The organism is Sellimonas catena, assembly GCF_027924685.1.
Taxonomy (GTDB): domain Bacteria; phylum Bacillota; class Clostridia; order Lachnospirales; family Lachnospiraceae; genus Sellimonas; species Sellimonas catena.
Genome location: NZ_BSBO01000036.1, coordinates 1 through 42,474, shown reverse-complemented (window position 1 = coordinate 42,474; position 42,474 = coordinate 1). Strand labels below are relative to the sequence as shown.

Here is a 42,474-nt window from a genome sequence, read left to right as displayed (position 1 = left end):
AGAGCATTCTGTTAAAAAGAAACATAAAATGATCAGATAAAGTCCGAGCTGAATTGTCTGAAAATAAAAGAAATAAACTGATATCAAAAAAAGAAGAAAAAGTGCCAACGATTACTTGACACATACAAACCAAAAAAAGTGGTTGCATATTTTGAAAAAATGTATATAATAATATTTGTGCCTGTTGGAGAGACATCATGGTAAGACATCGTGCAGGACAGGCCGGAATAGCTCAGTCGGTAGAGCACTTCACTCGTAATGAAGGGGTCGTCGGTTCAAGTCCGATTTCCGGCTTACAGAAAAAAGAGTCGTAATTTCAGGAGATTCACAGAATCCAGGGAGTTACGGTTCTTTTTTGCTATTAAGAGGAAAAGATAATATAGAAAAGAGGAAACAAAAATGAGAACAATGGAATTTAAAATGGAACGTCCGGGACTGATCGAAGAAGGTCAGGAAGCGGAAATCACGGAACTGCAGGCACTTGGAGGATACAGTTATCTGATTGAACCATCGGTTGCCATGAGCGGCCTGTATAAAAGCTGGGACCGCCTGAAGTCAAGAAAAGGAACGGTAAAAGAAATTAAAGAAACAGACAGGGGTTACTATGTAACAATGGAATTTCAGGAATAAAGGTGCAGTGAATCACACTGGCAATGATTGGAAGGACCGGATCCATTGTTGATTTTGACAGTGATTATGAGGTGTGATAAGATAGAGAACGTAGTATGCGTAAAATGAATCAATGAAAGGAATGAAAGTACAGATGAGGAGGAATGTGCATAAGCTACTGGGGCTCGGCCTCAGTCTATGCTTGATTTTAGGAGGTTCCCTTGGCCCGGCATCGACAGGATACGCGGCAGATACCTCCGGAGAAGAGATTGCAACGGTAGAAGCATCAGAGCAGTCACAGGATATACAGGAAGATACTGTACAGCCTGAGACGCAGAATGAAGATGCGGAGCCGGATGTGCAGGAGAGTGATGCTTCCGGGCAGGAGCAGCAGACACAGCAGGATGCTTCCGGAGAGCAGGAAACGACTCAGCCGGCAGAAGGAACAACAGAAAGTGAAAGCACAGAGCCGGAAAAGGCAGATACGGCTGAAACAGCTGATACAGAAGTGCCTGAGACACGGGAGACAGAACCGGAAGAGTTAAAGGAAAACAGTTTCCGGTATCAAAACGGAGAACCGGTTCATCAGCCGCAGGTTTACTCCAGAGCTGCATCCTATCCGTATGCATGGGAGAAAGTCAACGGAAAATATATGAACAGCATCGGACAGGTGATTGAAGGTGCGACAAAGAAAGGAATTGATGTCAGCCATCATCAGGGAACGATTGACTGGCAGAAAGTGAAGAATGACGGGATTGATTTCGCCATTATCCGCTGCGGATACGGTGGAAATTACACATCCTACGATGACAGGCAGTGGCTGCGGAACGTATCCGAATGTGAACGTCTGGGAATTCCATACGGGGTTTACCTGTATTCCTATTCGGAAAATACAGAAGATGCAAAAAGCGAAGCGGCTCATGTGCTGCGGCTTTTAGAAGGTCACAATCCGGCATATGGAGTGTACTATGATCTGGAAGATGAGAATACGACCGGAACGGTAAGCAATACCACGATCGGAACCATTGCCAAGACATTCTGTGATCAGGTTTCCGCATCCGGATATAAGGTGGGAATTTATGCCAGCAAATACTGGTGGCAGTATAAACTGACCTCTTCTGTTTTCAAAAATGAAAAATGGTCCAAATGGGTTGCACAGTATAATACTTCCTGTACCTATGAGGGGACCTATGATATGTGGCAGTGTACTTCCGAGGGAAGTGTCAGCGGCATCAACGGGTTTGTAGACTTGAATTTCTGGATGAGCGATTCAGAACCGGATGAGAATGCAGTGAGTGTATCCGACAGAAATATCATCTCCGGCAGCGCCCATATGCAGGACTATGGCTGGCTGAATTCAGTAAAGAACGGAGTGCAGATCGGCGTGACGGGCGAGTCCAGGCGGCTTGAGGCATTTAAGCTCAGCATCGGAAGCGGTTATGGAGATCTGGGTGTACGCTATACGTCCTTTGTGGAAGATAAAGGATGGCAGACTTACGCCGCAGGCGGACAGGTATCCGGTACGACAGGACAGAACAGAGCCGTTCAGGCAGTGAAGATTGAGCTGACCGGAACGCAGGCAAAAAATTATGATATTTATTATCGTGCCCATGTACAGGACTATGGCTGGCTTGGCTGGGCAAAAAACGGTGCCGCAGCGGGAACAACCGGCTATGAGAAACGGATGGAGGCTCTTCAGATTGCAGTAGTTCCAAAAGGATCCGCTGCGCCGGGATCTACTTCCAATGTCTACAAAGAGAAGGCGGTAACCGGAGGAGTCGGTTATGAGACTCACATGCAGACATACGGCTGGAGAGCGATGACGCTTAACGGTGCAACAGGCGGTGTCGTTGGCGAGTCCAAACGAATGGAAGCCTTCAAGGTAGATCTTCTGTACCCGCAGTACAGCGGAGATGTCGAATACAGATCCTATGTGCAGAACAAAGGCTGGCTTGGCTGGGTGAAAAACGGTACAATGAGCGGAACTTCTGGACAGGGACTCCGCATGGAGGCGGTTCAGATCCGTTTAACCGGCGAGATGGCAAAGAAATATGATATTTACTATCGCGTACATACACAGGACTTCGGCTGGCTTGGCTGGGCGAAAAACGGAGCAGGTGCAGGATCGTCCGGATACAGCAGACGGATTGAAGGAATTCAGATCAAGCTTGTGGCAAAAGGAGCAGCAGCTCCTGGAAGCACCTCCGGGGCATTCAAAGACAGAACTACGATTCAGAACGTAGTATACCAGGCTCATATGCAGGATTATGGCTGGTATACAACCGCGTTTAACGGTTCAACCGGCGGTGTGACCGGCGCCGCAAAGCGGATGGAAGCTTTGAAAATCAGCCTTGAAAATACAGCATACACCGGTGGAATCCAGTACCGGGCACATGTCCAGAATATCGGCTGGCAGAGCTGGAAGAGCAATGGAGCTGTTTCCGGAACAGAAGGGAAGAAACTTCGGATGGAAGCGGTTCAGATTCAGCTGACCGGTGAAATGGCAAAGAAATATGACATCTATTACCGGGTGCATGTACAGGATTATGGCTGGCTTGGCTGGACGAAAAACGGAGCAAAGGCCGGCACGGAAGGACTGAGCAGGCGGATGGAAGGAATTCAGATTCAGCTTGTAGAAAAAGGAAAAACAGGTCCGACAGGCGGCGGAACTGCATTCCGTACAAAATAAATGGATAAAGAAAAGGAAAGGGCAGGATCACAAGAGAAGGATCCTGCCCTTTCTGCAGGAGTTCTTCACAGGACTTTCCGGCAGAGACGTTCCAGAAGCCCGATGACCGCATACAGGACCATCGCCATGATACAAAGAAGGATGATAGACATTAACAGCCAATCCATTTTAAATACCTGGCTGGAGTAGATGATCAGATATCCAAGCCCTTCTCTGGCTGCCAGAAATTCACCGATGATGACACCGACAAGGCAGAGACCAATGTTTACCTTCATGTTGCTGATAATGGCAGGTACGGCAGACGGCAGCACGACTTTGGTAAGGGCATGCAAGGATGTACCATGGAGGGTGTAGATCAGCTTGAGTTTATTTTTATCCGTCCCTGTAAAGCAGGTGTAAAGTGTCATAATGCTTCCAAAGACAGCCACAGACATTCCGGCCACAATAATTGTTGTCCGGTCTGCGCCAAGCCATACAATGAGAAGCGGTGCAAGAGCAGACTTTGGAAGACTGTTTAAAACGACCAGATAAGGCTCCAGAACCGCGGAAAGTTTTCTGGAAAACCAGAGCAGGACAGCAGCAAGGATGCTGATGCCGGTGACAAGAAGAAAACTGACGATCGTTTCATACAGCGTGACCGAAAGATGCGGGAAAATACTCTTATCCGCTGCCATAGATAAGAAACAGGTTAGAATTTTGGATGGGCTGCTGAAAATAAAAGAATCGATGATTCCCTCGCCTGCAGTCCATTCCCAGAGAACAAGAAAGAGGACCAGAACGGCGATGCGGAAAAACAGGACAAGGCGCCGTTCTTTTTTTCGGGCGGCAAGATAAGATGACTGGGAAGCAGAAAGATCAGTCTGTTTGGTTTTCATGTTGATTCAGCTCCTTCCAGATCAGATTAAAATAGGTTTTAAACTCCGGTGCGTTCCGACGGTTCAGCGGGGTATCGTCTGCAGGTTTTGGAAAACCGAAATGTAAGCTGACTGTGGTTTTCAGAGAAGCAGGGCGGCTGGAAAGTACAAGGATGCGGTCTGCCAGACTGATGGCTTCGGAAAGATCATGGGTTACCAAAAGGGCGGTCTTTCCTTCGCGGCGGATGATCTGGCCGATGTCGTCACTGACATTGAGCCGCGTCTGGTAGTCGAGAGCGGAAAACGGCTCATCAAGCAGGAGAACTTCCGGATTCAATATCAGCGTGCGGACAAGTGCGGCTCTCTGCCGCATCCCGCCGGAAAGCTCGGAAGGGCGGGAAGACTGAAACTGTCCCAGACCATAAGCATCCAGAAGTTCATGGGCCCTTTTTTTCACTTCCGGATTCAGGGAATGCTGAATTTCGGGACCGAGGAGCACATTCCGGTAAATGCTGCGCCATTCAAGCAGCTCATCTCTCTGAAGCATATATCCGATTTTATCCTTTTGTTCCTCAATCGGCTTTCCGTGCAGGAGAATTTCCCCCTTTTCAGGCTGTAACAGACCGGAAATAAGAGAGAGAAGGGTGGACTTGCCGCATCCGGAGGGCCCGACAACAGCAAGAAATTCACCCTGGTTTACGGAAAAAGAGATATCGTAAAGAGCAGGAGTCTCCCCTTTTAATGTATGATAGGAATGGCTGATATGATTGATGCTCAGGATGGTATCCATATTGCTGACCTCCTTCTATTTATATCATAATGTATGTTGACAGAGAAAAAGATGTGAATTATAACTATCAGTAGAATAAAAGCCGAAAAGGAGAAACCATGCAGGAGCAGAAGAAAAACTATCAAAAAGAACTGGAAAAAATACTGGAAAAAATCGGGAAGGAAGAGCAGGTTCCGACCCTTTTGCTTCACAGCTGCTGCGGGCCGTGCAGCAGTTATGTGATGGAGTATCTTTCAGATTTTTTCCGGATCGCGGTTTTTTACTTTAACCCGAATATCACAGAGGAAGCGGAGTACCGGAAGCGGGCAGAAGAGCAGAGACATCTGATTGAGCGGATGAATGAGAAACTGAAGTATCCGGTTTCTTTTCTTGAAGGAGACTATGATGCGCATGTTTTTTTTGACATGGCAAAGGGAATGGAACAGCTTCCGGAAGGAGGAGAGCGCTGTTTTCGCTGCTATGAGATGCGGCTTCGCCGGACGGCCGAAGAGGCAAAGAACAGGAAGATGGATTTCTTTACGACGACTCTTTCCATCAGTCCGATGAAGAATGCGCAGAAACTCAACGAAATCGGACAGAAGCTGCAGGAAGAATACGGGGTTTCCTACCTGTTTTCTGATTTCAAAAAGAAGAACGGATATAAGCGCTCCGTGGAACTTTCCGGGGAATACGGACTCTACCGCCAGGATTACTGCGGGTGTGTCTTTTCAAAAAGAGACAGAAATAATTCTTTACAAACAGAATAAAATTTGGTAAATTATGTTTTAATAGTTTAACTCACTAAAATAAGAAAGAAACGGGGAACGCAGATGGCACAGTTATGGGGAGGACGCTTTACGAAAGAGACCGATCAGATGGTATATGATTTTAATGCCTCCATCGGATTTGACAAGCGTCTGTACAGACAGGATATAGAGGGAAGCATGGCACACGTCAAAATGCTGGCAAAGCAGCAGATCCTGACAGAACAGGAGCGGGATCAGATTCTGGAAGGCCTGGCCGGAATTTTAAAAGATGTGGAAGACGGCACGCTTCTGATTACGAAAGAATATGAGGATATTCACAGCTTTGTAGAGGCAAATCTGATTGACCGGATCGGGGATGCAGGGAAGAAGCTACATACCGGCCGCAGCCGGAATGACCAGGTAGCCCTTGACATGAAGCTTTATGTAAGGGAAGAAGTTCAGAAGACAGATGCGCTGCTGAAAGATCTTCTGACGGTGATTCTGCATATCATGGAGGATAATCTTGATACCATTATGCCGGGATTTACCCATCTTCAGAAAGCACAGCCGATTACCCTTACGCATCATATGGGGGCATATTACGAGATGTTCCGGAGAGACAGAAGCCGTCTTTCGGATATTTATAAAAGAATGAATGTCTGCCCGCTTGGAAGCGGCGCACTTGCGGGAACGACCTACCCGCTTGACCGGGAATATACGGCAAGTATTCTTGGATTTTCCGGAGCTACACTGAACAGCATGGATTCTGTATCCGACCGGGACTATGTGATTGAATATCTGTCGGCACTTTCAACGATTATGATGCACCTGAGCCGGTTTTCGGAGGAAATCATTATCTGGAATTCCAATGAATATCAGTTTGTGGAGATCGACGATGCGTACAGCACCGGAAGCAGCATCATGCCGCAGAAGAAAAATCCGGACATTGCGGAGCTTGTAAGAGGAAAGACCGGACGGGTTTACGGGGCACTGATGTCGATGCTGACAACGATGAAAGGGATTCCGCTGGCATACAACAAAGACATGCAGGAAGATAAGGAGATGGCGTTTGACGCGATGGATACGGTCAACAGCTGCCTTCCGCTTTTTACCGGCATGCTGGCAACAATGAAGTTCAGAAAGAATGTAATGGAGAGAAGCGCCCGGAGAGGATTTACCAATGCTACGGATGCTGCAGACTATCTGGTGAACCATGGCGTGCCGTTCCGGGATGCCCACGGAATTATCGGCCAGCTTGTGCTGACGTGCATTGAGAAGGAGTGTGCACTGGATGATCTGCCGCTTTCCGAATACAAGGCGGTCAGTCCGGTATTTGAAGAAGATATTTACGACGCAATCAGCATGAAGACATGCGTTGAGAAACGTCTGACAAAGGGAGCGCCGGGAAAAGGTGCCATGCTGGAGGCAATTCAGGTTTATAAGCAGGAACTGGAAACAGAGTAGGAGGACCATACAATGGAAAAGAAATTACGTGTTGGAATATTAGGAGCAACAGGGATGGTAGGACAGAGATTTATCTCTCTTCTGGAAGGCCATCCGTGGTTTGAAGTTGTGACGGTGGCTGCATCTCCAAGATCAGCCGGTAAAACATATGAGGAAGCGGTAGGAGACCGCTGGAAAATGAAAAAACCGATGCCGGAAGGAGTCAAAAAGCTGATTGTACATAATGTAAATGAAGTGGAAGAAGTTGCTTCCACGGTAGACTTTGTATTCAGCGCGGTTGATATGAGCAAAGAGGAGATCCGCGCGATCGAGGATGCTTACGCAAAGACGGAGACACCGGTTGTTTCCAATAACAGTGCACACCGCTGGACGCCGGACGTACCGATGGTCATTCCGGAGGTAAATCCGGAGCATTTTGAAGTGATTGAGGCGCAGAAGAAACGTCTCGGAACGACACGCGGATTTGTAGCTGTAAAACCGAACTGCTCCATTCAGAGCTACGCCCCTGTTCTGACTGCATGGATGGACTTTGAACCGACAGAAGTGGTGGCAACGACATATCAGGCTATTTCCGGTGCCGGAAAGACATTTAAGGACTGGCCGGAGATGGTGGAAAACATCATTCCGTACATCGGAGGCGAAGAGGAAAAGAGCGAGCAGGAACCGCTTCGGATCTGGGGAAAAGTGTGTGATGGAAAAATCGAAAAGGCATCCGCTCCGGTAATCACGACTCAGTGTATCCGTGTGCCGGTGCTGGACGGACATACGGCGGCAGTATTTGTCAACTTTAAGAAAAAGCCGACGAAAGAGCAGCTTATCGAGAAACTGGTAAATTACCGCGGACTTCCGCAGGAACTGGAGCTTCCAAGCGCACCGAAGCAGTTTATCCAGTATCTTGAGGAGGATAACCGCCCGCAGGTTGCTCTGGATGTGGACTATGAAAACGGCATGGGCATTTCGGTAGGACGTCTGAGAGAGGACAGCCTGTACGACTTTAAATTTATCGGACTTTCTCATAATACGGTAAGAGGGGCTGCAGGAGGCGCCATCCTCTGTGCGGAGACGCTGGCTGCACAGAAATATATTCAGGCAAAATAGCAGAAAGCCTTGGAATGTAATTTTTCATCAGGGACGGGAAATTTTACCCGTCCCTGATTGCACGTTTGTAGAGAACCATGTAAAATAGAAAGGACGACAGACTGACAAACTGATTTCAAAATATAGAATAAAGGAGCGAAAAATGGACGGGGAACTTCTGAAATATACGCAGAATCGGGAACTTTCATGGTTGAAATTTAATAAAAGAGTATTGGAGGAAGCGAAAGATCCGGATGTGCCTCTGATGGAGCGGATGAAATTTGTAGCGATTTTTACAAGTAATCTGGATGAGTTTTTCATGATCCGGGTGGGAAGTCTTTACGATATGGCTTCCATGAAAGTACAGACGACGGACAAAAGGTCAGGCATGACAGCGCAGCAGCAGCTGGACCGGATTTATGAGGCGGTGGCTCCGCTTTACAAAGAGCGGGATAAAACTTATGCGGAGATCAAAAAGAAACTGAATCCCTATGGAATCTGCGGGCTTTCTTTTAAGGAGCTTCAGGACCCGGAAAAGAAATATGTAAAGAAGTATTTTAAGGATCAGATTCTTCCGGTTCTTTCCCCTCAGATTGTAGATGCGAACCATCCGTTTCCGCATCTTCTCAATAAGGAGATCTATGTCGTTGCAAGTCTGAAACAGGATAATAAAAAAATGATGGGAATTGTTCCGGTGCCGCAGTATATTTCAGAGATCCTTTTTCTGCCCGGACACGATATCCGGTATATCCGGATGGAAAAGATCCTGATGGAATATCTGGAGGTTATTTTTGATAAATATGAAGTATCCGACAAGAATTATATTTGCGTGACGAGGAATGCGGATATTTCACCGGATGACGAATCACTGGATATCAACGATGATTTCCGCGTCCTGATGAAAAAGACGCTGAGCAAGCGGAGAAGGATGGCGGTTGTCCGGCTTGAGACGGCAAATCCGCTTCCGGAGAGCATGGAAACCTATTTTTGTGAGAAGTTCCACATTACACCGAAACAGATTTTCCGGACGAAGATGCCGCTGAAGCTGTCCTATATTTTTTCCGTAGCGGAAAAGGTGCCGGAACACCTGAGGAGAACACTGGTATATGAGCCGTTTTCCCCGCAGAAGGCAGCTATGGTGGAGGATGAGACTTCCATCATGAAGCAGATCAGAAGAAAGGACATTCTCCTTTCTTATCCGTACGAATCCATGGAGCCGTTTTTAAAGCTTCTGAAGGAGGCGGGTTCGGATCCGTCTGTCGTGACGATCAAAATTACTATCTACCGGCTTGCAAAGAAAGCAAGACTTGTGGAGTATCTGTGCGCTGCGGCGGAAAACGGAAAAGAGGTTACGGTTCTGATTGAGCTGAGAGCCCGGTTTGACGAGCAGAATAACATTGAGTGGTCCGAACGGCTGGAAGAGGCAGGATGCCGGGTGATTTACGGGTTTGAAAACTACAAGGTTCATTCCAAAATCTGCCTGATTACCTGTAAGACACGAAACGGGTATCAGTATATCACTCAGGTCGGAACCGGAAATTACAACGAAAAGACAGCGGCCATGTATACGGATGTGTGCCTGATGACAGCGGACCAGGAGATCGGGCAGGATGCGGCGGCCTTTTTCCAGAATATGTCCATGGGAAATTTAAGAGGCACCTACCGGCATCTGATTGTCTCGCCGAATACGTTGAAGAAAAAGGTTCTGGAATTGATTGAGGAAGAGACAAAGAAAGGTACAAACGGCCGGATTATCATGAAGATGAATTCAGTGACGGATGTGGAATTTATTGAAAAGATTTCCATGGCCAGCCGTGCCGGGGTGGAGGTCGACCTGCTTGTGCGTGGAATCTGCTGTATCCTTCCGGGGATAAAGGGGTACACGGACCATGTGCGTGTGACAAGTATTGTCGGCCGCTTTCTGGAGCATCCAAGAATTTTCATTTTTGGAAGGGGAAGTTCAGAAAAAATGTATATCGGTTCGGCCGATATGATGACAAGAAATACAGAAAAGCGTGTGGAAGTTGCATGTCCTGTTTACGATCCTGAAGTGAGGGAGAGGCTGAATCATATGATTCAGGTTATGCTTGAGGACAATGTAAAGGCGAGGGCGCTGGATTCATCCGGCAACTACCGGAAGAAAGAACAGACGGGACAGCCGGTTGATGCCCAGGAGGTGTTCATGCAGGAAGCAGTGCAGGAGGCGGCAAGGGTGAAAAAACAGGCAAAAAGGCCGTTTCTTGATTTTCTGCTTCGTATTTTCCGCAGGTAAAAGAAGGAGATTGTAAATATGGGGAAATCTCTCTACATAGCAGAGAAGCCGAGTGTGGCGCAGGAGTTTGCAAAGGCGCTGAAACAGAATATGAAGCGGAGGGACGGATGGCTGGAATCCGATGAGAGCATTGTTACATGGTGCGTGGGGCATCTGGTGACAATGAGCTATCCTGAGGCCTATGATCCGAAATATAAAAAATGGAGTCTAAGCACCCTCCCGTTTCTTCCAAAGGAATTCAAGTATGAGGTGATTCCGAATGTGAAGAAGCAGTTTGACATCGTAAGCGGACTTCTCAACCGAAAGGATGTAGATACGATCTATGTCTGTACAGACTCCGGGCGGGAAGGGGAGTATATTTACCGCCTGGTGGAGCAGATGGCAAAAGTAAAAGGGAAAACGAGAAAGCGTGTCTGGATTGATTCCCAGACAGAGGAAGAGATCCTGCGGGGAATCCGGGAGGCAAAAGATCTGTCAGCCTACGATAATCTTTCCGCTTCCGCTTACCTGCGGGCCAAGGAAGACTATCTGATGGGAATTAATTTTTCCAGAATTCTGACATTGAAATACGGGAACAGCATTGCCGGATTTTTACATAAAAACTTTGTGGTGCTCTCGGCGGGCCGGGTCATGACCTGTGTGCTTGGGATGGTGGTAAGAAGAGAACGGGAGATCCGGGAGTTCGTCAAAACCCCGTTTTACCGTGTGCTTGCGAATATGGACGCGGACGGGGCCGCATTCCAGGGAGAATGGAAAGCAGTCAAAGGGTCCCGTTATGAGATGTCTCCGAAGCTGTACCGGGAAAACGGGTTCAAAGACCGGGAAACAGCACAGGAGCTGATCGATGAGCTGATGGACAGCGACCGGATGGGCGCGCTTGTTTCCGTGGAAAAAAAGAAAGAAAAGAAAAATCCGCCGTTGTTATTCAACCTGGCGGAACTGCAGAATGAATGCTCGAAACGGTTCAAGATCAGTCCGGATGAAACCCTTCGGATTGTGCAGGAGCTGTATGAAAAGAAGCTGGTCACCTATCCTCGTACCGACGCGAGAGTCCTTTCCACAGCGGTGGCAAAAGAGATTCACAAAAATCTGAACGGGCTTGCGAAATATGAACCTACGGCAGAACTGCTTGGGTTTATCGCAAGGGAACGGACGCACAAAGGACTGGAAAAGACGAGATATGTTAATGACAGTCAGATTACGGATCACTATGCCATCATTCCGACCGGGCAGGGACTTCCGGCGCTGAAGTCCGTATCTGCAACCGGTGCGAAGGTATATGATCTGATTGTGAGGCGTTTCCTTTCGATTTTCTACCCGCCTGCAGTGTACCAGAAACTATCACTGGAAATGGTGCTGGAAGGCGAGCATTTTTTCTCCGGCTTTAAGATTCTGACGGAGGAAGGATTTTATAAAGTGACGGGCATTCCGGGTAATAAGAAAGGAAAGTCAGAGGAGGACGAGGAGACGGTTCCGGATGCGGAGCTGTTTGCCCGGATTCAGAAGCTGAAGAAGGGAGACCGGATCCCGGTGAAGGGATTTGAAATCAAAGAAGGCGAGACATCGCCGCCAAAGCGGTACAACTCCGGTTCCATGATTCTTGCCATGGAAAATGCCGGACAGCTCATTGAGGATGAAGAGCTCAGGGCCCAGATCAAAGGAAGCGGTATTGGAACGAGTGCGACGCGGGCGGAAATACTCAAGAAGCTGATTCATATCAAATACTTATCTCTTAATAAAAAGACCCAGGTGATCACTCCGACGCTGATGGGAGAGCTGATTTACGATGCGGTGGATCATTCGATCCGCTCCCTTTTGAATCCGGAGCTGACGGCCAGCTGGGAAAAGGGACTGACCCTGGTGGCTGAAGGGCAGATCACCTCGGAAGAATATATGCAGAAACTGGAACATTTTATCGCGGTCAGGACGAACGGCGTAGTCGGACTGAACAATCAGTACCAGCTGAAAGCCTGCTACGATAAGGTGTCCCCTTATTATAAATCAATGAAAAAGTGATAGAAGGAGGAACACTATGAAAGAATTAACAGTACAGGAGCTTTATGATCTCAACGAGACGATCGCAGGAGAACTTTTTGAGGGAGTGACCTATCCGTGGGAAATCCTTCCGAAAATCGGGGAATTTATTGTAAAACTTGGAAACACACTGCCGGAGGACGAGTATGAAAAGAAAGGCGAGAACATCTGGATTGCAAAGTCTGCAAAGGTGGCTCCAAGTGCATACATTAACGGTCCGGCAATCATCGGCAAAGACGCTGAGATCCGGCACTGTGCATTTATCCGTGGAAACGCGCTGGTAGGAGAAGGTGCAGTAGTCGGGAATTCTACAGAACTGAAAAATGTTGTGTTATTCAACAAGGTTCAGGTGCCTCATTACAATTATGTCGGCGACTCTGTCCTTGGATTCAAGTCCCATATGGGTGCCGGCTCCATCACATCAAATGTGAAATCTGACAAGACACTTGCAACAGTCAGTACACCGGAGGGTAAAATCGAGACCGGACTGAAAAAGTTCGGTGCCATGCTCGGAGACAATGTGGAGGTAGGATGCGGCAGTGTCCTGAATCCAGGGACGGTTGTAGGAAGAAATACAAATATTTACCCGCTTTCCATGGTGAGGGGTTATGTGCCGGCCGGAAGTATTTACAAAAAACAGGGCGAAGTTGTAGAAAAACAGTAGTAACCTGTGAAATTTTACTGTGAGAATCCGGAGAAATATTGTATAATAAAAGAGAAATTCGTTGACGGGACAAAGAAGGAATGACGGATCGGGAAAGGAGACGAAACACAATGGGAAAGCAGTATGTAGATTTTGAAATTGGAAAGCAGAAACATATCGCACTGGTGGCGCATGATGGAAAGAAAAAAGAAATGGTGGACTGGTGCGATAAGAATAAAGATATTCTGAAAAATCACTTTCTTTGCGGTACCGGGACGACAGCCAGACTGATCGCGGAAAAAACGGGGCTTCCGGTGCGCGCGTACAACAGCGGTCCCCTCGGAGGGGATCAGCAGATTGGAGCAAAGATCGTAGAAGGCGGCATTGACTTTATGATCTTTTTGTGGGATCCGCTGGAAGCACAGCCGCATGATCCGGATGTCAAGGCGCTTCTTCGAATTGCGGTCGTATATGATATTCCGGTAGCCAATAATCTTGCTACTGCGGATTTCATGCTTACATCCCGGTATATGAATCAAACATACTCCAGAAAAGTTCTGAATTTCTCCGCGGAAGTAGAGGAGAGAGTCAGACAGATGAAATAGGAATATGATCTGTTTTTATGAAAGGCCTGCCGCAGCCGGACTGTGGCGGGCATTCTGTCTTGTTTCCGGTCCGGGCATTTCTGCCAAAACTCAAAAATCAGCTTGACAACAAAATAAGAATCGGTTACTATTAAAATCACAGGCGAACGTTTGTTCGGATTCAAAAAAGGAGATCAGAGTATGACAAATAATGAAGATAAAAAGAAGGCCCTTGAGGCCGCGATAGCCAAACTGGAAAAGGATTTTGGAAAAGGAACGGTGATGCGTCTCGGAGATCCGAAGGCACAGGTGGCAGTTGAGACCGTTCCGACAGGAGCGCTGAGTCTGGATATCGCCCTTGGACTCGGCGGCGTTCCAAAGGGGCGTATTGTAGAGATTTACGGACCGGAGTCAAGCGGTAAGACGACAGTTGCCCTTCACATGATTGCAGAGGTGCAGAAAAGAGGGGGAATTGCAGGATTTATCGATGCGGAGCATGCGCTGGATCCGGTTTACGCGGGGAATATCGGCGTGGATATCAATGAACTTTACATTTCCCAGCCGGACAGCGGAGACCAGGCGCTTGAGATTACGGAGACGATGGTCAGATCCGGAGCAATGGATATTGTTGTCATTGACTCGGTAGCGGCTCTTGTTCCAAAGCAGGAGATTGAGGGAGATATGGGAGACAGCCATGTCGGACTTCAGGCACGACTGATGTCCCAGGCGCTCAGAAAACTTACTCCTGTCATCAGCAAGTCAAACTGCGTTGTGATTTTCATCAATCAGCTCCGTGAGAAGGTCGGTGTCATGTTCGGCAACCCGGAGACGACTACAGGAGGACGTGCGCTGAAATTCTATTCCTCGATCCGTCTCGACATCAGACGGACAGAGACCCTCAAGCAGGGAGGAGAGATGGTCGGAAACCATGTCAGAGTCAAAGTTGTAAAGAATAAGATTGCGCCTCCGTTTAAAGAGGCAGAGTTCGATATCATGTTCGGAAAAGGCATTTCCAGAGAGGGAGATGTGCTGGATCTGGCAGCAGGCCTGGATATCGTCAATAAGAGCGGAGCATGGTATGCATATGAGGGAAACAAGATCGGTCAGGGCCGTGAGAATGCGAAGGGCTATTTAAGAGAGCATCCGGAAGTGATGGATGAGATTGAAGCGAAAGTACGCGCTCATTATGGACTGGACGGCAGTGCAGGACAGGGGCAGGAAGCTGCGGATAACGGCAGCAAAGAGGCCGAAAGCGAAGAATAAGCGATGAGACAGGTTGGGATTGAGCCGGTTACAAAGACAAAATTTCGGATTTATCTGGACGGACAGTTCGCTTTTGTATTATACAAAAGTGAACTGTCCTCCTGCCATCTGAAAGACGGGGAAGCTGTGACAGAGGATCAGATAGAAACGATATTATCGGAGATTGTACTGAAGAGGGCAAAGCGCAAGGCAATGTCTCTTCTTCAAAGTATGGACAGGACCGAGAGCGAACTGCGGGACCGTCTTCTGCGCCAGGATTTTCCGGAGGAAACAGTGGATCAAGCTGTCCGCTATGTAAAGTCATTCGGCTATGTGGATGACAGAAGATATGCGGAGAGTTTTATTCTTTCCAGAAAAGGACGCAAAAGCAGACGGGAAATCTATGCAGAGCTTTCCGGAAAGAAAATAGATGGAGAGATTGTAGACGAAATGATGGAGAGGTGCTATGAGGAGAGCGATTCCGGTGAGGCGCTCCGCCACCTTCTGAGAAAAAAACATTATGACCCTTCCCGCGCCTCTGTGGAGGAAAAACAGAAACTGTATGCTTATCTTGCAAGAAAAGGATTTTCCTACGGAGAGATTAAAAAAGCGCTGAATCTGGAATTTCCGGAAGATTAGCCGGGAATGCCGGAAAAGCCGAAAGATCTTCCGGTGCGGTATTCCGCGATTTCAACGAAAGGAAAGAGTCTGTGCTTGACATATTTGTTAAAACAGTATAAAATTTAAGTGTTGTAATTGTACAATGAAAATTAAATAAGGAGGTGCTCCTGTGCAAATTTTCTATATTATCGTTGCAGTAGTGATTACGCTTGTCGTAACAGCAGCAGTTACTTACAATGTGACGGTTTCGAACTTGAAAAAAAATGCGGAATCCAAAATTGGAAATGCAGAGAGTAAAGCCAGAGAAATCATAGATGATGCACTGAAAAAAGCTGAGACGACGAAAAAGGAAGCCCTTCTGGAAGTGAAAGAGGAATCGATCAAGACCAAAAACGAACTGGAAAAAGAGACAAAGGAACGCAGGGCAGAGCTTCAGCGTTATGAAAAACGCGTCCTTGCAAAGGAAGAAGCGGTAGACAAGCGTTCTGACGCGGTCGAACATCGGGAAATGAATCTTGCAGCGAAGGAAGAGCAGATCAAAGAGCGTGAAGCGAAAGCGGACGAGTTAAACAGACAAAGAGTACAGGAACTGGAAAGAATCTCAGGACTAACCTCCGAACAGGCAAAAGAATATCTGTTAAAAACTGTTGAAGACGATGTGAAGCATGATTCAGCCAGAATGATCAAAGAGCTGGAAAATCAGGCCAAGGAAGAAGCAGGAAAGAAAGCGAAAGAGTACGTAGTCAATGCGATTCAGCGGTGCGCTGCGGATCACGTGGCAGAGACGACGATTTCGGTAGTCCAGCTTCCGAGTGATGAAATGAAGGGACGTATCATTGGACGAGAGGGAAGAAATATTCGTACACTTGAGACACTGACTGGTGTCGAACTGATTATCGATGATACACCGGAAGCAGTCGTACTTTCCGGCTTCGATCCGATCCGGCGTGAAGTCGCAAGGATTGCACTGGAAAAGCTGATTGTAGACGGACGGATTCATCCGGCCAGAATTGAAGAGATGGTTGAAAAGGCACAGAAAGAAGTGGAGTCCATGATCCGGGAAGAAGGAGAAGCTGCTGCGCTGGAAGTCGGCGTACACGGTATCCATCCGGAACTGATCCGTCTGCTTGGACGTATGAAATTCCGTACAAGCTATGGACAGAATGCGCTGAAACACTCTATCGAAGTGGCACAGCTTGCAGGACTTCTTGCAGGAGAAATCGGACTGGATGTCCGTGTGGCAAAGAGAGCCGGACTTCTGCATGACATTGGAAAGTCTATCGATCACGATGTGGAAGGATCACATATTCAGATCGGTGTGGATCTGTGCAGAAAATATAAAGAATCAGCAGTTGTTATCAATGCGGTAGAGGCACATCACGGAGATGTGGAACCGCAGTCACTGGTTGCATGTGTTGTACAGGCGGCTGACACGATTTCAGCAGCCCGTCCGGGTGCAAGACGTGAAACATTGGAAACATATACAAACAGGTTAAAACAGTTGGAAGATATCGCAAACCAATTTAAAGGTGTCGATAAATCTTTTGCTATTCAGGCGGGAAGAGAGATTCGCGTTATGGTAGTTCCAGAACAAATATCAGACGATGATATGGTATTACTGGCGAGAGAGATTTCAAAACAGATTGAGTTCGAACTGGAATATCCGGGCCAGATTAAGGTAAATGTAATCCGGGAGTCAAGAGTCACGGATTATGCAAAATAGATATTAGAGTCGATAATGTAAACGTAAGAATCCCTGATTTACTGAAAAGTAGGTCAGGGATTCTTTTATCATGAGGAGGCGGTAATGATGAGTGAGAATATCAGACGTGTGGGAAGAGAACTGAAATATAAAGGAGCAATTCTGGATGTATATACCGATCATATGGAATTTGCAAATGGAAATACGGCAGAGTGGGATTTCATCAAGCACAAAGGGGCTGCCGCAGTTGTTCCGGTTACAGAGGACGGGAAACTGGTCATGGTGCGGCAGTACCGGAATGCACTGGACCGCTATACGCTGGAAATTCCGGCGGGGGCACTGGACTATGCGGAAGAGTCGGGAATTGTCTGCGCGGGAAGAGAACTGGAGGAAGAGACCGGATATCGGTGCGACAGCCTGGAGTGGCTGATCAATATCCGCACAACGGTCGCATTCTGCAACGAGAAGATCGAAGTATTTGTCGCCCGGAATCTGATTCCGTCCCACCAGCACCTTGATGAAGACGAATATATTGAACTGGAAACATATACAGTGGAAGAACTGAAAGAAAAGATTTTTAGAGGCGAGATCGAGGACTCCAAGACAATTGCGTCGATTCTGGCCTACGATGCCAAATACTGCCGTTAAAATTCTTCGTGCAAAATCTGACTTCTGACAGGAATCGGATTCGAACGAATTTGTGAATACAGAAAGGGACAGCCGAATATGTATTAGTATCTGTTTGATGAGGAGGCTTGTCTTGTGAGAATAGAAAGAGCAAAGCAGTATTTTGCAGCAGCATTTATGGCAGGGTTTATCGGAGGAATCTTATTTGCCAATCTGACAGTGAAAGATTACGTGACCACATCAGGTATCTTCAACCCGTATTTTCTAAAACAGTATGCGCAATCGGAAATTGAAGCAGGAGAATATATCCTGTACTTGTGTGGTATCCGCCTTATCCCGCTGCTTCTGATCGTGTTTTTGGGACAGACCAGGGTCAGAAGGATTGCCACCGTTGCAGTATTTGTCTGGGCCGGTTTTTCGACCGGAACAATTGTGTGTGCGGGGATTCTGAATATGGGAATTCAGGGTATTGTGTTCTGGGTGATTGCGATGGTGCCGCAGTTCCTTTTTTACGCACTGGCCTATCTGATTGTTCTGTGGCATTTTTTCATTTTTCCGCAGGCCAGATGGAATATGGGAAAGACCTTCGCGGTACTTGTTTTTATGACGGCAGGACTGATTACGGAAGCGTATGTCAATCCGATTTTGATGCAGATGTTTCTGGATACATTGTAAAAAGACAGAAGAAAAATAAAGAAGACAGCTTAAGTTCCCGGGAAAAGGAATTTAAGCTGTCTTTTTGATGTACAAAATTATTTTACCTGCCGGTTCATGTGCGCTGTACGGTACGGAAGAGTACCCGGACAGATGCCAGGAATACGAAAATCTGGCTTGAGAGGAGACCGGTCAGATATCCGCTGATTCCGGTCTGTGGGATCAGAAAGAAGACACCGGCAATCCGGATGCACAGGCCGGTAAAATTAATCAGAAAGGCCAGACCGGTATGTCCCAGCCCGTTCAGCATACTGATGTAGGTCGAATTTGTATAGAGAAACGGGCAGATAAAAGCCAGCACCCGTATGTAGGAGGCGGCCTCCGGACTTTGAAAGACAAAGGAGCCGAGAAAGTCCGCGGTCAGAAGAAAGCCGCAGGTACAGAAAAAACCAAGCAGAAGGCAGGAGATACTTACCTTCCGGATCAGCTGCCTCAGAGTCCGGTTCTGGCTTGCCGCCTGAATCTCGGCCACAGTGGGGAGCATCATCATGGAGATCGAATTGGTGATGGCAGACGGAAATAAAATACAGGGCATGGCGATCCCGTTCAGGATTCCGTAATGGCTCAGGGCGGCGGAGCGGGAGAAGCCGTAAAGCATGAGGCACTTTGGAATGGAAACGACCTCGATGCTCTGAAGGATATTCAAAGAAATCCGGTTGGCCGTGATAGGTACGGCATGTTTTAAAATATCGCCAAGACACCCGGCATAGCAGGAAACACTGCATTTCTGTGCAGCCTTTTTTGTATAAAGAATCCGCCGGACGGCAAAAATGCTGTAGAAGGCACCTGCAATTTCTCCAATGACCAGTCCGCAGACGGCAAGGATGATTCCGGCCTGCCCGGATTCCTGTATGGCGGCGGTATAGAGGAGGTAGACGCCGAGGACACGGGTGCATTGTTCAGCGAGCTGTGAAATGCCGGGAATCCGTGTCTGCTTGAGCCCGAGGGAGTATCCGCAGATGCAGGAATGGACACTGGCAAAAGGGAGCGCGTAGGACATGACTTTTAAAAGCGGTTCACAGCGTACATCGCCTAAAGCCGAAACTGCAATATCATGCGCGAAAATCTGGATGAGCGCAGTACAGATCAAAGACATGCCGGCAGACAGAAGAAGAGCCATCTGGAAGGATACCTTTGCAAGTTCCGGTCTGCCAAGAGAAGTGTACCGGGCGGTCAGACGGGAGAGGGAGGTTTCGATTCCGGCGGCCGACAAAGAGATACAAAGTGCAAAGACAGGAAAAATCAGATGATAGATACCGATTCCTTCTGTGCCAAACGCACGGCTTAAAAAAATACGGAAGAAAAATCCGATCACACGCGTGACCAGACCGACAAAAGTCAGCACAAAGGCTCCTTTTAAAAAGATTTTTTTTCGGGTGGAAAGATGCATAAGATACCTGACTTTGTTTTTACTAGTATGATATTCCGGAATATGGGTTGACAGAACCAGATCCGGATGCTATCCTACAAAAGGAAACCCTAGTAAAAAAGTAGGATTAAAAGAGGTGACAGTGTGAAATTATCAACTAAGGGAAGATATGGGCTGCGGGCGATGATCGATCTTGCAGAATTTTCAGAGGCGGAGCCTGTCTCGATCGCCAGTATTTCACAGCGTCAAGGAATTTCAGAACGATATCTGGAACAGTTGATGGCAAAGCTGAAAAAAGCGGGGCTTGTGGAGAGCATCCGGGGCGCCGGAGGAGGATATATCATCCATGGAGATGCCGGAAAGATCTCGGTTGGAGACATTCTGCGGGCGCTGGAGGGAAGCCTTGAGGCAGTGACCTGCGCCGCTTTTCATGCGGACGAGTCCTGCCAGGCTCAGGATATCTGTGCCACAAAATATGTCTGGCAGAAGATCAACGAAAGCATCCGCACGACAGTAGACGGCATTTATCTGGATCAGCTTGTAGAAGAAAGCAGAAAAAATAAAGCCCGTTGCCGGAAGGAGATTCAGCCGGAGGCACTGTGCGGAAGTTCCAGAAAAGAGAAGAGAAAGGAAGAAGACAATGAGTAAATTGATCTATTTAGATAATGCGGCGACGACAAAGACGGCGCCGGAAGTTGTGGAAGCAATGCTCCCGTATTTTTCAGAATATTACGGAAACCCGTCCAGCGTATACAGTTTTGCGGCAAAGAGTAAAGAGGCAGTGACAAAGCAGAGAGAGATCATTGCGGATGCCATTGGAGCCAAGGCAAATGAGATCTACTTTACAGCCGGCGGAACAGAGAGCGACAACTGGGCAATCAAGGCTGCGGCAGAGGCATATGAGTCAAAAGGAAAGCATATTATCACATCCAAAATTGAGCATCATGCAGTGCTTCATACATGTGAATATCTGGAAAAGCATGGATTTGAAGTGACATACCTGAACGTGGATGAAAACGGAGTGGTAGATCTGGAAGAGCTGAAAAAAGCCATCCGTCCGGATACGATTCTGATCTCCATCATGTTTGCGAACAATGAGATCGGAACGATCGAACCGGTCAGAGAGATCGGAGCGATTGCAAAGGAACACGGAATTTTATTCCATACCGATGCAGTGCAGGCGTTTGGACAGATTCCGATACAGGTAGACGACCTGAATATCGACATGTTAAGCGCAAGCGGACACAAGCTCAATGGACCGAAAGGGATCGGATTTTTATATATCCGTAAAGGACTCCGTCTGAAAAACTTCATCCATGGCGGAGCGCAGGAGAGAAAACGCCGTGCCGGAACCGAAAATGTTCCCGGGATTGTCGGACTTGGAACTGCAGTGGAACGGGCTGTCCGTACGATGGAAGAGAGAACATCCAAAGAGAAAGAAGTCCGGGATTATCTGATTGACCGTGTACTCAAAGAAATTCCGTATACGAAGTTAAACGGACATCCGGCAGACCGGCTTCCAAACAATGCAAACTTCAGCTTCCGCTTTATCGAAGGCGAGTCCATGCTGTTAAGCCTTGATATGGCAGGTATCTGCGGCTCCAGCGGTTCTGCGTGCACATCCGGCTCTCTGGACCCGTCCCATGTGCTGCTCGCCATCGGACTTCCGCACGAGATTGCGCACGGTTCACTGAGACTGACATTAAACGAGGAAATTACAAAAGAAGACATAGACTACGTGGTGGAGAATCTGAAACAGATCATTGAAAATCTCAGAAACATGTCTCCGCTTTACGAAGATTTTATAAAGAAACAGGCAAAATAAAAAAGAACGGATTGAACTTAGGAGGAAACATATGTATTCAGAAAAAGTAATGGATCATTTTCAGCATCCAAGAAACATGGGAGAAATTGAAGGGGCAAGCGGCGTCGGAACAGTCGGAAACGCAAAATGCGGGGATATCATGAGAATCTATCTGGACATCGATGAAAACCAGATCATCCGGGACGTGAAATTTAAGACTTTTGGATGTGGCGCGGCTGTCGCGACAAGCAGCATGGCAACGGAACTTGTAAAAGGGAAAAACATTCAGGAAGCAATGCAGGTGACAAACAAAGCCGTGATGGAGGCTCTGGACGGACTGCCGCCGGTTAAAGTGCACTGCTCCCTTCTGGCGGAGGAAGCGATCCACGCAGCACTGTGGGATTACGCACAGAAAAACGGTATTGAGATCGAAGGTCTCGAAAAGCCAAAGTCCGATATTCATGAAGGTGAAGAAGAGGAAGAAGAGGAATATTAAAACAGATTTGAGGAAGAAAGCATGAAAAAAGAAAAAATCGTCATCGGCATGTCCGGGGGAGTCGATTCTTCCGCAGCGGCATATCTGCTGAAAGAGGAAGGATACGATGTAACCGGCGTGACAATGATCACGTGCGATGAAGTGCAGTGCGGACAGGATCCGTCCAAAGATGCCAAAAAGGTAGCAGACGAGATCGGGATTCCGCATTACACGGTGGACTTCAGGAATCAGTTCAAGTCCAATGTCATGGACTATTTCTGTAGAGAATATCTGGAAGGCCGGACGCCGAATCCGTGTGTTGTCTGTAACCGGTTTGTAAAGTGGGAGGCCCTTCTCGGATGGGCGAAAGAAATCGGGGCAGACCTGATTGCCACCGGGCATTATGCGAATATTGTGAAGCTTCCAAACGGACGTTACGCAGTGGCAAATGCGGACGTTTCCAGAAAAGACCAGACGTATGCGCTTTACAACCTGACACAGGAGCAGCTGGCACACACCCGGATGCCGGTCGGAAAGTATGAAAAGGATACGATCCGTGAAATTGCGGCAAAAGCAGGAATTTCCGTGGCACAGAAAGCGGACAGCCAGGATATCTGCTTCATTCCGGATGGAGACTATGCATCCTTTATCAAAAGCCATACCGGGCAGGAACCAAAAGAGGGAAATTTTGTCGATGTAAACGGCAACATTCTCGGGAAGCACAAAGGAATTATCCATTACACGGTAGGACAGAGAAAAGGACTTGGAGTGGCCCTTGGTTATCCGGTTTTTGTCCTTGCGATCCGTCCGGAGACAAACGAAGTGGTACTTGGAAATGATGAAGAGTCACTGAAACGGGAAGTGAAGGCACGCCTGCTCAATCCAATGGGAGCGGCAGACTTTAAGGAACTGGAAGGAAAGAGGATCTTCGCCAAAATCCGTTACAACCACCGGGGTGGCTGGTGTACGATCCAGAAGACAGGGGATGACGAAATCACCTGTACATTTGAAGAACCTCAGCGGGCGGTGACACCGGGACAGGCACTGGTTCTCTACAGTGACGGCTATATTCTTGGCGGAGGACGTATCATCTGATACGGGAAGGAGAAAGTATGATCACAGCAGATTATCACATGCACACGAATTTTTCATCGGATTCGGACGCATCTCCGGAATCGATGGCGCTTGGCGCAGTCAGAAAAGGATTAAAACAGATCTGTATTACAGACCATCAGGACTGGGATTATCCGGAAGACGACCAGCAGTTCCGGATTGACATGGACCGCTATATACCGGCAATCCAGGAGTTAAAAGAGAAATTCAAAGATCAGATTTCCGTCGGACTTGGGGTGGAAATCGGATTTCAGCAGCATCTGGGAGAATACTATCGGAATTTTACAGCCTCCTATCCCTTTGACTTTGTGATCGGAAGCACACATGTTGTGGAGGGGAGAGATCCGTATAACCGGGTACTGTTCGCAACCCGTTCAGACGCGGAAGTATATGAAAAATCATTTGTAGAGACATGGGAAAACATACGGATCATACAGGATTTCGATGTGCTCGGCCATATGGACTATATCGTGCGGTACGGCAGAAACCAGGCAAGAGATTACAACTGGAAAAACTATTCAGACCTGATTGATGAAATCCTGCGATGGCTGATTGAACACGGAAAGGGAATCGAGATGAACATGGCAGGCTTTAAGTACAAACTTGGATTCTGTCATCCGTACCCGGAGATTATCAGGCGTTACAGAGAGCTTGGCGGAGAGATCATCACAGTGGGATCTGATGCCCATCAGCCGGATCACATCGCATACCAGTACGAGGATGCCGGAAGGATTCTGGAGGAATGCGGATTCCGGTATTATACAATATTTATAGACAGAAAGCCGAAATTTTTGAAAATCATTTAAAATGTCTATCGAATATAAACAAAATTCTTGCAGGGCAGGAATCGATATAAGAGAAATGGCAAAAACTTGGATAAAAATATGTAAAGATACTTGAATTCCTGTCTTTTTTTTAGTACAATCAGTATGGTTGATGAATCTTTAACAAGGAAGAATCACCATCTGCATCATGCAGAACAGAAACTAAATTAAACTTTAGGAGGAATTAATCATGGCAGTAAAAGTAGCGATTAATGGTTTTGGACGTATCGGACGTCTTGCATTCAGACAAATGTTCGGAGCAGAAGGATATGAGATTGTTGCAATCAACGACCTCACATCTCCGAAAATGCTTGCTCACTTATTAAAATATGACTCAACACAGGGAAAATACGCATTAGCAGATAAGGTTACAGCAGGCGAAGATTCCATCACAGTTGACGGACAGGAAATCAAAATCTATGCAAAAGCTAACGCTGAAGAACTTCCATGGGGAGAGATCGGAGTAGATGTAGTTCTTGAATGTACAGGTTTCTATACATCCAAAGAAAAAGCTTCCGCTCACATCAAGGCAGGTGCTAAGAAAGTTGTTATTTCCGCACCGGCAGGAAATGATCTTCCTACCATCGTTTACAATGTAAACCACGACAAACTTACAAAGGATGACAACATCATCTCCGCAGCATCCTGTACAACAAACTGCTTGGCTCCTATGGCTAAAGCACTGAACGATCTTGCACCGATCAAATCCGGTATCATGTGCACAATCCACGCTTACACAGGCGACCAGATGACACTTGACGGACCGCAGAGAAAAGGTGACTTAAGAAGATCCCGTGCAGCAGCATGCAACATCGTACCAAACTCTACAGGAGCAGCAAAAGCCATTGGATTAGTTATTCCTGAATTGAACGGTAAATTAATCGGATCCGCTCAGCGTGTACCAACACCTACAGGATCTACAACAATCTTAACAGCTGTTGTTGAAGGAAATGTTACAAAAGAACAGATCAACGAAGCTATGAAAGCAGCATCCAACGAATCTTACGGATACAACGAAGACGAAATCGTATCCAGCGATATCGTAGGAATGACATATGGTTCCTTATTCGATGCTACTCAGACAATGGTATTACCATTAGATAACGGAACAACAGAAGTTCAGGTTGTTTCCTGGTATGACAACGAAAATTCTTACACAAGCCAGATGGTAAGAACAATCAAACATTTCGGAACATTATTATAATTTCTGATATTCCGAATCATAAGCGGGGCAGGCTATCCTGCCGGAATAAGACTCAACGCAGGGTCCGGTCTTTTATGGGACCGGACCCTTTTTGTCAGAATAATAAGGAGGCAAAAAACAATGCTTAACAAAAAATCCGTAGATGATATCAATGTAAAAGGGAAAAGAGTCCTTGTAAGATGCGATTTCAACGTACCGTTGATCGACGGCAAAATCACAGATGAAAACCGTCTTGTTGCAGCACTTCCGACCATTAAAAAGCTCATCGCCGACGGCGGAAAAGTGATTCTCTGCTCCCACCTTGGAAAACCGAAAGGAGAACCGAAACCGGAATTATCTCTGGCACCGGTTGCTGCAAGACTTTCTGAATTACTTGGACAGGAAGTGAAATTTGCAGCAGATCCGGAAGTAGTAGGACCAAACGCAAAGGCTGCAGTAGAAGCAATGAATGACGGAGATGTAATTCTTCTTGAAAATACACGTTACCGCGCAGAAGAGACAAAGAATGAAGATAAATTCAGCCAGGAGCTTGCTTCTCTCTGCGATGTATTCGTAAACGATGCGTTTGGTACAGCTCACAGAGCGCACTGCTCCAATGTAGGTGTGACAAAATATGTAGATACAGCTGTTGTCGGATATCTGATGCAGAAAGAGATCGATTTCCTCGGAAACGCAGTAGAACATCCGGAAAGACCGTTCGTTGCAATCCTTGGCGGAGCAAAAGTTTCCAGCAAGATTTCTGTAATCGAAAGACTGCTTGACAAAGTGGATACTCTGATCATCGGAGGCGGAATGGCCTATACATTTGCAAAAGCACAGGGCGGAAAGATCGGTATCTCCCTTTGCGAGGATGATTATCTGGAGTATGCATTAAACATGATTAAAAAAGCGGAGGAAAAAGGCGTGAAACTTCTTCTTCCGGTTGACAATATTATCGGCGACCAGTTCTCAAATGATGCAAATACACAGATTGTAAAGACTGGAGAAATTCCGGACGGATGGGAAGGAATGGACATCGGACCTGAGACTGAGAAAATTTTTGCCGAGGCTGTAAAAGATGCGAAGACAGTTGTATGGAACGGACCGATGGGATGTTTTGAAATGCCGAAATTTGCTCATGGAACAAAGGCAGTGGCAGAAGCACTTGCAAACACAGAAGCTGTAACAATCATCGGAGGAGGAGACTCTGCAGCAGCTGTCAACCAGCTTGGATACGGAGATAAGATGACACATATCTCTACAGGCGGCGGTGCATCTCTGGAATTCCTTGAAGGAAAAGAATTACCGGGCGTAGCAGCAGCGAACGATAAGTAGAACACAGAAAAGAGGGTAAACAAAATGGCAAGAAAGAAAATTATCGCCGGAAACTGGAAAATGAACATGACTCCGTCCCAGGCAGTTGCTCTGGTAAACGAGTTAAAGCCTCTCGTAGCAACAGAGGAAGCAGATGTTGTATTCTGTGTACCGGCAATTGATATTATTCCGGCTATGGAAGCAGCAAAAGGCAGCAATATCGTAATTGGTGCCGAGAACATGTACTTTGAAGAAAAGGGTGCATATACAGGAGAAATCGCTCCGGAAATGCTGACAGATGCAGGAGTGAAATATGTCATCATCGGACATTCCGAAAGAAGAGAGTATTTTGGAGAGTCAGACGAAGATGTTAATAAGAAAGTACTGAAAGCATTTGAACACGGCATCACACCGATCATCTGCTGCGGAGAAACTCTTGCACAGAGAGAACAGGGCGTGACAATGGATTTCGTTCGTATGCAGATCAAGATTGCTTTCCAGAACGTGACAGCAGATCAGGCAAAGACAGCAGTGATCGCTTATGAACCGATCTGGGCAATCGGAACAGGAAAAACAGCAACAACAGAGCAGGCACAGGAAGTATGCGCAGGCATCCGTGCATGCATTGCAGAAATCTATGATGAAGCAACTGCGGAAGCAATCCGGATCCAGTACGGCGGCTCTGTAAATCCGGCAACAGCTCCGGAATTATTCGCACAGCCGGATATCGACGGAGGACTTGTTGGAGGAGCTTCTCTCAAAGCTGATTTTGGTAAAATCGTAAACTGGAAATAAGGAAGAGAAACCCTGCGGATTCAAATGTCCGCAGGGTTTTGCTGTTACCCGGCACTTTCCCTGAAAATATTGCAAAATGCAGCTGAAAATAGTACAATAGAAAAAGTCAGAAGAAGATCTGAGAAGCGTGAAACATAAATGCGGGAAGGGAAGTAGAATGGTTACGATTAAAGATATCGCACAGGCAGCGAATGTCAGCGCCATGACAGTGTCCAATGTTATACACGGAAGAACCAAAAAGGTCTCCAAAGAGACGAAAGAGCGGATCGAACGGATTATGGAAGAGATGCAGTACGTCCCGAATATGGGAGCGCGCATGCTTGTCCAGAATCAATCCAGAATTATCGGAGTGATTTCCAACGTTCCGGCAGGTTCCGAACGTGAGACACTGTATCATCCTCTTGCCGCTGAAATGATTGTAGAGATTGAAAAGGAAGTGCGGTCGCGTGGATACTATATGATGCTGTACGCCGCATCTACCGAGAGAGAAATCCGGGATCTGATACATACGTGGAATGTAGACGGTCTGCTGACGATCGGTATTCCGACAGAAATCTGCAGAGAACTTGGAAAGGACATGAAAATGCCGGCAGTTTTTACCGACTGCTATTTCCGGGAGGATGAAATCTTCAGAAATGTTGGAACCGAGGATGAAGAGGGAGCTTATCAGGCAGCCTCTTATCTGATCGGGAAGGGGCACCGGAGAATTGCCTATGTTGCAGACGGGCCATACGATCCGGACGGAACACCGGGCGATGTGTCTGAAAGACGTCTGGCCGGGTATAAGCGGGCTCTCAAGGAGGCACACCTTCCGTTTGCGCAGGAGCACATTTATATGGGAAGTATCCATGAGGACAGGCAGCTTGCCATGCTGCAGTCTCTGGCGGGGCATATTTTTGATTATACAGCAGTCATTTTCAGCAGAGATTATTATGCTCTGGAAGCCATGGATTATTTCCGGCATCACGGGATCTGGATTCCGAAAGATATTTCGATCATTGGATTTGACGATCTTGGCATGTCAAAATTTGCATATCCAAGACTGACGACAGTCAGACAGGGCGCGGCGGAAAAAGGGCGCAAAGCCGCAGAACTGCTGTTTCAGGCACTGGAAGAAAAGGAAGATAAAAAGGTAGATATCCGGATTCCGGTCCGGCTCATGGAGCGGGAAACGGTAAAAGAAATTTATGTATAAACTGCCCGGAAACGCGGCAGGTTTTCTGGCACTGCTTGAAAGCGGCGGGAAAATCATGTAAAATAGCAGAGTGGAAAAAAGTAAAAAGGAGAGAAAACAATGAGTAAGAAACCAACAGTATTGATGATCTTGGATGGTTATGGGCTGAGCGAGAAGACCAACGGGAATGCGGTTGCAGAGGCCAAAACTCCTGTTATGGATAAATTAATGGCAGAGTGTCCGTTTGTCCGCGGAAATGCAAGCGGCATGGCGGTAGGACTGCCGGACGGACAGATGGGAAATTCAGAGGTCGGACACCTGAACATGGGTGCAGGCCGGATCGTATATCAGGATCTGACAAAGATCACAAAATCCATTCAGGATGGAGATTTCTTTGAAAATGAAGCACTGCTTGCAGCATGTGAAAATGTAAAGAAGAATGACAGTGCACTGCACATGTACGGACTTGTCTCTGACGGAGGTGTACACAGCCACAATACACATATCTACGGACTTCTGGAACTTGCGAAACGTCAGGGAATCTCCAAAGTCTATGTTCACTGCTTCCTGGACGGACGTGACACACCGCCGGAATCCGGAAAAGATTATGTGCAGGAACTTTCTGACAAGATGAAGGAGATCGGCGTCGGTGAGATTGCTTCCGTGATGGGACGTTACTACGCAATGGACAGAGATAACCGCTGGGATCGTGTAGAACTCGCATACAATGCCCTTGTAAAAGGCGAAGGAAATACATGCGAAGATGCTGTAGAAGCAGTACAGAAATCCTACGATGACGGAAAGACGGATGAATTTGTTGTTCCGGCTGTCATTACAAAAGACGGAAAACCGGTCGCAACAATCAAGAACAACGATTCCATCATCTTCTTCAACTTCCGCCCGGACCGTGCAAGAGAGATCACAAGAGTGTTCTGTGCGGATGAATTTGACGGATTTGACAGAGGAGACCGCATCTGCACAACCTATGTATGCTTTACAGAATATGACGTGACAATCCCGAATAAGCTGATCGCGTTCCATAAGACAGAGATCACAAATACGTTCGGAGAATTCCTTGCCGCAAACAATATGACACAGGCAAGAATCGCCGAGACAGAGAAATACGCGCACGTTACATTCTTCTTCAATGGCGGTGTGGAAGAGCCGAATCCGGGAGAAGACCGTATTCTTGTAAAATCACCGAAAGTTGCGACCTATGACCTGAAACCGGAAATGAGTGCGTACGAAGTGTGTGACAAGCTGGTTGAAGCAATCCGTTCACAGAAATACGATGTCATCATTATCAACTTCGCAAACCCGGATATGGTAGGCCACACGGGAGTAGAAGCAGCTGCCATTAAAGCGATCGAAGCGGTCGATGAGTGCGTAGGAAAAGCGGTAGATGCCATTAAAGAAGTGGACGGACAGATGTTTATCTGCGCAGACCACGGAAATGCAGAGCAGCTCATCGATGAGACGACAGGCGAGCCGTTTACGGCCCACACAACCAACCAGGTGCCGTTCATTATCGTCAACGCAGATCCGGCATACGGACTGAGAGAAGGAGGATGTCTGGCAGACATCGCACCGACTCTGATCGAGATGATGGGAATGAAACAGCCGGAAGAGATGACAGGAACATCCCTTCTTGTACGTAAATAGAAATTGAATGTCAAAATGAGCGGGGCGGCTTCGGCTGTTCCGCTTTTTTTTCAATCTGTTCACAACCGGATCTTGCAGGATGGGCTGAAAAATGAATAAAATCAACATAAAAAATTCATTTTCAACCTGATTTCCCGTGAAAATTAGAAAAATAAAGAGAAAATTGCAAGAAACAGTTGACGAAAAGTCAAAAGCCCGATACAATAGAAACCAGTGAAAATGAAGAAGGGCGGTAGAACCATGACAGCATATAAAGATCTGAGCAAAAATGAGCTGAAAGCTCTGAAAAAAGAGCTTACTAAAAAGTTTGAGGATGTAAAGGCGAAGGGACTGAAACTTGATATGTCCCGTGGAAAGCCTTCTACAGAGCAACTGAATCTTTCTATGGGAATGATGGATGTTCTGACCAGCAGTTCCGACCTCGTATGCGAAGAGGGCGTTGACTGCAGAAACTACGGAGTATTAGACGGGATTAAAGAGGCAAAGCAGCTTCTGGCAGATATGATGGAAGTTCCGAAAGACAATATCGTTATTTTTGGAAACTCCAGTCTGAATGTAATGTACGATACGGTAGCGCGTTCCATGATTCACGGTGTTATGGGAAGTACGCCATGGTGTAAACTTGACAAGGTGAAATTCTTATGTCCGGTTCCGGGATATGACCGACATTTTGCGATTACAGAGCATTTTGGAATCGAGATGATCAATATCCCAATGACTCCGACCGGACCGGATATGGATATGGTAGAAGAGCTTGTAAGCACAGATCCGGCAGTGAAAGGGATCTGGTGCGTGCCGAAATACTCCAATCCGCAGGGAATTACCTATTCTGACGAGACGGTACACCGTTTTGCGAAGCTGAATCCGGCAGCAGAAGATTTCCGAATCTACTGGGATAATGCTTACGGAATCCACCACCTCTATGAAGATAAGCAGGACTACCTGATTGAGATTCTGATGGAGTGTAAGAAAGAAGGCCATCCGGATATGGTCTACAAGTTTTCTTCCACATCCAAGATCAGTTTTCCGGGATCCGGTATCGCAGCGATTGCCGCTTCTGATGCCAACTTAAAAGAGATTCGTGAGCAGATGAAGATTCAGACAATCGGACACGACAAGCTGAATCAGCTCCGCCACGCAAGATTCTTTAAGGATATTCACGGCATGGTGAAGCACATGAAGAAACACGCGGACATTATGAGACCGAAATTCGATACAGTTCTTGCCTCTCTGGAAAAGGAGCTGGGCGGACTGGAGATCGGAAGCTGGCTTGCTCCAAGAGGAGGATATTTCATCTCCTTTGACTCCATGGACGGATGCGCGAAGGCGATCGTCGCAAAGGCAAAGGAAGCAGGTCTTGTGATGACAAATGCCGGAGCGACCTATCCGTATGGAAAAGATCCGCACGACAGCAATATCCGAATTGCACCGTCTTATCCGACACTGGATGAGATCAAACTGGCAATGGAAGTATTCACACTGAGCGTCAAACTGGTAAGTGTGGATAAGCTCCTTGCCCAGGCTGAATAAATTAAGCCCCTTCTTAAATATTATTATATATGCCCTATGTGAAATACTGTATGCAGGATACCAGGTGTATCTGGCATACAGTATTTTGCGTTGTGCGCGATTATATAAAATTGACAAAGCAAATGATGACAGGTATGATGAATATAACATATAAAAAAAGAAAGGCGGGGGTCAGAATATATGAAGATATTAATTTTAATAGCTGTGATTCTGTTAGGATGCAATGGGTGTGCGTCGAAAAAAGAGCATATCGGCAATAGCGAAACGACCCCGGCAGTATTATTAGAACTTTGTTCGGACGAAAAAGGAATTCCTTCTTCAAGCTCACAAATCGAAGTAAAGAATATGCCTATGCAGAGTTTCGAATAAGTTCGGATAAAACAGAAGGTTAAAAAATGGCTCTCGTTTATCAGAAAACGAGAGCCAAAGCTGTTTGCTCATTGAAGCAGAATGTATTCGTATTGTTAAATGATGATCCGGCAGGCATCAAATGGATGCCTGCTGTTCTTTTTCGAGATTTTTATTTGCGGTAGAGAGCATCAGCTTGATACGGTTCAGCTGATTGACTTCGCTGGCACCCGGATCATAGTCGATCGCAACAATGTTGGATTCCGGGTGAAGCCGTCTAAGCTCTTTAATAACACCTTTTCCGACCACATGGTTTGGAAGGCAGGCAAACGGCTGTGTGCAGACGATATTCTTTGCGCCTGTCTCGATCAGCTCCAGCATTTCGCCGGTCAGGAACCATCCCTCACCGGTCTGGTTGCCAAGCTGAACAACTTCACTTGCCATGGAGGCAAGATGTTCAATTCTGGACGGCGGAGTAAAACGCTTGCTCTTTTTATATGCGTCCACAGCCGGCTTCCGGAACCATTCGATCACCTTGATACCGAGATTTGCGAGCCGGGCGGAAGACTTCTTCATTCCTAGATGGGTATGCTTGAAGTTGGAGTTGTAGAAGCAGTACAGCAGAAAGTCTACAAGATCCGGCACAACCGCCTCTGCGCCTTCATGCTCAAGGAGATCCACCAGGTAATTATTTGCAGCCGGGAGGAACTTGACGAGGATCTCTCCGACTACGCCGACACGAGGCTTTTTCTCATCCGTGATCGGCAGAGTATCAAAGTCATGAATGATCTGCCGGCAAAGTTTTTTGAACCGGCGTCTGGAAGGATATCCTTCAGAGACAAATTTCCGGCAGACAGCAGCCCATTTTTCATAGAGCGCATTGGCAGATCCTTTTTCAGCCTCATACGGACGAATCCGGTAGAGACACCGCATAAAGACATCTCCAAGGACTGCGGCATATACACCGCGCAGCGCCAGCATCGGCGTAATCTTGAATCCAGGATTCTTTTCCAGTCCGCTCAGGTTGATGGAAATAACCGGGATATGGGCATACCCCGCTTTTTTCAGCGCCCGGCGGATAAATCCGATGTAGTTTGAAGCACGGCAGCCGCCTCCCGTCTGGGAAATAATCACCGCAAGATGATCGGTATCATATTTTCCGGAAAGGATCGCATCCATGATCTGGCCTACAACCATCAGAGACGGATAGCAGGCGTCATTGTTGACATATTTCAGGCCAACATTGACCGCATCCCGGTTATCATTTGGAAGCACTTCAATCTTGTAGCCGGAAGCCCGGAATGCAGGCTCAATCAGATCGAAGTGGATCGGTGACATCTGCGGACAAAGGATGGTATACGTTTCCTTCATCTCTTTTGTGAACGGAATTTTTTCAATTGCAGCACTCCGAACTTCACGTTTTTCTTTTTTTACATCTCTTGCGCGGATAGCCGCAAGAAGAGAACGGATACGGATTCTGGCTGCACCCAGATTGTTGACCTCATCAATTTTCAGCGAGGTATAAATCTTTCCGAAACCGGTCAGAATATCTGCCACCTCATCGGTGGTTACCGCATCAAGTCCACACCCGAAAGAGTTAAGCTGGATCAGATCAAGGTTCTCTGTTGTCTTGACATAGTTTGCAGCCGCGTAAAGACGGGAATGATACATCCACTGGTCCATGACATTAAGCGGCCGTTCCACCGGATTTAAGTGAGAGATGGAATCCTCTGTCAGCACGGCAATTCCATAAGAAGTAATCAGTTCCGGAATACCGTGGTTGACTTCCGGGTCATAATGGTACGGACGTCCTGCAAGGACAATGCCGTGCCGTCCGGTCTTTTCCAGATAAGCAAGGGTCTCCTCGCCTTTTTTCCGGATATCGTCCCGGCAGTTTTCCAGTTCCACCCATCCTTTGTGGGCGGCATCCCGGATTTTTTCTTCCGGAATCCGGAATTTCTCAGAGAAGATTTCAACCAGGCGGTCAGCCATAATCTCTTCGCTTGTCAGCGCAAGGAACGGATTCATGAAATCAACCTTTCCCTGTACGATCTCGTCCATATTGTTTTTGATATTTTCCGCGTAGGACGTGACGATCGGACAGTTGTAGTGGTTGTTTGCATCCGGAAATTCATTTCGCTCATACGGAATGCAAGGGTAGAAGATCCGGTCCACATTCTGACGGATCAGCCATTCCACATGGCCGTGGGCAAGCTTGGCCGGATAGCACTCGGACTCGCTTGGTATGGATTCAATTCCCATCTCATAGATCTTTCTCGAAGAAGAAGGAGAAAGAACAACGGAAAATCCCAGTTCTGTAAAGAAGGTAAACCACAGAGGGTAATCTTCGTACATGTTCAGTACTCTTGGAAGTCCGATCGTTCCGTGAGGAGCCTCTTCCTTTGGAAGCGGCTTGTAGCCAAAATACCGTTCATTTTTATAGGAGAAGAGGTTTGGAATATCGGTGTTGGTCTTTTCCTTTCCAAGACCCCGCTCACAACGGTTTCCGGTGATGAAACGTCTTCCGCCGGTAAACTTGTTGATTGTCAGACGGCAGTGGTTGGCACATCTCTGACATTTTGCCATGGATGTTTCGTATGTCAGATTTTCAATATCTTCGATAGAGAGCATGGTTGTCTCTTTGCAGTCATATGTATGGTACCGTTCACGGGCAATCAGTGCTGCTCCAAATGCTCCCATGATTCCGGCGATATCCGGGCGGACAGCCTCGCAGTTGGCGATTTTTTCAAAGCTGCGCAGTACAGCATTGTTATAGAAAGTACCGCCCTGGACAACAATGTTCTTACCAAGTTCCGATGCGTCGGAAACCTTGATTACCTTGAACAGTGCATTCTTGATGACGGAGTAGGCAAGGCCGGCGGAAATATCGGCAACAGAAGCACCTTCTTTCTGGGCCTGCTTTACTTTTGAGTTCATAAATACCGTACATCGTGTTCCAAGGTCAATCGGATGTTTTGCGTAAAGCGCTTCATCAGCAAAATCCTCCACAGAGTAATTCAGTGATTTGGCGAATGTTTCAATGAAAGAACCGCATCCGGAGGAGCAGGCTTCATTGAGCTGTACGGAATCTACCGTATGGTTTTTAATTTTGATACATTTCATATCCTGGCCGCCGATGTCAAGAATACAGTCTACATCCGGTTCGAAGAAAGAGGCCGCATAATAATGCGAGATCGTCTCGACTTCTCCCTCATCCAGAAGGAACGCAGCTTTCATCAGCGCCTCTCCGTATCCGGTAGAGCAGGAGTAGGCAATCCGTGCGTCTTCCGGAAGCCTGGAATAAATATCTTTCAGCGCGGTGATCGTTGTGGCAAGCGGATCGCCGTCATTTCCGTGGTAAAAGGAATAAAGAAGTGTACCATCTTCGCCTACAAGCGCAGCTTTTGTCGTAGTGGAACCGGCATCGATTCCAAGATAAACATTCCCTTTGTAGGTGGAAAGATCCTTGACAGGGACCTGATGTCTGTCATGACGTTCCTTAAATTCACGGAACTCCTCCTCGGAAGCGAAGAGAGGGTCAAGACGCTCCACTTCGAAATCCATCTGGATATGATTTGCCAGACGTTTCTGCAGCTCAATAATCGGAACATCCAGATCTTTTTTGGAATTCAGTGCGGATCCAACAGCAGCAAACAGGTGGGAGTTCTTCGGAGCAATCGTATGTTCGTCATCCAGCTCCAGTGTCCGGATAAATGCCGCTCTCAGCTCGGAGAGGAAATGCAGCGGACCGCCGAGGAATGCAACATGTCCGCGGATCGGCTTTCCGCATGCCAGACCGCTGATTGTCTGATTGACTACCGCCTGGAAAATAGAGGCTGCCAGGTCCTCCTTTGCGGCACCGTCATTGATCAGAGGCTGGATATCTGTCTTGGCAAACACACCGCAGCGTGCGGCAATATCATATAAGGCATTATAATTTTTTGCGTATTCATTCAAACCTGTGGCATCCGTCTGAAGAAGAGAGGCCATCTGGTCGATAAAGGAACCGGTACCTCCGGCACAGATCCCGTTCATTCTTTGTTCCACATTTCCATTCTCAAAATAGATAATCTTTGCGTCCTCGCCGCCAAGCTCGATGGCGACATCGGTCTGAGGAGCATAATCCTGTAAGGCAGTGGACACAGCAATTACTTCCTGGACAAAAGGAACACCGAGGTGTTTTGCCAGGGTAAGGCCGCCGCTTCCGGTGATGACCGGAGATACATGAATGGCCCCAAGCTGATGAACAGCTCTTCCAAGCAAGTCAGAAAGGGTTTCCTGAATGTTGGCAAAATGTCGTTCATAATCTGAGAACATCATCTCGTTCTTTTCATCAAGAACCGCAATCTTGACAGTGGTAGAACCGATGTCAATTCCCAGAGTGAAAATATCCCTTTGGCTCATATTGTGTTACTCCTTTTCTATCTTATATGTGCAGATGTATTTCTTCTTATGATTAATATATTTTTGCAACATCGTTTATTATACGACAAAAAGGAGCAAGATACAATAAAATCTTCCTAAGGAAAAATGAATTTCCTGTAAAGTCCGGGAAGAATTCCTGTAAAGTCTGTGAAGCCGATTGACAAAAAAACAGGGAGAGGATACAATGAAAAACGAGTATGAAAGGAGAAAAAAGATGAATTGGATTTCACGTTTAGAGCGTAAATTCGGCAGATATGCGATTCCGAATCTGATGTATTTTATTATTATTCTGTATGGAATCGGATTTGTGCTGGACTACATCAATCCGTATTTTTATATCCAGTATCTGTCATTGAACGCAGCTGAAATTCTGCACGGACAAATTTGGAGAATCGTTACATTTTTGATTCAGCCGCCGTCAAACAACCTGATCTTTCTGATCATTGCTCTTTATTTTTATTATATGATTGGAAGAACGCTGGAGCAAACGTGGGGATCATTCCGGTTCAACCTTTATTTTTTTACCGGTGTGCTGTTCCACGTGATTGCCGCCCTTTTGATCTATCTGGTTACAGGTCAGGTCTACATGCTGGGTACGTCCTATCTGAACCTTTCCCTGTTCTTTGCTTTTGCAGCGGTATATCCGGACATGGAGTTCCTTCTGTTTTATATTCTGCCTGTCAAGGCAAAATGGCTGGCATGGATCGACGGGGCATTTTTCATCTGGACGATCATTCAGGGTTTTCTTCCGTCATACGGCGGAACATACACCAGCTACCGGGCAAGTGCTTTTGCGGCGGCAATTTCGATTCTGAATTTTGTGATTTTTTATGTTTCAACGAGAAACTACGCACAATTTTCTCCAAAGCAGCAGAAGCGCAGAAGAGAATTCAAAAAACAGATGAAAGCAAGGCCGCAGAATCATTATTCCGCGCAGCCTGACGGCAGAGTGCCGAAGCACCGGTGTGCAGTCTGCGGACGGACGGAGCTGGACCATCCGGAACTGGAATTCCGCTACTGCTCAAAATGTAATGGAAACTATGAATACTGTCAGGATCATCTGTTTACACATGAACATGTAAAATAGAAAGGCACATCAAGAGGTTACGACCAGAAAGGAATGGAAGAAAATGAAGAAGACGAAGATTGTATGCACAATGGGACCAAATGCAAATGATGAGAATCTGATGAGAAATCTTGTGAAAAACGGGATGAATATTGCGAGATTCAATTTTTCACATGGTGACTATGAAGAGCATAAGTTCCGTATGGATATGCTCAAGAAGATCCGGGAAGAGGAGAAACTGCCGGTTGCAATTCTTCTGGATACAAAAGGACCGGAGATTCGTACAGGTGTCCTGAAAGACGGAAAGAAAGTGATATTACAGGAGGGGGCTGAATTCACATTGACTTCCGAGGACATTGTCGGAGATGAACACAAAGTTTCCATCACTTACAACGGGCTGACCGAAGATGTAATGCCTGGACGGAAAATCCTGATTGATGATGGACTTATAGAGCTGGAAGTTGTCAGAATTACAGAAAACGATATTATCTGTAAGGTAATCAACGGAGGAGAACTCGGGGAGAAGAAGGGGATCAATGTACCGAATGTACCGGTACGTCTTCCGGCTATTACAGAGAAAGACAGAGAGGACATTAAATTCGGCGTCAGCCAGGGCATCGATTTTATCGCAGCTTCCTTTGTAAGAAACGCAGAGTGCATTATCGAAATCCGAAGCTGGTTAAGAGAATGTAACGCCCCTTATATTCCGATCATAGCAAAAATTGAAAATGCGGAAGGAATCCGCAATATCGATGAAATTATCCGCTGCGCGGACGGTGTCATGGTTGCAAGAGGTGATATGGGTGTGGAAATTCCGGCACAGGAAGTTCCGTATATCCAGAAGGAAATTATTAAGAAATGTAATGACAACTTCAAACCGGTTATCACGGCGACACAGATGCTTGACTCCATGATCCGGAATCCTCGCCCGACACGTGCAGAGGTAACCGACGTGGCAAATGCGGTATATGACGGAACCGATGCTGTCATGCTTTCCGGGGAGACAGCACAGGGTAAATACCCGGTAGAGGCACTCAAGATGATGGTGCAGATCGTAGAAAATACGGAGAGCCATCTGGACTATGATGTGCTTCTGAAAAAAGCACAGCAGCACAGAAGACAGAGCATCTCCAGTGCTATCGGATTTTCCACTGTAGCAACAGCAGACAACCTGGATGCAAAATGTATTGTCGCGCCGACCATGTCCGGAGCAACCGCGAAGGTGGTATCCAAATTCAAACCGAGAGCAGATGTCATCGGTGTCAGTCCGGATGAGGCGACACTCCGCAGAATGCAGATTTACTGGGGCGTACGTCCGCTGAAATCTATTCCGCTGAAGTCTATGGAAGATGTCTGTGAAAACGCGCTTGAGATGGTAAAAGCGAAACAGTACGTGGAACCGGGGGATATCGTTGTATTGACGGCAGGGCTTCCTGCGCCGATGGGATCTTATTCTTATGCGGGGAACAGCGGAAGCAATATGATGAGAATTGCGGTAATTGAATAAAAAATGCAGTCAGGGCGGACAGAATTGTCTGTCCTGATTTTTCTTGACTTTCCGGGAAAATGTGCTATAGTAGTACCATAAAGAGCTACTAAGGAGAAAATATGGGTACAGAACAGTTTAAAGAGCATTTAATGAAATTTGATTTAACGAGACAGGAGGCTTCCCTTTATGAGAGCCTTCTTGAGAATGGAAAGCTGACCGGATATGAGGCGGCAAAACTGACGGGAATTTCCCGTTCGAATGTCTATGCCTCGCTGGCTTCTCTGTGCGAGAAAGGAGCAGCTTATCTGGAAGAAAATGAGACAGGCAGAAAATATCTTGCAGTGCCGGTTCAGGAGTTCTGTGAAGAAAAGATTGACCAGCTGAAAAATGAGGAGGACTGGCTGCTTCTCCATGCGCCTGTTCAGAAAAAAGAAGAGGAAGGCTACATCACTATTTCCGGGCAGGAGGCAGTGGAGTCAAAGGCAAGAGGTCTTCTGAAAAAAGCAGAAGAAAGAGTTTATATTTCAGCCGGACAGTCTTTCCTGAAAGTAGTGCTTCCGGATCTGCAGACTCTTTTCGATGCAGGAAAGAAAGTCGTCATCATCACAGACTGGGAAGAGTTACAAGAACCAGGGACCATTTACCGTGCCGGGGACAAAAAAGGGCAGGTGGGAATGATTGTGGATTCCTCCTTTGTCCTGAGCGGAGAATATGGAGAGCGGTCCGGAAACACCTGTCTGTATACAGGCCAGCGCAATTTCGTTGAGATTTTCAAAGAGGCGATGGCAAATGAGATAAAAGTGATTGAACTTACGAAAGGAGAAAAGAACTGATGGAAAAGAAACCATTTGTTTCCAAAGAAAAACTGGATGAAATTATTCAGGAATTTCCGACCCCGTTTCACCTGTACGATGAAAAGGGAATTCGGGAGAACGCAAGAGCTTTAAAGGAGGCCTTTGCATGGAATCCGGGATATAAAGAATATTTTGCAGTAAAGGCGACGCCGAATCCGTTCCTGATTCAGATTTTAAAGGAGTATGGCTGCGGCTGTGACTGTTCCTCTTTTACGGAGTTGATGTTATCCGGGGCAATGGGAATGAAAGGAGAGGACATCATGTTTTCGTCCAATGATACTCCGGCAGAGGACTTTCAGCTTGCCGACCGTCTCGGGGCCATCATCAATCTGGATGATATCACGCATATTGATTTCCTTGAAGAAGCGATCGGACACATTCCGGAGACGATCAGCTGCCGTTACAATCCGGGTGGAGTTTTTCAGATTACCAATGACATCATGGACAACCCGGGAGATGCCAAATACGGCATGACAACAGAACAGATTACAGAAGCATTTAAAATCCTGAAGTCAAAAGGAGCAAAAGAATTCGGAATCCACGCATTTCTCGCAAGCAACACGGTGACGAATGAGTACTACCCGATGCTTGCCGAAGTGCTTTTCAAAACAGCGGTCAAGCTGAAAGAAGAGACCGGTGTTCATATCAAATTTATCAATCTTTCCGGCGGAATCGGAATTCCATACCGTCCGGACCAGGAGCCGAATGATATCCGCGTCATCGGAGAAGGCGTACGAAAAGTATACGAAAAAGTGCTCGTTCCGGCAGAAATGGGGGATGTGGCAATCTACACGGAACTTGGAAGATTTATGATGGGACCGTACGGATGTCTTGTGACAAAAGCGATCCATGAAAAACATACGCATAAAGAATATATCGGCGTGGATGCCTGCGCGGTCAATCTGATGCGCCCGGCCATGTATGGTGCATACCATCATATTACAGTAATGGGAAAAGAAAACGAGCCGTGTGATCATAAATACGATGTCACCGGATCTCTCTGCGAGAATAACGATAAATTCGCGATCGACAGGATGCTTCCGAAGATCGATATGGGAGATGTGCTCGTGATCCACGATACCGGAGCACACGGATTTTCCATGGGCTACAATTACAACGGAAAACTCAAATCCGCAGAAGTCCTTTTGAAAGAAGATGGAACAGCACAGCTGATCCGCCGCGCCGAGACTCCGGCAGACTACTTTGCAACCTTCGACTGCTTTGAGATCGGAAAAGAACTGATCGCGGAATCAGAAAAAATCTGGAAATAATTCCTTGCAAACAAAGAGTTGCTGTGATATAATAATTCTCGGCTTAATCAGCCGGGAAAAGCCGGCGTGTCGGAATGGCAGACGAGGCAGACTCAAAATCTGTTATGGGCAACCATGTGCGGGTTCAAGTCCCGCCGCCGGCAGTACTTTATCAAATAAAGAGATACGAAAAGAGCGGGAAAACCACAGGGAAAAGGGGTTCCCGCTGTTTTTGAATAATTGGAAATTTGAAAGGGCAGCAAGAGGTAGATTCTTTTTTGGGGGCAGTGGCAAATGATGATGTATACCGTGCAATGTTGGCTATTATTATACCGCCTATTATCGATCAAATTGTAAAAAATAGTAATATAGATGAAAAATCGGCAATTTCATGTTTTTATCGATCGAAATTATACAAGGAACTTTCTGATGAACAATCGAAACTATGGCATTACAGCCCCCTGACACTTTATACGATGTACCAGGATGAACTTTTAACAGGATCCTATGATTATCCGGAGGAGGCATAAGAAGATGAGCAAAGAAGCCGGTTTTTTGATTTACTGCATGGAGAGATATCGTCATTTTAAAGGGCTCTCTGGTTCTGAAGTTGCAGATCTGTTCGAAAGCTGCAAAGTGGATGAGTATATTATGAAGTATTTTGAGTCTCTCCATACAATGGGAGAGCAGCATATCATAAAGGATATTGATGATTATATTGCCGAAATGAAAAAAGAGAATTAAATATTTGGAAACATGAAAGATCAGAGCTGTTGCTCCAACAATGCGGTCGTATCGTTGGATGATGAACGGCTCTTTTTTTATTTGATAAGGAAATTTGTCGTTAAAATCACATTTGAATAAAGAAATCTCCATTCTGTCGAATTTTGGTCTTTTTTTATCTATCTCAAATCCACGTAAAATAAGCAAAACATACAAAAATAGAAAAAATTAATACCTGTAATAGACAAAATGCATAAAAAATAAAATGAAATTTTGGCGGTTATTTTTGTATAAAGTCGATTGGTTAGTGTATAATTATTATTGGCAAAAATAGGAATTTTTCCTAAATAAAAAGGGAAGCAGAGAAAATCCCTACTTCCCAATCATACAGTTTTTCTTTATGATGTTAGTTGCAAAATAAAACACGTA

Annotated in this window: 36 protein-coding genes and 2 tRNA genes; 34 read left to right on the top strand and 4 right to left on the bottom strand. The window is 46.6% G+C overall.

What is annotated here, in order from left to right; genetic code table 11:
- Window positions 1-221 precede the first annotated feature (221 nt).
- The 3 genes from Selli1_RS15010 (at window position 222) to Selli1_RS15000 (ending at window position 3,298) form a co-directional block, all read left to right on the top strand.
- Window positions 222-294 (top strand) — tRNA-Thr (locus Selli1_RS15010).
- A 105-nt stretch (window positions 295-399) separates the two neighbouring features.
- Window positions 400-630 carry a hypothetical protein gene (locus Selli1_RS15005; protein ID WP_087169221.1) on the top strand — a complete coding sequence of 77 codons (231 nt, stop codon included), beginning with the start codon at window positions 400-402 and terminating at the stop codon, window positions 628-630.
- 145 nt (window positions 631-775) lie between these two features.
- Window positions 776-3,298, top strand: coding sequence for a GH25 family lysozyme (locus Selli1_RS15000; RefSeq protein ID WP_281873776.1), 2,523 nt, complete (start codon window positions 776-778; stop codon window positions 3,296-3,298).
- 65 nt (window positions 3,299-3,363) lie between these two features.
- Here Selli1_RS15000 and Selli1_RS14995 read toward each other — a convergent pair whose 3' ends face one another.
- Together Selli1_RS14995 and Selli1_RS14990 are read right to left on the bottom strand one after the other, a co-directional pair.
- On the bottom strand, window positions 3,364-4,173 hold the full coding sequence (locus tag Selli1_RS14995; protein ID WP_087169219.1) for an ABC transporter permease: 810 nt from the start codon (window positions 4,171-4,173) through the stop codon (window positions 3,364-3,366).
- A complete protein-coding gene (locus Selli1_RS14990) occupies window positions 4,154-4,942 on the bottom strand; it encodes an ABC transporter ATP-binding protein (protein ID WP_087169218.1) in 789 nt (262 codons plus the stop codon). Before Selli1_RS14990 ends, Selli1_RS14995 begins: the two co-directional genes overlap by 20 nt.
- A gap of 98 nt (window positions 4,943-5,040) precedes the next feature.
- Between Selli1_RS14990 and Selli1_RS14985 the strand changes: the two genes are divergently transcribed.
- The 12 genes from Selli1_RS14985 (at window position 5,041) to Selli1_RS14930 (ending at window position 18,608) form a co-directional block, all read left to right on the top strand.
- On the top strand, window positions 5,041-5,688 hold the full coding sequence (locus tag Selli1_RS14985) for an epoxyqueuosine reductase QueH (RefSeq protein WP_138373062.1): 648 nt from the start codon (window positions 5,041-5,043) through the stop codon (window positions 5,686-5,688).
- A 63-nt stretch (window positions 5,689-5,751) separates the two neighbouring features.
- Window positions 5,752-7,131: an argininosuccinate lyase gene (gene argH / locus Selli1_RS14980; protein WP_087169216.1), complete on the top strand. Its 1,380-nt coding sequence runs from the start codon at window positions 5,752-5,754 to the stop codon at window positions 7,129-7,131.
- A gap of 12 nt (window positions 7,132-7,143) precedes the next feature.
- Window positions 7,144-8,229, top strand: coding sequence for an aspartate-semialdehyde dehydrogenase (asd, locus tag Selli1_RS14975; RefSeq protein ID WP_191434264.1), 1,086 nt, complete (start codon window positions 7,144-7,146; stop codon window positions 8,227-8,229).
- 142 nt (window positions 8,230-8,371) lie between these two features.
- Window positions 8,372-10,480: a polyphosphate kinase 1 gene (gene ppk1 / locus Selli1_RS14970; RefSeq protein ID WP_281873773.1), complete on the top strand. Its 2,109-nt coding sequence runs from the start codon at window positions 8,372-8,374 to the stop codon at window positions 10,478-10,480.
- Window positions 10,481-10,498: 18 nt separating this feature from the next.
- Entirely contained in the window at window positions 10,499-12,496 is a 1,998-nt protein-coding gene (locus tag Selli1_RS14965; protein ID WP_281873771.1) for a DNA topoisomerase, read from the top strand.
- 16 nt (window positions 12,497-12,512) lie between these two features.
- A complete protein-coding gene (locus Selli1_RS14960; RefSeq protein ID WP_191434260.1) occupies window positions 12,513-13,178 on the top strand; it encodes an LbetaH domain-containing protein in 666 nt (221 codons plus the stop codon).
- A 110-nt stretch (window positions 13,179-13,288) separates the two neighbouring features.
- The gene (locus tag Selli1_RS14955) at window positions 13,289-13,762 is read left to right on the top strand and encodes a methylglyoxal synthase (RefSeq protein WP_087169211.1); all 474 of its coding nucleotides are present in this window, start codon (window positions 13,289-13,291) and stop codon (window positions 13,760-13,762) included.
- A 180-nt stretch (window positions 13,763-13,942) separates the two neighbouring features.
- Window positions 13,943-15,004 carry a recombinase RecA gene (gene recA / locus Selli1_RS14950; RefSeq protein ID WP_087169210.1) on the top strand — a complete coding sequence of 354 codons (1,062 nt, stop codon included), beginning with the start codon at window positions 13,943-13,945 and terminating at the stop codon, window positions 15,002-15,004.
- Window positions 15,005-15,007: 3 nt separating this feature from the next.
- Window positions 15,008-15,622: a regulatory protein RecX gene (locus tag Selli1_RS14945; RefSeq protein ID WP_087169209.1), complete on the top strand. Its 615-nt coding sequence runs from the start codon at window positions 15,008-15,010 to the stop codon at window positions 15,620-15,622.
- Window positions 15,623-15,779: 157 nt separating this feature from the next.
- Window positions 15,780-17,327: a ribonuclease Y gene (rny, locus tag Selli1_RS14940; RefSeq protein ID WP_405121935.1), complete on the top strand. Its 1,548-nt coding sequence runs from the start codon at window positions 15,780-15,782 to the stop codon at window positions 17,325-17,327.
- Window positions 17,328-17,414: 87 nt separating this feature from the next.
- Complete coding sequence (locus Selli1_RS14935; protein WP_281873768.1) at window positions 17,415-17,954, top strand: NUDIX hydrolase; 540 nt, start codon at window positions 17,415-17,417, stop codon at window positions 17,952-17,954.
- 114 nt (window positions 17,955-18,068) lie between these two features.
- On the top strand, window positions 18,069-18,608 hold the full coding sequence (locus tag Selli1_RS14930) for a stage II sporulation protein M (protein WP_138373066.1): 540 nt from the start codon (window positions 18,069-18,071) through the stop codon (window positions 18,606-18,608).
- A gap of 94 nt (window positions 18,609-18,702) precedes the next feature.
- On the opposite strand, the gene Selli1_RS14925 is transcribed toward Selli1_RS14930, so the two are convergent.
- A complete protein-coding gene (locus Selli1_RS14925) occupies window positions 18,703-20,037 on the bottom strand; it encodes a polysaccharide biosynthesis protein (protein ID WP_281873766.1) in 1,335 nt (444 codons plus the stop codon).
- Window positions 20,038-20,160: 123 nt separating this feature from the next.
- On the opposite strand from Selli1_RS14925, the gene Selli1_RS14920 reads away from it, so the two are divergent.
- The 12 genes from Selli1_RS14920 (at window position 20,161) to Selli1_RS14865 (ending at window position 32,259) form a co-directional block, all read left to right on the top strand.
- The gene (locus tag Selli1_RS14920; protein WP_087169204.1) at window positions 20,161-20,664 is read left to right on the top strand and encodes an RrF2 family transcriptional regulator; all 504 of its coding nucleotides are present in this window, start codon (window positions 20,161-20,163) and stop codon (window positions 20,662-20,664) included.
- Window positions 20,657-21,841, top strand: a complete 1,185-nt coding sequence (gene nifS, locus Selli1_RS14915) for a cysteine desulfurase NifS (protein ID WP_087252059.1) — start codon at window positions 20,657-20,659, stop codon at window positions 21,839-21,841. The genes Selli1_RS14920 and nifS overlap by 8 nt, the downstream gene beginning before the upstream one ends.
- A gap of 31 nt (window positions 21,842-21,872) precedes the next feature.
- On the top strand, window positions 21,873-22,316 hold the full coding sequence (nifU, locus tag Selli1_RS14910) for a Fe-S cluster assembly scaffold protein NifU (RefSeq protein ID WP_087169202.1): 444 nt from the start codon (window positions 21,873-21,875) through the stop codon (window positions 22,314-22,316).
- Window positions 22,317-22,337: 21 nt separating this feature from the next.
- A complete protein-coding gene (gene mnmA, locus Selli1_RS14905; RefSeq protein ID WP_281873763.1) occupies window positions 22,338-23,390 on the top strand; it encodes a tRNA 2-thiouridine(34) synthase MnmA in 1,053 nt (350 codons plus the stop codon).
- A 17-nt stretch (window positions 23,391-23,407) separates the two neighbouring features.
- Window positions 23,408-24,214 carry a histidinol-phosphatase HisJ family protein gene (locus Selli1_RS14900; protein WP_087169200.1) on the top strand — a complete coding sequence of 269 codons (807 nt, stop codon included), beginning with the start codon at window positions 23,408-23,410 and terminating at the stop codon, window positions 24,212-24,214.
- A gap of 208 nt (window positions 24,215-24,422) precedes the next feature.
- Window positions 24,423-25,436 carry a type I glyceraldehyde-3-phosphate dehydrogenase gene (gap, locus tag Selli1_RS14895; RefSeq protein WP_087169199.1) on the top strand — a complete coding sequence of 338 codons (1,014 nt, stop codon included), beginning with the start codon at window positions 24,423-24,425 and terminating at the stop codon, window positions 25,434-25,436.
- A gap of 120 nt (window positions 25,437-25,556) precedes the next feature.
- Window positions 25,557-26,750 (top strand): phosphoglycerate kinase, encoded by a 1,194-nt coding sequence (locus Selli1_RS14890; RefSeq protein ID WP_281873761.1) that lies wholly within the window; start codon window positions 25,557-25,559, stop codon window positions 26,748-26,750.
- Between the two features lie 24 nt (window positions 26,751-26,774).
- Window positions 26,775-27,524 carry a triose-phosphate isomerase gene (gene tpiA / locus Selli1_RS14885; protein ID WP_087169197.1) on the top strand — a complete coding sequence of 250 codons (750 nt, stop codon included), beginning with the start codon at window positions 26,775-26,777 and terminating at the stop codon, window positions 27,522-27,524.
- 157 nt (window positions 27,525-27,681) lie between these two features.
- The gene (locus Selli1_RS14880) at window positions 27,682-28,719 is read left to right on the top strand and encodes a LacI family DNA-binding transcriptional regulator (protein ID WP_087169196.1); all 1,038 of its coding nucleotides are present in this window, start codon (window positions 27,682-27,684) and stop codon (window positions 28,717-28,719) included.
- Between the two features lie 99 nt (window positions 28,720-28,818).
- A complete protein-coding gene (gene gpmI, locus Selli1_RS14875; protein ID WP_087169195.1) occupies window positions 28,819-30,360 on the top strand; it encodes a 2,3-bisphosphoglycerate-independent phosphoglycerate mutase in 1,542 nt (513 codons plus the stop codon).
- A gap of 240 nt (window positions 30,361-30,600) precedes the next feature.
- Window positions 30,601-31,890 (top strand): aspartate aminotransferase type Ic, encoded by a 1,290-nt coding sequence (locus Selli1_RS14870; RefSeq protein WP_087169194.1) that lies wholly within the window; start codon window positions 30,601-30,603, stop codon window positions 31,888-31,890.
- A gap of 180 nt (window positions 31,891-32,070) precedes the next feature.
- Window positions 32,071-32,259 (top strand): hypothetical protein, encoded by a 189-nt coding sequence (locus Selli1_RS14865; protein ID WP_158099190.1) that lies wholly within the window; start codon window positions 32,071-32,073, stop codon window positions 32,257-32,259.
- A gap of 117 nt (window positions 32,260-32,376) precedes the next feature.
- Here the strand turns inward: Selli1_RS14865 and Selli1_RS14860 are convergent, their stop codons facing one another.
- Entirely contained in the window at window positions 32,377-36,642 is a 4,266-nt protein-coding gene (locus Selli1_RS14860) for a 2-hydroxyacyl-CoA dehydratase (RefSeq protein WP_281873758.1), read from the bottom strand.
- A gap of 235 nt (window positions 36,643-36,877) precedes the next feature.
- Between Selli1_RS14860 and Selli1_RS14855 the strand changes: the two genes are divergently transcribed.
- The 7 genes from Selli1_RS14855 to Selli1_RS14825 all read left to right on the top strand — a co-directional run bounded on the left by Selli1_RS14855 (window position 36,878) and on the right by Selli1_RS14825 (window position 42,066).
- Window positions 36,878-37,750 (top strand): rhomboid family intramembrane serine protease, encoded by an 873-nt coding sequence (locus Selli1_RS14855; protein ID WP_087168071.1) that lies wholly within the window; start codon window positions 36,878-36,880, stop codon window positions 37,748-37,750.
- A 43-nt stretch (window positions 37,751-37,793) separates the two neighbouring features.
- A complete protein-coding gene (gene pyk / locus Selli1_RS14850; RefSeq protein ID WP_138373072.1) occupies window positions 37,794-39,236 on the top strand; it encodes a pyruvate kinase in 1,443 nt (480 codons plus the stop codon).
- Window positions 39,237-39,337: 101 nt separating this feature from the next.
- The gene (locus Selli1_RS14845; RefSeq protein ID WP_281873755.1) at window positions 39,338-40,051 is read left to right on the top strand and encodes a TrmB family transcriptional regulator; all 714 of its coding nucleotides are present in this window, start codon (window positions 39,338-39,340) and stop codon (window positions 40,049-40,051) included.
- Window positions 40,051-41,343, top strand: a complete 1,293-nt coding sequence (locus Selli1_RS14840; RefSeq protein ID WP_087168053.1) for a diaminopimelate decarboxylase — start codon at window positions 40,051-40,053, stop codon at window positions 41,341-41,343. The genes Selli1_RS14845 and Selli1_RS14840 overlap by 1 nt, the downstream gene beginning before the upstream one ends.
- Before the next feature lie 60 nt (window positions 41,344-41,403).
- Window positions 41,404-41,486 (top strand) — tRNA-Leu (locus Selli1_RS14835).
- A 123-nt stretch (window positions 41,487-41,609) separates the two neighbouring features.
- Window positions 41,610-41,852, top strand: coding sequence for a hypothetical protein (locus Selli1_RS14830; protein WP_281873778.1), 243 nt, complete (start codon window positions 41,610-41,612; stop codon window positions 41,850-41,852).
- 4 nt (window positions 41,853-41,856) lie between these two features.
- On the top strand, window positions 41,857-42,066 hold the full coding sequence (locus tag Selli1_RS14825) for a DUF3791 domain-containing protein (protein WP_281873752.1): 210 nt from the start codon (window positions 41,857-41,859) through the stop codon (window positions 42,064-42,066).
- Window positions 42,067-42,474: the final 408 nt, after the last annotated feature.

Excerpts from the sequence above, each read along its gene's own strand:
- Selli1_RS14845 (WP_281873755.1), top strand. The coding sequence starts at position 39,338 with ATGGGTACAGAACAGTTTAAAGAGCATTTAATGAAATTTGATTTAACG.
- recA (WP_087169210.1), top strand. The coding sequence starts at position 13,943 with ATGACAAATAATGAAGATAAAAAGAAGGCCCTTGAGGCCGCGATAGCC.
- Selli1_RS14840 (WP_087168053.1), top strand. The coding sequence starts at position 40,051 with ATGGAAAAGAAACCATTTGTTTCCAAAGAAAAACTGGATGAAATTATT.
- Selli1_RS14890 (WP_281873761.1), top strand. The coding sequence starts at position 25,557 with ATGCTTAACAAAAAATCCGTAGATGATATCAATGTAAAAGGGAAAAGA.
- pyk (WP_138373072.1), top strand. The coding sequence starts at position 37,794 with ATGAAGAAGACGAAGATTGTATGCACAATGGGACCAAATGCAAATGAT.
- asd (WP_191434264.1), top strand. The coding sequence starts at position 7,144 with ATGGAAAAGAAATTACGTGTTGGAATATTAGGAGCAACAGGGATGGTA.
- Selli1_RS14995 (WP_087169219.1), bottom strand. The coding sequence starts at position 4,173 with ATGAAAACCAAACAGACTGATCTTTCTGCTTCCCAGTCATCTTATCTT.
- Selli1_RS14960 (WP_191434260.1), top strand. The coding sequence starts at position 12,513 with ATGAAAGAATTAACAGTACAGGAGCTTTATGATCTCAACGAGACGATC.
- Selli1_RS14870 (WP_087169194.1), top strand. The coding sequence starts at position 30,601 with ATGACAGCATATAAAGATCTGAGCAAAAATGAGCTGAAAGCTCTGAAA.
- ppk1 (WP_281873773.1), top strand. The coding sequence starts at position 8,372 with ATGGACGGGGAACTTCTGAAATATACGCAGAATCGGGAACTTTCATGG.
- Selli1_RS14935 (WP_281873768.1), top strand. The coding sequence starts at position 17,415 with ATGAGTGAGAATATCAGACGTGTGGGAAGAGAACTGAAATATAAAGGA.
- Selli1_RS14925 (WP_281873766.1), bottom strand. The coding sequence starts at position 20,037 with ATGCATCTTTCCACCCGAAAAAAAATCTTTTTAAAAGGAGCCTTTGTG.
- Selli1_RS14985 (WP_138373062.1), top strand. The coding sequence starts at position 5,041 with ATGCAGGAGCAGAAGAAAAACTATCAAAAAGAACTGGAAAAAATACTG.
- Selli1_RS14965 (WP_281873771.1), top strand. The coding sequence starts at position 10,499 with ATGGGGAAATCTCTCTACATAGCAGAGAAGCCGAGTGTGGCGCAGGAG.
- tpiA (WP_087169197.1), top strand. The coding sequence starts at position 26,775 with ATGGCAAGAAAGAAAATTATCGCCGGAAACTGGAAAATGAACATGACT.
- Selli1_RS14990 (WP_087169218.1), bottom strand. The coding sequence starts at position 4,942 with ATGGATACCATCCTGAGCATCAATCATATCAGCCATTCCTATCATACA.
- Selli1_RS14900 (WP_087169200.1), top strand. The coding sequence starts at position 23,408 with ATGATCACAGCAGATTATCACATGCACACGAATTTTTCATCGGATTCG.
- Selli1_RS14955 (WP_087169211.1), top strand. The coding sequence starts at position 13,289 with ATGGGAAAGCAGTATGTAGATTTTGAAATTGGAAAGCAGAAACATATC.
- gpmI (WP_087169195.1), top strand. The coding sequence starts at position 28,819 with ATGAGTAAGAAACCAACAGTATTGATGATCTTGGATGGTTATGGGCTG.
- Selli1_RS14855 (WP_087168071.1), top strand. The coding sequence starts at position 36,878 with ATGAATTGGATTTCACGTTTAGAGCGTAAATTCGGCAGATATGCGATT.
- Selli1_RS14860 (WP_281873758.1), bottom strand. The coding sequence starts at position 36,642 with ATGAGCCAAAGGGATATTTTCACTCTGGGAATTGACATCGGTTCTACC.
- nifU (WP_087169202.1), top strand. The coding sequence starts at position 21,873 with ATGTATTCAGAAAAAGTAATGGATCATTTTCAGCATCCAAGAAACATG.
- nifS (WP_087252059.1), top strand. The coding sequence starts at position 20,657 with ATGAGTAAATTGATCTATTTAGATAATGCGGCGACGACAAAGACGGCG.
- Selli1_RS14865 (WP_158099190.1), top strand. The coding sequence starts at position 32,071 with ATGAAGATATTAATTTTAATAGCTGTGATTCTGTTAGGATGCAATGGG.
- Selli1_RS15005 (WP_087169221.1), top strand. The coding sequence starts at position 400 with ATGAGAACAATGGAATTTAAAATGGAACGTCCGGGACTGATCGAAGAA.
- Selli1_RS14880 (WP_087169196.1), top strand. The coding sequence starts at position 27,682 with ATGGTTACGATTAAAGATATCGCACAGGCAGCGAATGTCAGCGCCATG.
- argH (WP_087169216.1), top strand. The coding sequence starts at position 5,752 with ATGGCACAGTTATGGGGAGGACGCTTTACGAAAGAGACCGATCAGATG.
- Selli1_RS14945 (WP_087169209.1), top strand. The coding sequence starts at position 15,008 with ATGAGACAGGTTGGGATTGAGCCGGTTACAAAGACAAAATTTCGGATT.
- gap (WP_087169199.1), top strand. The coding sequence starts at position 24,423 with ATGGCAGTAAAAGTAGCGATTAATGGTTTTGGACGTATCGGACGTCTT.
- mnmA (WP_281873763.1), top strand. The coding sequence starts at position 22,338 with ATGAAAAAAGAAAAAATCGTCATCGGCATGTCCGGGGGAGTCGATTCT.
- Selli1_RS14825 (WP_281873752.1), top strand. The coding sequence starts at position 41,857 with ATGAGCAAAGAAGCCGGTTTTTTGATTTACTGCATGGAGAGATATCGT.